56 protein-coding genes and 1 tRNA gene (1 of these 57 only partly in view) are annotated in these 56349 nt (G+C 66.0%); 42 read left to right on the top strand and 15 right to left on the bottom strand.

The window, feature by feature from the left end:
* From GC150_09085 to GC150_09060, 6 genes are all read left to right on the top strand, one after another.
* On the top strand, positions 1-229 hold the final stretch of the coding sequence (locus tag GC150_09085; protein ID MBI1385049.1) for a hypothetical protein. The gene continues 371 nt to the left of window position 1, outside the view; 229 of the gene's 600 nt are visible here — the last part of the coding sequence; its start codon lies beyond the left edge, outside the window; the stop codon is at positions 227-229.
* A 133-nt stretch (positions 230-362) separates the two neighbouring features.
* Positions 363-1424 (top strand): phosphate acyltransferase PlsX, encoded by a 1062-nt coding sequence (gene plsX / locus GC150_09080; GenBank protein ID MBI1385048.1) that lies wholly within the window; start codon positions 363-365, stop codon positions 1422-1424.
* Between the two features lie 26 nt (positions 1425-1450).
* The gene (gene fabH, locus GC150_09075) at positions 1451-2431 is read left to right on the top strand and encodes a beta-ketoacyl-ACP synthase III (protein MBI1385047.1); all 981 of its coding nucleotides are present in this window, start codon (positions 1451-1453) and stop codon (positions 2429-2431) included.
* Between the two features lie 245 nt (positions 2432-2676).
* Positions 2677-2994 carry an integration host factor subunit alpha gene (locus tag GC150_09070; GenBank protein ID MBI1385046.1) on the top strand — a complete coding sequence of 106 codons (318 nt, stop codon included), beginning with the start codon at positions 2677-2679 and terminating at the stop codon, positions 2992-2994.
* 121 nt (positions 2995-3115) lie between these two features.
* Positions 3116-3193 (top strand) — tRNA-Pro (locus tag GC150_09065).
* 441 nt (positions 3194-3634) lie between these two features.
* Positions 3635-4606, top strand: coding sequence for a hypothetical protein (locus tag GC150_09060; GenBank protein ID MBI1385045.1), 972 nt, complete (start codon positions 3635-3637; stop codon positions 4604-4606).
* A 287-nt stretch (positions 4607-4893) separates the two neighbouring features.
* On the opposite strand, the gene GC150_09055 is transcribed toward GC150_09060, so the two are convergent.
* A complete protein-coding gene (locus GC150_09055; GenBank protein MBI1385044.1) occupies positions 4894-5262 on the bottom strand; it encodes a nuclear transport factor 2 family protein in 369 nt (122 codons plus the stop codon).
* A gap of 356 nt (positions 5263-5618) precedes the next feature.
* Between GC150_09055 and GC150_09050 the strand changes: the two genes are divergently transcribed.
* The 7 genes from GC150_09050 (at position 5619) to GC150_09020 (ending at position 9812) form a co-directional block, all read left to right on the top strand.
* Complete coding sequence (locus GC150_09050; GenBank protein ID MBI1385043.1) at positions 5619-5996, top strand: NADH-quinone oxidoreductase subunit A; 378 nt, start codon at positions 5619-5621, stop codon at positions 5994-5996.
* A 71-nt stretch (positions 5997-6067) separates the two neighbouring features.
* A complete protein-coding gene (locus GC150_09045) occupies positions 6068-6571 on the top strand; it encodes an NADH-quinone oxidoreductase subunit B (GenBank protein MBI1385042.1) in 504 nt (167 codons plus the stop codon).
* 53 nt (positions 6572-6624) lie between these two features.
* Positions 6625-7227 (top strand): NADH-quinone oxidoreductase subunit C, encoded by a 603-nt coding sequence (locus GC150_09040; protein MBI1385041.1) that lies wholly within the window; start codon positions 6625-6627, stop codon positions 7225-7227.
* Positions 7228-7248: 21 nt separating this feature from the next.
* The gene (locus tag GC150_09035) at positions 7249-7698 is read left to right on the top strand and encodes a thioesterase (GenBank protein ID MBI1385040.1); all 450 of its coding nucleotides are present in this window, start codon (positions 7249-7251) and stop codon (positions 7696-7698) included.
* An 8-nt stretch (positions 7699-7706) separates the two neighbouring features.
* Complete coding sequence (locus GC150_09030; GenBank protein ID MBI1385039.1) at positions 7707-8135, top strand: GFA family protein; 429 nt, start codon at positions 7707-7709, stop codon at positions 8133-8135.
* Between the two features lie 5 nt (positions 8136-8140).
* Positions 8141-9331 carry an NADH-quinone oxidoreductase subunit D gene (locus tag GC150_09025; protein ID MBI1385038.1) on the top strand — a complete coding sequence of 397 codons (1191 nt, stop codon included), beginning with the start codon at positions 8141-8143 and terminating at the stop codon, positions 9329-9331.
* A 145-nt stretch (positions 9332-9476) separates the two neighbouring features.
* Positions 9477-9812, top strand: coding sequence for a hypothetical protein (locus tag GC150_09020; GenBank protein ID MBI1385037.1), 336 nt, complete (start codon positions 9477-9479; stop codon positions 9810-9812).
* Between the two features lie 34 nt (positions 9813-9846).
* Here GC150_09020 and GC150_09015 read toward each other — a convergent pair whose 3' ends face one another.
* The 10 genes from GC150_09015 to GC150_08970 all read right to left on the bottom strand — a co-directional run bounded on the left by GC150_09015 (position 9847) and on the right by GC150_08970 (position 20424).
* Positions 9847-10065: a hypothetical protein gene (locus GC150_09015; GenBank protein MBI1385036.1), complete on the bottom strand. Its 219-nt coding sequence runs from the start codon at positions 10063-10065 to the stop codon at positions 9847-9849.
* 125 nt (positions 10066-10190) lie between these two features.
* Positions 10191-10991 (bottom strand): 23S rRNA (adenine(2030)-N(6))-methyltransferase RlmJ, encoded by an 801-nt coding sequence (gene rlmJ / locus GC150_09010; GenBank protein MBI1385035.1) that lies wholly within the window; start codon positions 10989-10991, stop codon positions 10191-10193.
* Between the two features lie 66 nt (positions 10992-11057).
* On the bottom strand, positions 11058-12275 hold the full coding sequence (locus tag GC150_09005; protein MBI1385034.1) for a hypothetical protein: 1218 nt from the start codon (positions 12273-12275) through the stop codon (positions 11058-11060).
* A 42-nt stretch (positions 12276-12317) separates the two neighbouring features.
* Positions 12318-15869, bottom strand: a complete 3552-nt coding sequence (locus GC150_09000; GenBank protein MBI1385033.1) for a hypothetical protein — start codon at positions 15867-15869, stop codon at positions 12318-12320.
* Between the two features lie 109 nt (positions 15870-15978).
* Positions 15979-16260 (bottom strand): hypothetical protein, encoded by a 282-nt coding sequence (locus tag GC150_08995; GenBank protein ID MBI1385032.1) that lies wholly within the window; start codon positions 16258-16260, stop codon positions 15979-15981.
* A 157-nt stretch (positions 16261-16417) separates the two neighbouring features.
* Positions 16418-16663 (bottom strand): hypothetical protein, encoded by a 246-nt coding sequence (locus tag GC150_08990; protein MBI1385031.1) that lies wholly within the window; start codon positions 16661-16663, stop codon positions 16418-16420.
* Between the two features lie 73 nt (positions 16664-16736).
* Complete coding sequence (locus GC150_08985) at positions 16737-17732, bottom strand: hypothetical protein (protein ID MBI1385030.1); 996 nt, start codon at positions 17730-17732, stop codon at positions 16737-16739.
* On the bottom strand, positions 17729-18385 hold the full coding sequence (locus tag GC150_08980; protein ID MBI1385029.1) for a hypothetical protein: 657 nt from the start codon (positions 18383-18385) through the stop codon (positions 17729-17731). The genes GC150_08985 and GC150_08980 overlap by 4 nt, the downstream gene beginning before the upstream one ends.
* 101 nt (positions 18386-18486) lie before the next feature.
* Positions 18487-19260 (bottom strand): hypothetical protein, encoded by a 774-nt coding sequence (locus tag GC150_08975; protein MBI1385028.1) that lies wholly within the window; start codon positions 19258-19260, stop codon positions 18487-18489.
* A gap of 6 nt (positions 19261-19266) precedes the next feature.
* Positions 19267-20424: a M24 family metallopeptidase gene (locus tag GC150_08970; GenBank protein MBI1385027.1), complete on the bottom strand. Its 1158-nt coding sequence runs from the start codon at positions 20422-20424 to the stop codon at positions 19267-19269.
* 190 nt (positions 20425-20614) lie between these two features.
* Between GC150_08970 and GC150_08965 the strand changes: the two genes are divergently transcribed.
* The 6 genes from GC150_08965 (at position 20615) to glnT (ending at position 26330) form a co-directional block, all read left to right on the top strand.
* A complete protein-coding gene (locus tag GC150_08965; GenBank protein MBI1385026.1) occupies positions 20615-21325 on the top strand; it encodes an SDR family NAD(P)-dependent oxidoreductase in 711 nt (236 codons plus the stop codon).
* Between the two features lie 51 nt (positions 21326-21376).
* Complete coding sequence (locus tag GC150_08960; GenBank protein MBI1385025.1) at positions 21377-21961, top strand: helix-turn-helix domain-containing protein; 585 nt, start codon at positions 21377-21379, stop codon at positions 21959-21961.
* A gap of 129 nt (positions 21962-22090) precedes the next feature.
* The gene (locus tag GC150_08955) at positions 22091-22999 is read left to right on the top strand and encodes a hypothetical protein (protein ID MBI1385024.1); all 909 of its coding nucleotides are present in this window, start codon (positions 22091-22093) and stop codon (positions 22997-22999) included.
* A complete protein-coding gene (locus tag GC150_08950) occupies positions 22996-23679 on the top strand; it encodes a protein glxC (GenBank protein ID MBI1385023.1) in 684 nt (227 codons plus the stop codon). Before GC150_08955 ends, GC150_08950 begins: the two co-directional genes overlap by 4 nt.
* Entirely contained in the window at positions 23679-24992 is a 1314-nt protein-coding gene (locus GC150_08945; GenBank protein MBI1385022.1) for an FMN-binding glutamate synthase family protein, read from the top strand. Before GC150_08950 ends, GC150_08945 begins: the two co-directional genes overlap by 1 nt.
* A gap of 30 nt (positions 24993-25022) precedes the next feature.
* Positions 25023-26330, top strand: coding sequence for a type III glutamate--ammonia ligase (gene glnT / locus GC150_08940; GenBank protein MBI1385021.1), 1308 nt, complete (start codon positions 25023-25025; stop codon positions 26328-26330).
* 28 nt (positions 26331-26358) lie between these two features.
* On the opposite strand, the gene GC150_08935 is transcribed toward glnT, so the two are convergent.
* Both GC150_08935 and GC150_08930 read right to left on the bottom strand, forming a co-directional pair.
* Positions 26359-26805 (bottom strand): hypothetical protein, encoded by a 447-nt coding sequence (locus GC150_08935; protein MBI1385020.1) that lies wholly within the window; start codon positions 26803-26805, stop codon positions 26359-26361.
* Positions 26685-27662 (bottom strand): rubrerythrin family protein, encoded by a 978-nt coding sequence (locus tag GC150_08930; GenBank protein ID MBI1385019.1) that lies wholly within the window; start codon positions 27660-27662, stop codon positions 26685-26687. Before GC150_08930 ends, GC150_08935 begins: the two co-directional genes overlap by 121 nt.
* 174 nt (positions 27663-27836) lie before the next feature.
* Here GC150_08930 and GC150_08925 point away from each other — a divergent pair, with 174 nt between their 5' ends.
* Positions 27837-28763, top strand: coding sequence for an ATP-binding cassette domain-containing protein (locus GC150_08925; GenBank protein ID MBI1385018.1), 927 nt, complete (start codon positions 27837-27839; stop codon positions 28761-28763).
* A 2-nt stretch (positions 28764-28765) separates the two neighbouring features.
* Complete coding sequence (locus GC150_08920; GenBank protein MBI1385017.1) at positions 28766-29527, top strand: ABC transporter permease; 762 nt, start codon at positions 28766-28768, stop codon at positions 29525-29527.
* Between the two features lie 49 nt (positions 29528-29576).
* Here GC150_08920 and GC150_08915 read toward each other — a convergent pair whose 3' ends face one another.
* Positions 29577-30092 (bottom strand): hypothetical protein, encoded by a 516-nt coding sequence (locus GC150_08915; protein MBI1385016.1) that lies wholly within the window; start codon positions 30090-30092, stop codon positions 29577-29579.
* A 262-nt stretch (positions 30093-30354) separates the two neighbouring features.
* On the opposite strand from GC150_08915, the gene GC150_08910 reads away from it, so the two are divergent.
* The 17 genes from GC150_08910 (at position 30355) to dnaE (ending at position 51652) form a co-directional block, all read left to right on the top strand.
* Entirely contained in the window at positions 30355-32421 is a 2067-nt protein-coding gene (locus GC150_08910; GenBank protein ID MBI1385015.1) for an NADH-quinone oxidoreductase subunit G, read from the top strand.
* Positions 32418-33152 (top strand): amino acid racemase, encoded by a 735-nt coding sequence (locus tag GC150_08905; GenBank protein ID MBI1385014.1) that lies wholly within the window; start codon positions 32418-32420, stop codon positions 33150-33152. The genes GC150_08910 and GC150_08905 overlap by 4 nt, the downstream gene beginning before the upstream one ends.
* Positions 33145-34176, top strand: coding sequence for an NADH-quinone oxidoreductase subunit NuoH (gene nuoH / locus GC150_08900; protein ID MBI1385013.1), 1032 nt, complete (start codon positions 33145-33147; stop codon positions 34174-34176). Before GC150_08905 ends, nuoH begins: the two co-directional genes overlap by 8 nt.
* A 24-nt stretch (positions 34177-34200) precedes the next feature.
* Positions 34201-34692: an NADH-quinone oxidoreductase subunit NuoI gene (gene nuoI, locus GC150_08895; protein ID MBI1385012.1), complete on the top strand. Its 492-nt coding sequence runs from the start codon at positions 34201-34203 to the stop codon at positions 34690-34692.
* A 72-nt stretch (positions 34693-34764) separates the two neighbouring features.
* Positions 34765-35406, top strand: coding sequence for an NADH-quinone oxidoreductase subunit J (locus tag GC150_08890; protein ID MBI1385011.1), 642 nt, complete (start codon positions 34765-34767; stop codon positions 35404-35406).
* Positions 35406-35714 carry an NADH-quinone oxidoreductase subunit NuoK gene (nuoK, locus tag GC150_08885; GenBank protein ID MBI1385010.1) on the top strand — a complete coding sequence of 103 codons (309 nt, stop codon included), beginning with the start codon at positions 35406-35408 and terminating at the stop codon, positions 35712-35714. The genes GC150_08890 and nuoK overlap by 1 nt, the downstream gene beginning before the upstream one ends.
* 6 nt (positions 35715-35720) lie before the next feature.
* Entirely contained in the window at positions 35721-37676 is a 1956-nt protein-coding gene (gene nuoL, locus GC150_08880) for an NADH-quinone oxidoreductase subunit L (protein ID MBI1385009.1), read from the top strand.
* Positions 37676-39235: an NADH-quinone oxidoreductase subunit M gene (locus tag GC150_08875; GenBank protein ID MBI1385008.1), complete on the top strand. Its 1560-nt coding sequence runs from the start codon at positions 37676-37678 to the stop codon at positions 39233-39235. Before nuoL ends, GC150_08875 begins: the two co-directional genes overlap by 1 nt.
* A gap of 96 nt (positions 39236-39331) precedes the next feature.
* A complete protein-coding gene (gene nuoN, locus GC150_08870) occupies positions 39332-40777 on the top strand; it encodes an NADH-quinone oxidoreductase subunit NuoN (GenBank protein ID MBI1385007.1) in 1446 nt (481 codons plus the stop codon).
* The gene (locus GC150_08865; protein MBI1385006.1) at positions 40774-41571 is read left to right on the top strand and encodes a biotin--[acetyl-CoA-carboxylase] ligase; all 798 of its coding nucleotides are present in this window, start codon (positions 40774-40776) and stop codon (positions 41569-41571) included. The genes nuoN and GC150_08865 overlap by 4 nt, the downstream gene beginning before the upstream one ends.
* Before the next feature lie 68 nt (positions 41572-41639).
* Complete coding sequence (locus tag GC150_08860) at positions 41640-43328, top strand: MBL fold metallo-hydrolase (GenBank protein MBI1385005.1); 1689 nt, start codon at positions 41640-41642, stop codon at positions 43326-43328.
* Positions 43329-43524: 196 nt separating this feature from the next.
* The gene (gene mce, locus GC150_08855) at positions 43525-43929 is read left to right on the top strand and encodes a methylmalonyl-CoA epimerase (GenBank protein MBI1385004.1); all 405 of its coding nucleotides are present in this window, start codon (positions 43525-43527) and stop codon (positions 43927-43929) included.
* 4 nt (positions 43930-43933) lie between these two features.
* A complete protein-coding gene (locus GC150_08850) occupies positions 43934-44191 on the top strand; it encodes a DUF1467 family protein (GenBank protein ID MBI1385003.1) in 258 nt (85 codons plus the stop codon).
* 561 nt (positions 44192-44752) lie between these two features.
* A complete protein-coding gene (locus GC150_08845; GenBank protein MBI1385002.1) occupies positions 44753-46084 on the top strand; it encodes a proline--tRNA ligase in 1332 nt (443 codons plus the stop codon).
* A gap of 59 nt (positions 46085-46143) precedes the next feature.
* On the top strand, positions 46144-47367 hold the full coding sequence (locus GC150_08840; GenBank protein MBI1385001.1) for a lipoprotein-releasing ABC transporter permease subunit: 1224 nt from the start codon (positions 46144-46146) through the stop codon (positions 47365-47367).
* A 5-nt stretch (positions 47368-47372) separates the two neighbouring features.
* The gene (locus GC150_08835; GenBank protein MBI1385000.1) at positions 47373-48083 is read left to right on the top strand and encodes an ATP-binding cassette domain-containing protein; all 711 of its coding nucleotides are present in this window, start codon (positions 47373-47375) and stop codon (positions 48081-48083) included.
* Between the two features lie 89 nt (positions 48084-48172).
* Positions 48173-51652: a DNA polymerase III subunit alpha gene (gene dnaE, locus GC150_08830; GenBank protein ID MBI1384999.1), complete on the top strand. Its 3480-nt coding sequence runs from the start codon at positions 48173-48175 to the stop codon at positions 51650-51652.
* A 17-nt stretch (positions 51653-51669) separates the two neighbouring features.
* Here the strand turns inward: dnaE and GC150_08825 are convergent, their stop codons facing one another.
* A complete protein-coding gene (locus GC150_08825) occupies positions 51670-52356 on the bottom strand; it encodes a hypothetical protein (protein ID MBI1384998.1) in 687 nt (228 codons plus the stop codon).
* 572 nt (positions 52357-52928) lie between these two features.
* On the opposite strand from GC150_08825, the gene rpsL reads away from it, so the two are divergent.
* The 4 genes from rpsL to tuf all read left to right on the top strand — a co-directional run.
* A complete protein-coding gene (gene rpsL / locus GC150_08820) occupies positions 52929-53300 on the top strand; it encodes a 30S ribosomal protein S12 (GenBank protein MBI1384997.1) in 372 nt (123 codons plus the stop codon).
* A gap of 102 nt (positions 53301-53402) precedes the next feature.
* The gene (gene rpsG, locus GC150_08815) at positions 53403-53873 is read left to right on the top strand and encodes a 30S ribosomal protein S7 (GenBank protein MBI1384996.1); all 471 of its coding nucleotides are present in this window, start codon (positions 53403-53405) and stop codon (positions 53871-53873) included.
* A gap of 66 nt (positions 53874-53939) precedes the next feature.
* Positions 53940-56048, top strand: coding sequence for an elongation factor G (gene fusA / locus GC150_08810; protein MBI1384995.1), 2109 nt, complete (start codon positions 53940-53942; stop codon positions 56046-56048).
* Between the two features lie 55 nt (positions 56049-56103).
* On the top strand, positions 56104-56349 hold a 246-nt coding region (gene tuf / locus GC150_08805; protein ID MBI1384994.1), incomplete at its 3' end, for an elongation factor Tu.

The raw sequence follows: 56349 nt of genomic DNA, 5'->3' as shown, positions 1-56349 counted from the left end.
GAACAGCCGGAGCGGGGCGCGGGACGGTCGGCGGGACCGCCACGAGTCCGAGCGGGAGATCGTGCTCGACCCGGACGAGGACGCCATCGAGCCGATCCTGAACGGTCAGATCGTGCTCGGCCGGCTCGCCTATGAAGTTCTGGCGGTTTCCCTCGATCCCTATCCGCGTGCCGAAGGCGCGAGCTGGCCGCCGGCCGATGGTGGTGGGGCTGGAGAGGCGAGCGCCTGAACCACCTGGATCGGCAACACGCTTGTGCTGAATTGCGAAGTCGGTATGGTCGCGGGCCACCGGGGCCGTCGCTCGGCCTTTCGCCGACCAGGCGCCGGTACGCCCGTTCCAGCAGGTGCTCCCGGTCATCGTCATGTCGCAAGGCTTCGCCATCTCGCTGGATGCCATGGGCGGTGATCGCGGTCCCAGCGTGATCGTGGCCGGGGCGGCCATCTCGCTCGAGCGCAACCCGTCGCTGCGCTTTCGGCTGCACGGCGACGAGGCGCTGATCAGGAACGAACTCGCTCGCCATTCGCGGCTCGCCGAGGCTTGCGAGGTGGTCCACACGGACGTCGCAGTGGCCATGGGGGCCAAGCCCAGCCAGGCGCTTCGCGAGGGGCGGCGCAACTCCAGCATGTGGCGCGCCCTCGAAGATGTGCGCGACGGGCGGGCGCGGGCGGCGGTTTCGGCGGGCAATACCGGCGCGCTGATGGCGATGTCGAAGTTCTGTCTGAAGCCGCTGGCGGGCGTCGAGCGGCCGGCCATCGTCGCCATCTGGCCGACGGTGAACAGCGAGTGCCTCGTGCTCGACGTCGGCGCCAATGTCGGTGCCACGTCCCGTCAGCTCGTCGACTTCGCCGTCATGGGGGCGGCGATGGCGCGCGGCCTCTTTTCCCTCGCGCGCCCTCGCGTCGGGCTGCTGAACATCGGCGCCGAGGAGGTCAAGGGGCTCGAAGAGGTGAAGGCGGCGCATGCCTACCTTCGTGGCGCCGATGTCGCGTTCGAGTACGTCGGCTTCGTCGAAGGGGACGACATCGGGCACGACGTCACCGACGTCGTGGTCACGGAGGGCTTCAGCGGCAACATCGCCCTCAAGACGGCCGAGGGTACTGCCCGCCAGATCGCCGCGTACCTCAGGGCCGCGCTCAATCATTCCATGATGAGCCAGATGGGCGCCTTCCTTGCCCGCGACGCCTTCGAGGTACTCAAGGCGAAGATGGACACGCGTCGCATGAACGGTGGCGTGTTCCTCGGACTCAGGGGGCTCGTGGTCAAGTCGCACGGGGGCACCGATGCCACCGGCTTTGCGAGCGCGGTCGATCTCGGCTACGAAATGGCGCGCGGGGACCTGGTCGCCAGGCTGGAGATGGATCTCGATGGGCTCGCCAGGGCACCCGCAGGCGGAGCCGTGGGCATTGGGGGCCGGGGGGCCTGACGGCCGACCGTTGGAAAGGTTCGAAAATGGCAGTCGTGCGCTCGGTGATCCGGGGTTGTGGCGCATACCTTCCTGCAAGGGTGGTGACGAATGCAGAGCTCTCGGAGCGTCTCGATACGAGCGACGAGTGGATCCGCGAGCGCACCGGCATCGAGCAGCGCCATATTGCCGCCGAAGGTGAGCTGACGAGCGATCTGGCGGTCGGCGCCGCGCGTCAGGCGCTGGTGCGCTCGGGGCTCGACCCTTCCGAGATCGATCTCATCGTGGTGGCGACGTCGACGCCGGATCAGACCTTTCCGGCGACTGCAACGGCGGTGCAGGCGATGCTGGGCGCGCACCGTGGCGGGGCGGCGTTCGACATCCAGGCGGTCTGTTCCGGCTTCATCTACGGGGTGGCGACAACCGACGCGCTGCTCAGGACCGGACCCTACAAGCGCGCCCTGGTGATCGGAGCGGAGACGTTTTCGCGGATCCTCGACTGGGAGGACCGAACGACGTGCGTGCTCTTCGGTGATGGCGCCGGGGCGATCGTGCTCGAGGCGCAGACCCAGCACGGGCGAATCGACGAGCGTGGCATCATTGCCAGCCGGATGCGGGCGGACGGGCGCTATCGTGAGGAGCTCTACGTCGACGGCGGCCCCTCGAGCACGCAGACGGTCGGGCACCTGCGCATGAACGGGCGCGAGGTGTTCCGCCATGCGGTCAACAAGATTTCGAGCGTCATCGAGGAGGCGCTCGTCGATGCGGGGCTCGCAGCGGACGAGATCGACTGGTTCGTGCCGCATCAGGCGAACAAACGCATCCTCGAGGGTACCGCCAAGAAGCTCGGCATTCCCGAGGAAAAGGTCGTCGTCACGCTCTCCAAGCACGCGAACACGTCGGCCGCCTCCATTCCGCTGGCGCTCAATGCCGCGATCGAGGACGGGCGCCTCAAGGAGGGCCATCTCGTGCTGATGGAGGCGATGGGCGGCGGCTTCACGTGGGGCTCGGTGCTCGCGCGCTGGTAGGCGGCGCGGGGCAGGCCATCCGGGGCGGGCCCAGATGCGCGCGAGCGCGGTCCGCAAGCGCCAATCGATGCCGTTTCGCCCGGGGCGTTGGGGCGGGCGAGCGACAGGGAACCGGCCAAACGTGTCCATCTGGAAACCTTGGCCGAGAAAGATCGTTCGTTTTCAGTTTGTTGCGCCTCTTGGGCGTTGACGATACACCGAATTCGGTCCTAACTACAACCAGTCAAGAGATGCGGGCTGGTGCAATGGGCATGAAGACGTTGACGCGTGCTGACCTTTCGGATGCAGTCATGCAGAAGGCAGGGCTCTCACGGAATGAGGCACATGAGGTCGTCGAGCGTGTGATCGGAGAGATCTGCGACAGTCTCGCGCGGGGCGAGGCGGTCAAGCTCTCTTCGTTCGGGTCGTTCGGCATTCGCGAAAAGGGCGAGCGCGTCGGGCGCAATCCCAAGACCGGTGAGGAAAAGCCGATCAAGGCGCGCCGGGTGCTGGTCTTTCGGGCCAGCAACATCATGAAGGAGCGCATCAACGCGCGCGGCCGTCGGCGCCGGGCGGCAGAATAGCGCTGCCAAGGGGTCGGCGCGGGCGCCGGCGCGAAACCGTGAGCCGTTCCCGGCCAGTTCGGGGCGCGGGGGCCAGCCGGCTTGACGCGTGGTGCGGCTTGCGGCCATAAGACCCGAGTGTCGGAGCGTGGCGCAGCCCGGTTAGCGCACCGGTCTGGGGGACCGGGGGTCGGAGGTTCAAATCCTCTCGCTCCGACCATTTTTCATTGTAAAACAATGCCTTGCTTCACCGCAAGAATTCTCGCGAACGACCGCGGAGAGAAACCGGCGGGATCGTCGAGGTGCGGAAGGTGACGGGCTCCTTGCCGAATGCGGGGGGGGGGGGGCGGGGCCGGCCCCGGGCGGGGGGCGTCCTCCTGCCCTTGCCGGCTTCGTCGACAGCAGGTGACCGGCAAATTCTGCAAACGGCACCGGACTTGGTCATTTTGCAGTCGCAGTCGTTCGCTCGGCCCCGCCAGCCTCGGCAAGAAGCCAAAGGCAATCCATGGATCGGATTTCGGCGAGCGTGGACGTGATGCTCGAGGCGCTCGCGCGCATCGAGGGCTCGGCGTTTTTCTTTGAGCGGCCGGTCTAGGCCGACTTGCCGGGTGAGCAGAGGCGGGGCAATCCTCACATCGGACCTGGCAATTGGAGTTGTTGCTTGAGCAAGTCCGGGGAGAGTTCGGATCGCAGGTGCCCCGTCGTCGCGACCGACGTGATGCTGGCAGGCGACATATTGCGCGTGGTTCACGGTGGGCTGCCCAAGCTCGCGGGCGAAAGCGCCGGCGAACAACTCGAAGACCTGCGACTGAGATTCGAGCCGTTCAGACGGTTCCTGAACACGCCACCGCATGGCAACTGGCTGGTCAATTCCTGCCTGCTTTACCCGGCTGCGACCGAACCGTATGCGGGCAGGTTCTTCCTGGCTTCGAGCTTCGGATATGCGCCGCTCGCGGGTACGGCACTGATGGCCGGCGCCACGGTCGCTGTGGACGAGGGGCGGATTCCGCCCGTCGAAGGTTGGACGGCGATTTCGATGGATACCGCCTTGGGATCGGCTCAGATCGAAGTGGAGATCTCGCGTAACGAAGTTGTTCGCGCGCGATGGCGAACGCAAATCCCGAGGGTTCTGGTTGCCGACGGCAACATCGCACAAGGCCGCTGGTCCGGCCGCAACTTTTCGGTGGTCATGACGGGCCTGCCATACATTGTCATCACCGACGAAGAGCTGGGTATATCGATCCATGATCATGAAAGACTCGGACCGACCGCCGCAGAGCTGAGCCGAGACGTCAGCAAGGCGTATCCGTTATCCGACTTCGGGATCGAGAATTCATATGCGCAATGGCTCGTGATGGTGACGCACAGCGTTTCGAACGACGAGACAAATGCGGTGTGGATATCCGATCAAGGTTTTCTCGCCAGATCGGCAGGTGGAACCGGCGCACTTGCCGTGCATGCCATTGCCAACATGCGCGGCCGAGACGATCCTTCGGCTCCGTTACGTGTTCGCGCGCCAGGTGGTGCGTTCCTGTGCAGGATTACCAATGATCATGCATCCGTGATGGCTGATGTCCGAATTTGCGCGCGGCACGAGTTTTTTCCGGACTCGACCGATATCATGGCGAGTTGAAAGGCAGAATACCTCCCCGGACACCTGAAACTTCGGATCACGCCGACACACTGGCAAGGTTCGTCCGTGGCTGGCCGGCCGACCGCATCGACGACTTGATGCCATCGGCTCGCATTCGGTCCGAATTGGCCGGGCCCGCCTGCGTGGGGCGCGGTGCGGCGCTCGCGATTGTCTGGGTGGAACCGACCGTTCGGCGTGAGGCGCCGGCCCGCAGGACGCCGCCCGAAGCGGCGCTGTTCGCGGACGCCCGGCCGGGCTGGGGGGAGTTGGCGGTCAGCCCCGAGGGCTCACGAGCCTTCCGGTCGGACGTAGTAGGTCTTGCCGATGATCCGCCATTGCCCTTCTATCCGCAGCAGCGAGACGTGGTCGGTGATCCAGGCGCCGAAGCAGTATCCGGTGACGGTGACGACGGCCGTGTCGCCGAGCAGTATCAACCCGTCGAGCCGCCATTCGAAGGGGCCGTCGCCCGAGCGTGCATACTGCGCGCCGGAGACGAACTGGTCGAGATCGGCGATCTCGAGGGCGCCGCCGAAATGGCCGGCGATCTGGGCCTTGGGGTGAAACACCCGGCGCAGGCCCGCCTCGTCGTTCGCGATCATGGAATCGTAGTAGTCGCCGACGACCGAAACGACGTCCGCCCCGTCATGGATGCTCATCCTCAATTCGTCCCTTCGCGTGCGCCGATGGCCCGACCCCGTGCCTCGGTCATGGTTCGAGAGACCTGCCTTAGCATCACTGGCGGGCCGGCGGCCAGTTCCGGCTCGCGGTCAACTCCGGCGCTCGCCCCCACGTCGTCCCCGGCATCCGAAGCCGTCGTGGTCGAAGCACTTTCTGCCGACGTACCGGGCGCCCAAGTGGGGCCGCGCTGCCGGGGATAGACGCGCGTTGGCCGATTGTAGGCGTGCCTTTCGTCGCGAGGGCGGCTATAGAGCCTGAGAAATACGTGCTCGCGCGCTCGGGCGCCGCCGCTCGCGCCGGGGCACCTCGCCTTGCCGGAAGATCGAGGAAGAACATGGACGGAACGCTGCAATCGTACTTCCAGGAGTATCTGGCGGTCGTGATCTTCTTTGCGGTTGCCGGAGCCATTGGCATCGCCCTCATGGCTTCCTCGTTCATCATCGCCTACCAGCAGCCGGACAGCGAGAAGCTCTCGGCCTACGAGTGCGGCTTCAACTCATTCGACGACGCGCGCATGAAGTTCGACGTGCAGTTCTATCGCGTCGCGCTGCTGTTCATCATCTTCGACCTCGAGGTGGCCTTCCTCTTTCCCTGGGCGATCGCCTTCTGGGACATCGGCGATTTCGGGTTCTGGTCGATGATGGTGTTCCTGGCGGTGCTGACGATCGGGTTCGCCTACGAATGGCGCAAGGGAGCGCTCGAATGGGATTGATCGGTGAGCGGCAGGGCGGTGGCGGCGGCTGGGTCGCGGACCGGGCGGGCGAAGGGGATCGCGGCGCTGGCGTGCGGCCGGGCGACCTCTATTTCAACCAGATTTCCGATGAGCTCGCCGACAAGGGCTTCATCACGACGACGACGGATGATCTCATCAACTGGGCACGCACGGGCTCGCTGATGTGGATGACGTTCGGCCTCGCGTGCTGCGCGGTCGAGATGATGCAGACCGCGATGCCGCGCTGGGACATCGAGCGCTTCGGTTTCGCGCCCCGGGCGAGCCCGCGCCAGTCGGACGTGATGATCGTCGCGGGCACGCTGACCAACAAGATGGCGCCGGCCCTGCGCAAGGTCTACGACCAGATGCCCGAGCCACGCTACGTCATCTCCATGGGATCGTGCGCGAACGGCGGCGGCTATTATCACTATTCCTATTCGGTGGTGCGCGGCTGTGACCGGATCGTACCGGTCGATGTCTATGTGCCCGGGTGCCCGCCGACTGCGGAGGCGCTGCTTTACGGCGTGCTCCTCCTGCAAAAGAAGATCAGGCGCACCGGCACGATCGAGCGCTGAGGTCAGGCAGGCTGAACGCCGACGGCCGGCCGACAGGGAAGGGACGAGCGGGTATGAGCGAGGCACTTCTGGAACTTGGCGCAACGCTCGAGGCAAAGCTCGGGGCGCACATCCTCGGCCAGGAGCTGGCGTTCGGTGAGCTGACAGTGCGTGTCACGCGGTCGCGCATTCTCGAGGTCTGCAAGCTGCTGCGCGACGATCTCAGGATGCGCTTCGAGTGCCTCATCGATATTTGCGGCGTCGACTACCCGGGCCGGGCGGAGCGCTTCGAGGTCGTCTATCACCTCCTCAGCCTGCACCAGAACATGCGGGTGCGCATCAAGGTGACGACCGACGAGACGACACCGGTTCCGAGCCTCGTCGAGGTCTTCCCGGCGGCCAACTGGTTCGAGCGCGAAGCCTTCGACCTCTACGGTATCCGCTTTTCTGGCCATCCGGACCTGCGCCGCATCCTCACCGACTACGGCTTTCGCGGACATCCGCTGCGCAAGGATTTCCCGCTCACGGGCTACGTCGAGGTGCGCTACGACGACGAACTCAAGAAGGTGGTCTACGAGCCGGTCAAGCTCGTGCAGGAGTTCCGCTCGTTCGACTACGTCAGTCCCTGGGAAGGGCCGGACTATGTGCTGCCGGGCGACGAGAAGGCAGCCGGCTGAGCGAACGGTGGGGTCGAGGCGATGAAGGAGAGCTTGAAGCCCGGCATCAGCCATACGATGACGTTCGTCGTGCCAGCGAACAAGACGGTGCCGCACCTCTATCCCGAGGCGCCGGAATTCCAGACGATGCCGGGCGTCTTTGCGACCGGGTTCCATGTCGGCCTCATGGAGTGGGCGGCCGTCAGGGCGATCGCGCCGCATCTCGACGAGGGTGAAGGCTCGCTCGGCATCCATGTCGATGTCTCCCATGCGGCGGCCACATTGCCGGGCCAGACCGTGACGGTGACCGCGACCTGCACGGCCGTCGAGGGCCGGCGGCTGACGTTCCGGGTTGCGGCGCACGACGGTCTCGATGCGATCGGCGAGGGCACGCACCAGCGCATGGTGGTGCCGTGGGAGCGGTTCCGCGCCAAGGTCGATCAGAAGGCCGCGGCAGCGGGCGTTGCGCCCCTTGCAAGGAGCGGATCATGAGCGATGCGATCGCGAAGGAACTGACCGGCAAATGCCTCTGCGGCGCGGTGCGGTTCACGTTCGCGCCGGCCGAGCCGCACTTCGATGCCTGCCACTGCGGCATGTGCCGGCGCTGGGGCGGGGGGCCGGCGCTCACGGTGCGTGCTCTCGCCGCGCCCGCTGTCGAAGGAGCGGACAACGTCGCCACCTACAAGTCGTCCGAGTGGGCCGAGCGCCACTTCTGCCGCACGTGCGGCAGCCACCTTTTTTCCGTGGCGCCGGCATTCGACTACTACGGTGTCAGCTACGGTGCGATCGACGATGTGTCCGGGCTCGCATTCACGATGGAGATTTTCATCGACCGCAAGCCGGACGCCTATGCCTTCGCGAACGAGACCAGGAAGCTGACCGAGGCCGATTTCGTCGCCATGGTGTCCGGCTCCGTCGGGAAAGAGTGAGAGCTATGCCAGAGACCGAAATCCGCAACTTCAACATCAATTTCGGTCCGCAGCACCCTGCGGCCCACGGTGTTCTCCGGCTCGTGCTGGAACTCGACGGTGAAGTGGTCGAGCGTGTCGACCCACACATCGGTCTCCTCCATCGAGGGACGGAAAAGCTGATCGAGGCCAAGACGTATCTGCAGGCGATCCCCTACTTCGATCGCCTCGACTACGTCGCGCCGATGAATCAGGAACATGCATTCTGCCTCGCGATCGAGCGTCTCGCGGGGATCGAGGTGCCCTATCGCGGCCAGCTCATCCGCGTGCTCTTCTGCGAGATCGGCCGCCTCCTCTCGCATATTCTCAACGTGACGACGCAGGCCATGGACGTCGGTGCCCTGACGCCCCCGGTCTGGGGGTTCGACGAGCGCGAAAAGCTCATGGTCTTTTACGAGCGCGCCTCGGGCAGCCGCATGCATGCTGCCTATTTCCGTGCCGGCGGCGTGCACCAGGACCTGCCGGACGCGCTCGTCGAGGATATCGCCAAGTTCTGCGAGCACCATCCCAAGGTGCTCGATGACATCGAAGGGTTGCTCACCGACAACCGCATCTTCAAGCAGCGCAACGTCGACATCGGCGTCGTTTCCCTCGAGGATTGCCTCAAGTGGGGATTTTCCGGCGTCATGGTGCGTGGCTCGGGGGCGGCCTGGGACCTGCGCAAGTCGCAGCCCTACGAGTGCTACGCCGATCTCGATTTCGACATTCCGATCGGCAAGAACGGCGACTGCTACGATCGCTATCTTATCCGCATGGTGGAGATGCGTGAAAGCGTCCGGATCATGGAGCAGTGCTGCGACCTTTTGCTTTCCGACAAGGGGCGGGGGCCGCATGTCGCTACCGACCAGAAGGTCGTGCCGCCAAAGCGCGCGGAGATGAAAACCTCGATGGAGGCGCTCATCCACCACTTCAAGCTCTATACCGAGGGCTACCGCGTGCCGGCCGGGGAAGTTTATGCAGCGGTCGAGGCGCCGAAGGGAGAGTTCGGCGTCTACCTCGTCTCCGACGGCTCGAACAAGCCCTACCGCTGCAAGATCCGCGCGCCGGGCTTCGCTCACCTCCAGGCGATGGACTTCCTCAATCGCGGTCACCTGCTCGCCGACGTTTCGGCCATCCTCGGTTCGCTCGACATCGTGTTCGGTGAGGTCGATCGCTGAACTGCGGTCGGGGCATAGACGGGGCTGGCGTGGTTCCGGGGGGATGCCGGCTCCCGCGTGCCGGGGAGGGGCGCGCGTTTACCGTCGATCAACCCTGATGATGGAGCATCCGCAGCATCCATAGTGCAGTATCTGGGTGCTGGTAATGTTCACGCGTTGCGTTCTGCCCGCCATCCTCGGCGGTTTTCTCATGCTCGGTGGTTCGTCCGCAATGGCTCTCGACTGGCTCCACGACCAGTCTCCCGAGGGCAAGGGCCGGATTTGCATGACCGGCCACTTCCACGATGGCTCCAGCGGCGTCACGCCGGACAAGAAGATCGCACTCGTCCAGGCGGTCCAATCCTGGCAGTCGTTCACGGCGGCCGAATATGGCGATCAGTGGGGCAACTTCCGCATCGCGGCCAGCCAGCGGGCGGAGTGCACCGTCTTTTCCGGCGCCTGGAAGTGCCGGGTCGAGGCGCGGCCTTGTCGCAAGGGCTGAGTCGGGGTCACGCCCCCGAAACGAGCAGCGACGCTCAAAAGCAGCGCTGAAGCCCGACGGTACGCGAAAGACGCGGCAGGCCGCCGATGCGGCGCTCCTCGGCGCGTCCCGCCGACCAATCGTGCCAGACGACGTAGGCCCTTTGGGGTTCGCTGCCGGCCGGCCTCGGGTTGGCGGCGGCGGCTCCAGGGACCTTCGTCAGAAGGTGGGAGCTGGCAGGGGTGAATACGGCGTTCGAGGCGACAGCAACCATCTCAATTGCTTTCCTTGTTCGTGTCCGTCCCCGTAATGGAAACGATAGGTTGCTCCGGGACGGGAAATCGACGGCAGTTGTCGAAGGCGGTTAAGCGGTCGTAAAGCGCCGTGCCGCCGCAGGAATCAGGCCGCCGAAGTCGAAAAAAAATCGGCGAGTTCGTGCATTACTGGTGCGGTGGACTCGGCAAAGCCCCAGGGTGGCGAAATCACCAGCATGCCGGAGCCGAGCAGTCCTCTGTGCCCATCCCTGGGCGGGGCGAGCCTCAATTCATGCTGCCATGGCGCCGTGCCGGTCCGATCGAGAGCATCGCTTACGATCGCCGCGGTCATCGGCTCGTGCAGACCCGCAGCCAGCATCGGGTACCAGACCACCAGAACGGCCTCGAGCCAGCGCCGGGCGAGGCGGGCAAGGAAGGCGGGCAGGTTCGCATACTCGCTCTTGATCTCGTAGCTCGGATCGATGAGGACGAGCCCGCGATTGGGACGGGGCGGGCTGATGGCGAGGACGCCCTCGTAGCCATCGCGTCGGTGGACGGCGACCCGCGCATCACCGCGCATCAGGGCGGCAAGGGCGGCATGTTCGCGGGGATGGAGTTCCATGAGATGGAGGCGATCGTCCGGTCTCAGGCTGCGGGCCGCGATGAGCGGAGAGCCCGGATAGCTTTCCCCGTTGCCGGCCATGGCGAGGAGGGGGGCAGCGAACGGCGGTCGCTCACGGCGCAGCCGGGCGATACCAGCATTCGCCTCCCCCGTCTTTCTCGCCTCGGGCGAGGCGAGGTCGTAGAGGCCCCGGCCGGCGTGCGTTTCCATGTAGGTGATGGGACGGGCCTTGACGGTCAGGCGCGCGAGAACCAGCAGCAGCACGAGGTGCTTGTGGACGTCGGCGGGTGCGCCCGCGTGATAGGCGTGCTGATAGGAGAGCATGCGCCTCGATAGCCGTCCCGGGGCGCTCGCGAAAGGGGGGCAGGGCGAACGCGGTCCGCCGCCGGTTCACTCGATGCCGAACAACGCCTGGCGAAGGAAGGTCCAGGCAACGTCGTACTTCGGGGCGAAGGTGATGAGGTTGTTGACGCCGCCGACGAAGAGGATGACCGTCGCCCAGCCGAGGACCCGCGTCACCCGTTGCCTCCAGGCGCTCGCCGTCATCGCCCCGTGGACGCGCGAGCGGCGGAAGTGGTCGTAGGCGACCAGCGCGCCGCCGTGCAGGAGCGCCCAGGCCAGCCAGTTGAGGTTGCTGGTGTGCCAGAGGCCGATGACCAGCATGGTCAGCATCATGGCGAGCCAAACGCGGCGAGAGCGTACCATGACCGGCATGAAGACATAGTCGCGCGTGAAGCCGGTCAGCGACATGTGCCAGCGGCGCCAGAAGTCGGCGATGCTGGTGGCGAGGTAGGGATAGTTGAAGTTGTCGACGACGTGATAGCCGAGCAGGCGGCCGACGCCCTTGGCGATCTCGGTGTAGATCATGAAATCGAGGTAGTGGTAGGCGAAGCTGACGACGCCGTGCGTGAAGAAAAAACCGATCCGCTCGGGCGCGGGCCACTGCAGGACGACCGGCACGAGGTCGGTGCGCATCGGCGCGATCACCGCCTGGAGCAGCAGGTAGTCGACCAGCGAGAGCTTGATGAGGATGATCAACGCCATCAGCCCGTAGGTGCGCATGGCGAGCCCGTCCGGCACCTCGACGGGACGGAAATCGGCATATTTCTGGACGGGGCCGGCAAAGAAGATCGGGAAGAAATAGACGTAGGAGAAGAACGGCAGCGCCTTGAGGTGAAGGTAGTCCGGGTTCTTGCGCCCGATCTCGATGACCACCGACAGGAGGCGGAACACGTAGTAGGAGAGGCCCATCAGAACGATCGGCTGCGGCTGCCAGGAGGCGAGCACGTTCTTGACGAGGATGAGGCCGAGGATGCCGATGGCGGTGACGGTGATGATGTACTTGCGGAATTCGAGATCGAGCCGGCTGGCGATATAAGTGGCCGTCGCCAGGATGGTCATGATGAGGAGCGAGCGCCAGTCGAGGTAGCCGATGAGGCCCGCTGACGCGGCGATGAGGATGAGCTGCTTTGCAGCAACCGCCAGCGGTGCGCGGCGGAACAGCTCGATCGCCGCGAGGACGGCAAAGAGCGCGACCATGTAGGGGACGACGCCGAAGTCCTCGGTCATCCTGCGGGCGAGGTCCGTCACCCCCGGAAAGTCGAACATCGATCCCCCAATCGCGCTGGCGCAGCGTTCGCGCGCGTCTTCCTACAAGGTCGGAGAGGTTCCGCAGGCGAGCTTGCGTGCGATCTTGTCCGCACCGATGACGGTCCTGCCGGTCGCGATGTCGGCGGCGAAATACCGCACCTCGCAGGCGCCCGGATCGTCCCCGACGATATTCATCACCGCGAACGAGGCACCGGCGATCGGCTTGCCCGGGTTGTCGACCGTCAAGCCCTCGGCGCTGCTCTCGAGGATGCGCACGGCGCGCATGCCATCCACGTAGTCGAGCCAGTCGGAGACCTTGGCGACATGCACGAGCCCGGCGTCGCGATAGCGCGCGAGCCGCGCAAGGCCCTCGTTCCAGTATGGCCGCAGGCGCGCCACGCGCTTGCCATCGACGATGTCGTATTCGATGGCGAGACGCCCGGGATAAAAATGGAGGAGCGTTGCACCACGCTCGTCGACCAAGCGCGAGAGCAGCGGCTCGACCAGCGGATCGCGGATCGTGGCGTCGGGGAGTACCATGGCGATGTTGCGGAAGAACTTGGGGCGCATGTCCAGGCGCTCGCCATCCATCAACATCGGTACGCTGTAGAGCACGGAGGAAGCTTCGTTCTGAGGGAGCTGACTGATGCTGCAGAGCTCTTGCGGAGGTTTTTTCGTTGCCTCGGATCGACAGACGGGGAGCCGATCGCCCACCGGCCAGGCATAGTCGATGCCTGCCTCGCGGAACGCATCGATGACGAAGTACTGTGTCTGTCGCCGATCCCAGCCGTTGAAAGAAATGTTCGAAGGGATGCCGCCGTGATCGGTCCAGACGCGATTGCCGAACCGCTCGCGCAGAACGGCAAGCGAGCGGTTCGTCGCGAGATGCTCGTTCGCATAGGGTGTTGTGCCCGCCTGATGCGCGGCGATTTCGACCAGACCACTGTCGTGGTAGGCTTGAAGGTCGGCCGAAAAGATCGGATCGGTCGTTATGGTCGGTTGGGTCAATTCGATCGGCGTGTCCTGCACCATGGCGGTGCGGAACGTCAGCGGGCTGCCGCCGGTGAAGACGGTCTTGGTATAGGGGATGCGATTGCCGAGAACGCCTTCTCCCTCGACCACCTTGCGGTCGGGGTTGCCATACATGAGGAGGTGATCGCTGGCGGTGTCCTGGTAATCGGCGTGCTCGACGAAGATGAAGGTCGACAGGTTCGCGTTCGGTTGCCAGACGCGGAACGCGAGGCTCGTTTCGCTCTCGGACGACTCAGCCGCTCGAATGCCGATCTCGCCTGCCGGAACGAAATCCGTGATGGCGAGATTTCGGTAGGTGCGCTCGAAATGCATGAGTTCACCCTCGACCTTCACACGGGCCGGGGTGAGGTCGTAGCCGGAGATCGCATGCTCGTCGGCGTGGTAGAGATAGGCCGACAGCCGGGCCTCTTTATTCTCGCCGTCGAGGGCAATGTCGACGAGGTCGATGCCGTCGAGGAAGAGGACGCGCTCGCTGCCGTCGGTGCGGCGAAGGGCGAGCGACTGCGGGGCCTGTACGCCGATCCGCCGCCGCTTTCCAGGCGCCAGCTCGCGCGGCGTGTGACTGCCGTCCGCAAAGCGGACCGCCACGACTTCTGAAATCGTCAGTTCGACGCCGTAGTTGGCGATCTTGTCCTTCACGGCGCCACTGTCGATGGCCGGCATCGCCAGTAGAAGCGCGTCGCCACCGGTGGTCTCGCCGAGATCCGGCATGCTGAGGTACCGGCGGGCCTCGCGCACGAGGCGCACCTCGAAGTCACGCGGGAACTCGCGGGCGGCGAGTTCCATCCTGTCGACATCGAAGGGCAGGGACCAATTCTGCGAGCGTGTCCAGGCGTGACCCGGCGCGATATAGGGGTGCTTGACGCACGTCGCCGCCGCAATGCTCGCGAGGTCCGGCTTCTGGAACGCCCAGCCGAAGGGCGTGGCGAAATGGGAATACTGGCGGCGGTTCGAATATGTCTCTCCCGTCGGGCCGGTCGTCCACCACTGAGCGCGGAGATAGAAATTGACGTTCGCCTCGGTGTTGAACGACAGCGACATGTGCGAGGCGCCGGCGATCTCGAGATCGTAGGCCTTGCGTGCTTCGTCCCAGGTGAGGGGGGCTGGCTCGGGGTCTGTGCGCAAGGTGTCGACGAAGGGGCGAACCTCGACGCCGAGGCCGGATAGAGAAATCGCGCGCCCGACCGCCGCCCGGTCCGCGAACGCGACGCGGGCGCCCTTGCCGATGAGGTCGCGGCGGATGAAATCACCCTCGTGGACGTGGACGATGTCCGCACCGTTCCAGTCGATCGCGGGCGGCGCGCCCGCGCCCGCCGGCGGGAGATGGATCACTTCGAATTGGTCGCGGCATTCCGGATTGCGAAAGGGAGAGCGGAGATAGCTCCTGTAGAATTCTTTTCCATCCTTGTTGAGGTGGACGTAGTCGGAAAAATACTTCTGATCGTTCTCGAGAACCGCCGGATCGAAGCGCACCACGCGGACCTGCGGATGGCGGGCGGCGAACGCCTCGAACAGCGGGCCGTATTCCGGCATCAGCGGCAGCAGCTCGGCCTCCTCGACGTCGGGGAAGGGGGCTTCGGCGAGCACCAGTCTGAGGCCACGTGCGTTGGCGATCTCGACGAGGATTTCGAGGACGGCGAAGCTCTCGCGCACCGACTGCTCGAACTGCGTCTTGGAGAAATCGCGCCAGTCGCGGAATTCCTTGAGCTTGCGCACCGAGATGTGGCCGCCGTATTCGCTCGCCATCGGTTCGTTGCGGGCCGTGGCCTGGGCCATGCGCGTCGCGGCGGTGGGACCACGTTCTCCAGCGCTGGCATTGCCGCCGAAGGTGGGGTGCTGTGAGGCGATCGGAGCGATCGAGGCGGGCATTGCGGTGGCCGGCGCATCGGCGGCCCAGGCCGTATCGAAGAGCAACGAGGCGGTGCCGGCGGGCTTTCTGGGCGGGCGGGGTTTGAGGGACTGCTTCAGCCGGCGGATCGGGCGCCTGACGTTCTGGTCGACCATGTCGTTGAGGTAATAGGCGTAGGGCATCAGGGGCTGGAAGAGCCGCCAGTGCTTCTGCGTCCAGACCATCGAGTTGACATCGTTGCCGGCCCGGAATTCCTCCCAGAGCCGGTCGAAGGTCGGGCTCGGGAGCATGTATTTTCCGGCCATCCCATTGATGTAATGGGTTTCGACCATCGAACGATCGTACCACATGTTGGCGAACTTGTGGGGCGTGACGATGACGACCACGGTCGAGCCAGGCACTTCCATCGCCTCCATGAGGCGGATCGCGTCGTGCAGCACCTGCGAGCCCGAATAGAGCGAGACGACGTGCTCGCTGATTTCAGGGGGCAGGGTCTTGGCAGCCTCGAAGAAGGGCGGCGCGCTGGACGGGCCGACGATGAACGTCTTGGGCTTGCCTTCGCGATTGGCCTCGGCGATGCGCTGGGCGCCGAGCAGGGCATCACGCTGCACACCTGACTGCCAGGAGGCCGGCCAGTTGCGCCCGAAGGCACCGAGGATTTGATCCTGGAAGGCGACGAGGCCAACGCCCTGGAGAGCGAAAAAGAGCGCCGTATAGAAGATGAATCGCATCGATCGAGTGCCTGCGGCATGTGGGGGCGGGCGGCTTCGGGGCGTGCGCGCGCGAGTGCCCCAAACGAGGCCGTGGCGCGAGCGGTGGGCCGGCCCGTCGCCCGTGGCCTCAGAACCCGACGTAGCGGAAGACCTGCAGTCCCTGGTTGTTGGCGAGATAGAAGAAGACGATCATCCAGAGGGCCGCGGCGGTGAGGAACGACCAGCCGAGTTCGCGCCCTGTTACGTTCCAGGTCGGTCGCGACGTCGCGGCAAGTCGATCGCGCGTCTGTCTCGCGGCCGTACCGGCGATGCCACGCGCCGCGCGGAGCGATTTGTCCGCTCCCAATCTCGCGCCCGCGGCAGCCTTGCTGGCGAGGGAGGACAACCTGTCGATCGATCTCACGCTCATGCTGGCGTCCCGGTTGTGGCGTGCGACCGGACTGCGACGACGTCCGCGGCTACCACGCAGCCCTCCCGTTGCGCGATCGTGCCCGGGCGGGCGAAACTTGCGGGCGACCCGATCCGCATGCTCGCGCCATTCGCCCGCGCGGCTCGCAGCGCGATGGTCAGGCGGCCTCGCTCAGGATGAGATCGGCGATGACGCCGATCCGAAAGTCCGTGAAACTCTCGTCGATCACATCGAGCTTCTTGCCGATGCGCTTTTCGAGCTTGAAGAGGAAATTCATCGTATCGAGGCTGTCGAGGACGTTGTCCTGAAGGAGGTGCGTTGCCTCCGACAATTGCCCGAGGTCCTTCGACAGAACCTCTTTGAGTGCCGCACGGATGTGCCCGATGGCCTCGTCTCTGGTCACTGGCCTCTCCCGTTCGTAGGCTGAGGTTGTGCGTTCAACCGCTCGGCCTTGGTTTCATACCGGTTGGGGCGAGTCAATGCGAGAGGACCAAGCTCCCCCAGGAAAGTCCGACGCCGAACCCCGAGATCAACACGCGCTTTCCAGCGAGGCCGCCGGGCATGGCCATGGCGTCCTCGAGCAAAAGAGGAATCGACGACGAGACCGTGTTGCCGTAGCGCCCGAGGTTCACCAGCAGCTTCTCGCGCGGGATGCCCACTGAGCGGGCGAGCTGCTCGAGCATGTATAGGCTGCCCTGATGGATGGCGAAGAGGTCGATCTCGTCCATCGTAAGTCGGCTGAGTTCGAGGGCGCGCGCGAGGCTTCCCGGCACCTCGCTCATGACGAAGTTGAAGACTCCGCGTCCGTTCATCGTCAGGTAGTATTGCGCCGCCGCGTCGGCGTCCAAGGTCGGGAAGGGGTGGTGGATCGAGGCGAACGGGCTCGCGCCGCGCCCGCGTCGCACGATCAGATTGTTCGCCTCGGTACCGTCCGTGCCGAAGTCGCCGCGGCCGATCTCGCCCGTGCCGCTCGAATCGAGCAGCGTCGCGGTCGCCGCGTCACCGAAGACCGCGACCGTCGATTTGTCGGTCCGGTTCATGATGCGCGAATAGGGATCGCACGTGACGACGATCGCTCGCTCGGCCCCTTGCGCGGCAAGGAACCCCTTGGCCGTGACGAGGGCATAGGGATAGCCCGAGCAGCCGAGGGAAATGTCGAACGAAGCGATGGACTTGGGCGCGTCGAGGGCGGCGAGCAGCAGCGAAGAATTCTGCGGGATGCCGTGGTCGGGCGTCTGGGTGACGAAGACGAGGAGGTCGACCTCGCCGAGCCCGACGCCGGTTGCCGCGAGCAGCCGCTCGACGGCGGCGCGCGCGAGGCCGACACCGGTCTCGTCGGGGCCGAGGAAAGCGCGCTCGGCGACCCCCACCTTGTCGCGGATGAAGGCCGCGCCCTCGCCCACCCATTCGCCGATCTCTTCGGCGCTGTAGCGGTGCTCCGGCACGGCTGAAGCAATGGCGCGGATCTTCATGAGCGCGAGGCTCCCTCGGCCACCTTGCAGGAAAAACCGATGTTGAACGGAGAGAGCGCGCGGTCCGAGGATTCGACGCGGCAGAGCGTCAGCAGCCGGCCGGCATGGGGGCGCTCGAATTCCAGGGTTACCGTCATCGTCGCGGTTGCGGCATAGTCCGGTGCGACGGCGAGCCGCGCGGATGCGAGCGAGGTGAACCAGATGTCCGTGACGTCGGCGGCGGCGCGAGCGTGCAGCCATTTCACGAATTCGATGGTTGCCGCGAGATAGGATTGCATCGCGTTCGTGATGCGGTAGTCGGCCGATCCGGAAAGGCGGGCGGTCTCCTCGAAACGCAACAGGCGTGAGGGCTCGTCGGCGATGCGGGGGGCGGTGGTGGTGCCCTCGAGGAATTGGACGATGCGCGCCGGCTCCTGAGGCTCGGCGGCAAAACGCGCCTCGCCGATCTGGTCCGGCTCCGGTGCGCCAGGTTCGGCGCCTACGTCCAGCAGCCGCGCGGCGACGAGGCGATCGGTGATGCGGGTGAACTTGGCGGTGGTCAGCGTCAGGTGGTGGCCATCCGGCCGGCTGGCCAGCCAGGCGGCGGTGCGCCCGAGGATCTGCGAGCCCTGAACGTAGTTCCGGGTGCCGCGCAGAGTCACATCCAGGGCCATCTCTCGTGAACTCATGGGGCGTGCTTAGGCGCGAGGGCAAACTCGTGTCAAGTTGGTGAGCGGGGACCCCCAACGCGGGTAACGCGCCGGCAACGACCCGATCAGTCGATCGCGTGCAGCACCTTGGCCCGGTCCGCGAGATAGGGCAGCCGGGTTTGTGCTGTGGCGACGGTTTCGCGCGAGAGTGTGGCACGGATGATCTCGCCCGATCGACCTGCGCGGGCGAGGTCGGCGCCGTCCGGGGCGACGATGCAGCTCGCGCCGAGGTAGTTGATCTCGCCCTCCCGTCCGGCGTGGTTGGCGTAGACGATGTAGACGCCGTTTTCGAAGGCGCGCGTCGGTATCACCTTTCGGGCGACGATGTCCCATTGCGCCGAAAGGGCGGTCGGCACGAGGATGGCATCGGCGCCGGCAAGGGCGAGGGTGCGCGCGGGTTCGGGGAATTCGGCATCGTAGCACACGAGGATGCCGAGCCGCAGGCCGCCGAGTTCCACCAGGGTGGGGCTCTCGCCGGTCGCGAACCAGCGCCGTTCGAAGCCAGGTGGAATGGCGAGCTTTCGGTGGTTCGCGAGCGGGCGCCCTTCGCCAGAAACGAGCAAGGCGGAATTGTAGATGATGTCGCCGCAGCGCTCGGGATAGCCATAGAGGATCGCCGTCGAGGTACGGCGTGCGATCGCAGCGACGGCCTTGGCGAAGGGCCCGTCGGCAGGCTCGGCGCGGCGGGCGATGTCGTCCCCCACCGCGTAGCCCGACATATACAATTCTGGACAGACCACGAGGTCGCTCTCGGCCTGCCTTACGGATGTCTCGAGGAGGGAGAGTCGTTCGGACGTTGCGAGACCGGTGGCATCGCATTGCAAAATGGCCGCGCGCACGCTGCTTCAGCTCCCCACGACGATGAGCTTGCGAGGATAGTCGGTGAGGTAGTCGGCGCCGGTCTCCGTCACGACGATGGAATCGCCGATGCGCCCGCCGAGTCGGCCATCGACGCTGATGCCGCCGTCGACGGCGAAGGTCATGCCGGGCCGCAGGATGGTGCGGTCGCCGGCCTTGAGCTCCGGCGCCTCGAGATGGGCCATGCCGATCGAGCGGCCTGTGCGGTAACCGGTTTCGTAGCCGCGCGCGCGGTAGACCTCGTTGGCCGCCTCGGCGATTTCTTCAGCGCGTACGCCCGGCCGGATCGCGGCGATGGCCGCCTGCTGGGCGGCGATGGCGGCCTCCTGCACGCGGCCCGCCTCGTCGCTCACCTCACCGACGAAGAACATGCGGTCGAACCCGAGTTTGTATTGCTTGAACTCGGCCATGTTACAGAAACAGAAATAGACTGGGTCGCCGCGCTCGAGCCGTTTCACGCTGGCGCGGCGGTGAACCATCGAGGTGTCGCGGCCGGACTGCATGATCTGCAAGTTGTGGATCACGGGAGAGACGAATGCCTCCCAGCCACGGGCGGTGAGGAAGCCGGCGGCGGCGCGGGTTCCGGCGTTCATGACGGCGAGGGCGGCCTCGTACTCCGGGGCGCCCTCGGCCAGCGCGCCCTCGGCGGCGGCCATCATGGCGCCGGCGATGCGGCCGGCCTGACGCATCACCTCGATCTCGGACGGCGACTTGATCATCCGCATCGTGCCGATGAGCCCCGAGACGTCGCGAAGCCGGGTGGCGGGGAGTTGATCGTCCAGCCAGTTGCGCACGATGGCGGGTAGGTGCGGTCGCTCGATGCCGATGGCGGCAAGGCGCGGCCCGAGCAGGGCGGAGAGCACATTCTCCCAGCGGTCGCTGCCGGCATCCGTCCAGGGGCGGATATCGTCCACCCAGGTCATCGCGCCCACCATCTCGCTTTCCATGAGCGGCGTGACGACGGTCGGGGCGGTATCGGGGCGAACGACGAGGAATGTCGGGCGGCCGAACTCGACGGAGAGGTATCCCCAGAAGCCGGCATAGTAGGCGATCGAACTCTGGTCGGTGATGAGAGCGACCTCGATGCCCTCGTCACGCAGGCGGCGCTGCAATTCCTCAGTGCGCAGGCGGGCCTCTTGCAGCATCTGGCGGTCCTTGGTGGCAGGGGGATAGCGGGGGCGAGGTTGCCCTCGTCCATCGGTCGATGGCAAGCGGACGTCTTGCAGGGCAGGCCGACCTCCGGTGCATCGGGCTCATGCCTTTCTGGTGGGTTGTGGTATAGCCCGACCAACGCGTGCAGCGAAAGGCTGCTCGTCCGGCAGGGAGTGTCCGGTGATGGTCGAAGTTGGCAGGGCTGGCGGTGCGCTCATCGTGGGGGCTGGTTCCGGATTGTCGGCCTCGCTCGCCCGGCTGCTGGCGCGGGCCGGCTACGGGGTGACGCTCGCGGCGCGCGATACGGACAAGCTCGCCGGGCTCGCGGCCGAGACCGGGGCCCGTCGCGAGACGTGCGATGCAGCGCGGCCGGATGATATGGATGCGCTCTTTTCGGCGATCGACGGCCGGCTCGATGTCGCCGTCTACAATCCCTCGATGCGGGTGCGCGGGTCGATCGCGGAACTCGAGCCCGAAGCGGTGCGACAGGCGCTCGAGGTCACGGCCTTCGGCGCGTTCCTGATGGGCCGGCTGGCGGCGCGGCGGATGCTCGGGCAAGAGCCCGTCGGCGGTGTTCGCGGCACCATTCTCTTCACCGGCGCCTCGGCCGGCGAAAAGGGCTTCGCGCAGTCCGCTCCCTTTGCGATGGGCAAATTCGCCGAGCGCGGGCTCGCCCAGTCGATGGCCCGCGAGCTGCAACCCAAGGGCATCCACGTTGCCTGGATCAACATCGACGGTGTGATCGCGAGCGCGACGAGACAGGCGCCGGGAGATCGCCCCGACAGCCTGCTCGATCCCGATGCCATCGCCGAGACCTATCTGGCGCTCATCCGCCAGCCCCGCACGGCCTGGACCAGCGAGATCGCGCTCCGGCCCTGGACGGAGACGTTCTGACATGGTGCGAGCGCGACCAGCCGCGCGCATTCTCGGCCAAGAGGGCCTCGCGTGAGCGGCGAGCGCGACAACGCCCTCGAGGTGGCGGTCGGGGCCGAGGTGCGTGCGACGCGCCAGGCACTGGGCGTGACGCTCGCCGATCTGGCCAAGGCGGCCGGCATTTCCGTCGGCATGCTCTCCAAGATCGAGAACGGCCAAGCCTCGCCGTCCCTCTCGACGCTGCAGGGCCTGGCGAGCGCGCTCAACGTACCGATCGCGACGTTCTTTGCGCGGTTCGACGAAAAGCGCGACGCCACCTATGTCAAAGCCGGCCAGGGCCTCGCCATCGAGCGGCGTGGTTCCTCGAAGGGGCATCTCTACCAGCTGCTCGGCCACAGTCTGCGAAGCGCAACCCAGGTCGAGCCGTTCCTCATCACGCTCGACGGGCGCTCCGATGCCTACCCGATTTTCCAGCACAAGGGCGTCGAGTTCATCTACATGCTGAAGGGCGAGGTGACCTATCGTCACGGCACGGAAAGCTATCTGCTGAAGCCGGGCGACAGTCTCTTTTTCGATGCCGAGGCGCTGCACGGGCCGCTCGAACTCAGGAAGCTGCCGGCGGTCTACCTCTCGGTCATCGTGACGCCGGCCGAGTGAATGGGATGCGGCTGCCATGGCGGCGGGCGGGATGCGCGAGAAGTTCACTCGGAGTGAACTAATTTTCTTGACATGCAGCCAGCGCCTCGGCGAGGCTGGCGCCCGATCTGCAACGAACGGGAGCCAGCCATGTGCGGCATCGTCGGCCTCTTCCTCAAGTCGAAGGCGCTCGAGGGCGAACTCGGGCGGCTGACGGCGTTGATGCTTCGCGAGATGGTCGACCGGGGACCGGATTCGGCAGGGTTCGCGGTCTACGACGCGCCGGGCGAGCGCACCAAGATCACCTGCGTCTCGATGGACGGGGGGACGGACTGGAAGGCGATCGACGCCGATCTCGAGCGCCATCTCGGTGCCGAGGTCGAAACACAGGTGATCGACGATCATGCGATCTTCTACACCGACGGTGACGGGGCCAAGGCACGCCGGCGGATCATCGAGACGGCGCCGGGCGTCACGGTGCTCTCGGTCGGGCGTTCGATCGAACTCTACAAGGGGGTCGGGCGACCCGACCACATCATCGATCGCTTCCGGCTCGGCGAGCGCTCGGGCAGCCACGCCATCGCCCACACCCGCATGGCGACGGAATCGGCCGTGACGATCACCGGCTCCCACCCTTATGCGACGGGCGAGGACACCTGCCTCGTGCACAACGGCTCGCTGTCGAACCACAACCGCCTGCGCGAAAACCTCAGGAAGCGCGGGGAGAGTTTCCAGACCGAGAACGACACGGAGGTGGCCGCTGGCTATCTCGCATGGCGCATGCGCGAGGGTGACAGCCTCGAAGGCGCCATCCGCCATGCGCTCGACGATCTCGACGGATTTTATACCTTCGCCATCGGAACGCGGGACGGTTTCGCCGTGGTGCGCGATCCCATCGCCTGCAAGCCGGCGGTGATCGCCGAGACCGACGAATGGGTTGCGATGTCGTCGGAGTTCCGCGCCATCGCGCGATTGCCGGGGGTCGAGAACGCGGAAATCTGGGAGCCGAAACCCGCCCGCATCTATGCCTGGACGCAGGCCGGGAGGTCGGTTGCATGACACTGCGAAATGCCGAATTCGACCTCTCGCGTCAGACTGTTCGTGAACTCAACGCGGCGCTCCATGCGGCGGGGGAGGGAGCGTTCCTGGTGCGCCATCCAGGCGGCGCCCATGCGCTCGCCTGCGGGCTCGATGCGCCGCTCGAAGTGACGGTGGCGGGGCATGCGGGGTATTATTGCGCCGGTATGAACAAGCACGCGACGGTGATCGTGGACGGGAACGTCGGCACGGGCTGCGCGGAGAACATCATGTCCGGCCTCGTGCGCGTCAGGGGCGATGCGAGCCAGTCGCTCGCGGCCTCGGGGCACGGGGGGCTCGTCGTCGTCGAAGGCTCGGCTTCGGCGCGCTGCGGCATCTCGATGAAGGGGGTCGACATCGTCGTTGGCGGCGACGTCGGGCACATGTCGGGCTTCATGGCGCAGGCCGGCCGGCTCGTCGTGCTCGGGGACGCGGGCGCGGACCTCGGGGATTCCATCTACGAGGCGGAAATCTACGTGCGCGGCAAGGTCGAGAGCCTCGGCGCCGATTGCGAGGAAAAGCCGATGGACGCGGCGCACCTCGCCGCCCTCGCCGAACTGCTGACGCGCGCGGGCCTCGCCGCCGATCCGGGGCAATTCAAGCGCTATGGCTCGGCGCGCCGTCTGTACAATTTCAAGATCGACAACGCGGGGAACGGCTGATGGCTCAGGACCGGCGCAGACGCCAGGGGTTCGCCGCCTTTCCGGATGCGGTGATCGCGGAGATCCAGCGGGCGGCCGATACCGGTGTCTACGATATCCGTGGGCTCGGCGCGCGGCGCCATGTCCCCTCCTTCGACGACCTCGTTTTCCTCGGCGCCTCGGTCTCGCGCTATCCGCTCGAGGGCTACCGGGAAGCGTGCGGAACGAATGTCGTGCTCGGTGCGCGGTACGCGAAGAAGCCGATCGAACTCAAAATCCCCGTCACCATCGCCGGCATGAGCTTCGGAGCGCTCGGGGCGAACGCCAAGGAGGCGCTCGGGCGCGGAGCGACGGCGGCCGGCACCTCGACGACGACCGGCGACGGTGGCATGACGAACGAGGAGCGTTCGCATTCCAAGCTCCTCGTCTACCAGGTGCTGCCATCGCGGTACGGCATGAACCCGGACGACCTTCGGCGCGCCGACGCCATCGAGGTGGTCGTCGGCCAGGGGGCCAAACCCGGTGGCGGGGGCATGCTGCTCGGCCAGAAGATCACCGAGCGTGTCGCCGGCATGCGCACACTGCCGGTCGGCATCGACCAGCGCTCGGCCTGCCGGCATCCCGACTGGACGGGACCGGACGACCTCGAGATCAAAATCCAGGAGTTGCGCGAGATCACGGACTGGGAAAAGCCGATCTACGTCAAGGTCGGCGCGGCGCGGCCCTATTACGACACGGCGCTCGCGGTCAAGGCCGGCGCCGACGTCGTGGTTGTCGACGGCATGCAAGGCGGCACGGCGGCGACGCAGGACGTCTTCATCGAGCATGTCGGCATTCCGACGCTGCCGGCGGTGCGCGAGGCGGTGCGCGCGCTCCAGGAGCTCGACATGCACCGCACGGTGCAGCTCATCGTCTCGGGCGGCATCCGCTCGGGCGCCGACGTCGCCAAGGCACTGGCGCTCGGCGCGGACGCCGTCTCGATCGGCTCGGCCGCCATGATCGCGCTCAACTGCAATCGCCCGCTCTACCTCGAGGACTACGAGGCGCTCGGGACCGAGCCTGGCAAGTGCGCGCACTGCCACACCGGGCGATGCCCGGTCGGGGTGGCAACGCAGAACCCCGAACTCGAAGCGCGGCTCGATCCGGTGATGGCCGGGCGGCGCGTTGCGAACTATCTGAAGGTGCTGACACTCGAGGCGCAGACGATCGCGCGTGCCTGCGGCAAGAGCCACGTGCACAACCTCGAGCCGGAGGATCTCGCGGCGCTCACCGTCGAGGCGGCGGCGATGGCCGAGGTTCCGCTCGCCGGCACGCGCTGGATACCGGGAAAATAGCCCACGGGGCGAAAAACAGGGAGGTCGAGGATGACGGTGGACTTGGCGCAGGCGGCCCGCGAGAAGGGCATAGAATACTTCCTCATCTCCTTCGTCGACCTGTTCGGCGTGATGCGGGCCAAGCTCGTGCCGGCCTCGGCCATCAAGGGTATGCAGCGGGACGGGGCGGGCTTTGCCGGCTTTGCGACCTGGCTCGACATGACGCCGGCCAACTCCGACATGTTCGCGGTGCCGGATCCCGCAAGCCTCATTCAGCTGCCATGGAAGAAAAACGTCGGCTGGCTCGCCGCCGACCTCCACATGGATGGCAAGGAAGTGGAGCACGGGCCGCGTAACACGCTGAAGCGCGTCCTGCGCGAGGCGGAGGCGAAGGGTTACCGCCTCAAGCACGGCGTCGAGTGCGAATATTTCCTCATCTCGTCGGACGGCAACGCCCTTGCCGACGGCGCGGACACGCAGACCAAGCCCTGCTACGACGTCGCCGCCCTCATGCGCCGCTACGATGTCATCACGGAAATCTGCGATGCCATGCTCGAGCTGGGATGGGGGCCCTATCAGAACGACCACGAGGATGCGAACGGCCAGTTCGAGATGAACTGGGATTTCGCCGATGCGCTCGTGACCGCCGATCGACACGCCTTCTTCAAGTACATGACGAAGACGATCGCGGAAAAGCACGGGCTCAGGGCGACGTTCATGCCGAAGCCCTTTTCCAATCTCACCGGCAACGGCTGCCATGCGCATGTCAGCGTCTGGTCGGCGGATGGAAAGACCAACCTCTTTTCCGATTCCGCCGGCGAACTCGGCGTCTCCAAGCTCGGCTACAATTTCCTCGGCGGGCTGGTCGCGAACGCGACGGCGATGTGCGCCATCACCAACCCGACGGTCAATTCCTACAAGCGCATCAACGCGCCGGCAACGACCTCGGGTGCCACCTGGTCGCCGAACACCGTCACCTACGGCGGCAACAACCGTACCCACATGGTGCGCATCCCCGATGCCGGGCGCATCGAGTTCCGTCTGCCCGACGGGGCGGCCAACCCCTACCTGATGCCCGCCGCGCTGATGGCCGCCGGCATGGACGGGATCGAGAATGCGCGCGATCCCGGCAAGCGCCTCGACATCAACATGTACACCGAGGGCCACAAGGTGGAGGGCGCCAAGAAGCTGCCGCTCAACCTGCTGGATGCCATTCGCGAACTGTCGGGCAATGGCGCGATCCGCGCCCGGCTCGGCGGCGAGCTGATGGATGCCTATGTCAAGCTCAAGACGGCGGAGTGGAATGATTTCACCCGCCACATGACGACCTGGGAGCGCGATCGCACGCTCGATTGCTGACGAGACGAGCCGAGCGCCAGGGCCCCGGTCACCACGTGGCGCGGGGAACGGAAAGCAATTCCAGGGCGCGGGCAAGGCGGGGTGTTGCGAAGTCGAGAAAAGCGCGCAGCCTCGGCGCCATCAGGCGATCCTGCCCGTGCACCAGGTGCACGGGTACGGCCGGCGGCATGATCGCGTCGAGGACCGTGACGAGGGTGCCCTCCTTCAGCATCGCGGCGACCATGTAGGAGAGGGCCTGAGTGATTCCCTCCCCGGCCTCGGCGGCGGCGAGCGCGGCAATGGCGTCGTTGACTTCGAGGCGCGGCGCGACGGTGACGGCGCGTGCCCTGCCGATCCCGTTCTCCAGCCCGCCCGCTAAGCGCCGCCGATGAGGATGCCGGCCGCCAACACCAGCGCGCCGCCGATGACGATCTGGAAGACGGCGCGCACGAACGGCGTCTCCATGTAGCGGTTCTGGATCCAGGCGATCGCCCAAAGTTCCACGAAGACGATGGCAAAGGCGATGGTGGTCGCCGTCCAGAAGTCGGGGATGAGGTAGGGCAGGGCGTGGCCGAGGCCGCCGACGGCGGTCATGATGCCGCAGGCGAGGCCGCGTTTGACCGGCGAGCCGCGACCGGAAATCTCGCCGTCGTCCGAAAGGGCCTCCGTCATGCCCATCGAGATGCCGGCGCCGATCGAGGCGGCGAGGCCGACGAGGAAAGTCTGCCAGGTGTCGCCGGTCGCGAACGCGGCGGCGAAGATCGGGGCGAGGGTCGAGACCGAGCCATCCATCAGGCCGGCGAGACCCGGCTGCACGTACGTGAGGACGAACTGGCGGTGGGCCACCATGTCCTCTTCGCTGCGCTTGCCGTCGCCGAGGAGGTCGGATTCGAGTTCCTCGGCCCGCTCCTGGTGCATCGCCTCGATGGCGGCGAGGTCGCCGAGCAGCTTGCGGGTGTCGGCGTCGCTGGTGCGCTTGGCCGCGGACTCATAGAAGCGCGCGGCGTCGCGCTCCATCATCGAGGCTTCCTCGCGGATGCGCTCGAGGCCGAGGTTCTCGACGAGCCAAACGGGGCGGCGTGAGTAGAAGCCCGCCACGTGCTCGCGCCGGATCAGCGGAATGGTGTTGCCGAAGCGCCGCTTGTGCAACTCGATGAGGCGGTGGCGGTGCTCGTCCTCCTCCTCGGCCATCGCCTCGAACATGGCGGTCGAGGCCGGGTAGTCCTGGCGCAGCCGTTCGGCGTACATGCGATAGATGCGCGCGTCGTCCTCCTCGGAAGAGATCGCTAGGGCGACGATCTCCTGCTCGGTGAGGTCGGAGAAGCGGCGACGGTTGAGCAGGCCGGGGATCATCGGGGGGCTCTTCCTGGCGTCAGTTTTGACTGAATCCAATCTCGCCTAGCGGCAATCGGGGAACGTCGCAACCCCGGGATCGGTTCAATTGGGATTGCGGCGGGCTCGCACGGGGACCTTCCGCGTGCTAGTGAGCCGGCCCGGGTGATCGGTGCCCGGGGTCGGGGGCGAAGCATGGCGGCGGTCATCGAGATCGAGGGATTGTCGAAGTCCTACGCCAACGGGTTCCAAGCCCTCAAAGGCGTGGACCTCACCATCGAGAAGGGCGAGATCCTGGCGCTGCTCGGGCCGAACGGGGCCGGCAAGACCACGCTCATCAGCATTGTTTGCGGTATCGTCAGCCCGACCGGCGGCCGAGTGACGGTCGCGGGCCACGACATCATCACGGATTTCCGAAAGACGCGCGCTCTGATCGGGCTCGTGCCGCAGGAGCTGACGACGGACGCCTTCGAGACGGTCTGGAGCACGGTGAGCTTCACACGGGGCCTCTTCGGCAAACCGAGCAACCCGGCACACATCGAGAAGGTGCTGCGCCAGCTCACCCTGTGGGACAAGCGCGACCAGGTGATCCGAACGCTCTCGGGCGGCATGAAGCGGCGAGTGCTGATCGCCAAGGCGCTCGCGCACGAGCCGGAGATCCTGTTTCTCGACGAGCCGACGGCAGGTGTCGACGTCGAGTTGCGCAAGGACATGTGGGAACTGGTGCGTGGCCTCAGAGCCGCCGGCGTCACCATCATCCTGACGACCCACTACATCGACGAGGCCGAGGAGATGGCAGACCGCATCGGCATCATCAACCGGGGCGAACTGGTGCTGGTCGAGGAAAAGGCGAGCCTGATGCGCAAACTCGGCAAGAAGCAGCTGATCGTGCACCTCGCCGAGCGGGCTTCCGGACTACCGGCGGAATTGGCCGACTATGGCCTCGAACTCTCCGGGGACGGCCTCGAGATCACCTACACGTACGACACCAGCGGGGAGCGAACGGGCATCCGGCGCCTCCTCAACGCGCTCGATGGAGCGGGCATCGCCTTTCGGGACCTCGCGACGCGGCAAAGCTCGCTCGAAGAGATCTTCGTCAGCCTGGTCAAGGAGGCACGATGACCATCAATGGCGAGGCGGTCTGGGCGATCTATCGCTTCGAGATGGCGCGGGCGCGGCGTACGGTGTTCCAGAGTCTCGTTTCGCCCGTGCTCTCGACGGCGCTCTACTTCGTCGTCTTCGGGGCGGCGATCGGCTCGCGGATCGAGGCGATCGACGGGGTCGCCTACGGCGCCTTCATCGTGCCGGGCCTCATCATGTTCTCGCTGCTGACGCAGAGCGTTTCGAACGCCGCATTCGGCATCTACTTCCCGCGCTTCACCGGCACCATCTACGAAGTTCTTTCGGCGCCGGTCTCGGCGGTCGAGATCGTTGCGGGCTATGTCGGAGCGGCGGCGACCAAGTCCGTCATCGTCGGTCTCGTGATCCTGGCGACATCGGCGCTGATCGTGCCGCTCGAGATCAAGCACCCGCTGCTGATGCTGGTCTTCCTCGTGCTGACGGCGGTGACGTTCTCGCTGCTCGGTTTCATCATCGGCATCTGGGCGGACGGCTTCGAGCAACTGCAGATCGTGCCGCTCCTGGTCATCATCCCGCTCGCGTTCCTCGGCGGCACCTTCTATTCGATCTCGATGCTGCCGCCGTTCTGGCAAACGGTCAGCTACTTCAATCCGGTGGTCTATCTCATCAGCGGCTTTCGCTGGAGCTTCACGGAGGTGGCGGACGTCGATTTCACGGTCAGTCTAGCCATGACGTTCGCCTCCATGGGCGTCTGCCTCGCGGTGATCGCCTGGATCTTCGCGACGGGCTACCGTTTGAAGCGCTGATCGAGCAGCCACGGGGCGGCTGAAACCGGGGCTCCGTTCACCCCCCCCCCTATTGACCCGCCTCGTCGCGCTGCTCGGCCTTGAGGGTCACGTTGTCGATCCGCTCGGCGCGCAGCGTGCGCTTGGAGCACGTCACTTCGGCACTCTCGTCGACCGGAAAGTCGCTCGAGAACGCGTCGCAGAGGAAGTGGACCTGCAACTTGCCGTCGCCCCAGGGCGAATCGAACTCGATGACCGTGACGCTCAGCGTCGATTGGCTCTGGAAGCGCTTGCCGTTCCGGGTCACGCAGGTCTCGCTATCGCGGGCGACAACCGTCGAGGAGAGTTGCTTGCTTGCGAGCTTGGCCACCTTGGCCGGGTTGGCAGGATCGCGCAGAAAGAGCTGCCCGCCTTCATAGAAGAATCCGCTGCTGGCGTCCGAGCAGGTGAGCCCCTCGTCGACCGCCGCGGCTGGACCGGCGCCCGATAGGAGCGTGAACGCGACAGCCGATGCAGCCGTCAGCATCGAGCGGGTGAGTTGGCGGGGGCGGGCCCGGCGGGCAGGCAATGCTGTGGATCGCATCATGCGGGTGTCCTCTACGGGCTGTGTTGCTCTGGAGACAGTCCCGAGCCGGTCACGCATTGTCCAGTGGCAACGTCGTGATGGCGAAGGGGCGCGGTCGATTGGTGCGGTCGGTCCGACGGTTGCTGGCTGCAGTTGCCCACGGCTCGGGGCCCTCCACCGCTTCGTTGCCTCAGCGACCTTAGAGGGGCTGGAGCCCGGCGCACAATTTCGCTAACACCACGGCGACCGCCACGCATGCCCGCCCCGAGCCAGGACCGCAATCATGCCCAAGCTGATCATCGACGGCACCGAGCACGACCTCGACGCCGGCCTGACGCTGATCCAGGCGTGCGAAGTGGCGGGCGTCGAGGTGCCGCGCTTCTGCTATCACGAGCGCCTCTCTATCGCCGGCAACTGCCGGATGTGCCTCGTCGAGGTGGTCGGAGCGCCCAAGCCCGTCGCCTCGTGCGCCATGGGCGTCTCGGATCTCAGACCCGGACGCAATGGCGAACCGCCCGAAATCCGCACCAACTCGCCAATCGTCAAGAAGGCGCGCGAGGGGGTGATGGAGTTCCTGCTGATCAACCATCCGCTCGACTGCCCGATCTGCGACCAGGGCGGCGAATGCGACCTGCAGGACCAGGCGATGGCCTATGGCGTCGACACCTCGCGTTATGCCGAGAACAAGCGGGCGGTCGAGGACAAGAACATCGGGCCGCTCGTCAAGACGATCATGACGCGGTGCATCCACTGCACGCGCTGCGTGCGGTTCATGACCGAGGTCGCGGGCGTCGAGGAACTCGGCGCGATCGGGCGCGGCGAGGACATGGAGATCACGACCTATCTCGAGGCTGGCATGACCTCGGAATTGCAAGGCAACGTCATCGACCTCTGCCCGGTCGGGGCGCTGACCTCCAAGCCCTACGCCTATCAGGCGCGGCCGTGGGAACTGCGCAAGACCGAATCGATCGACGTCATGGATGCACTCGGCTCGGCGATCCGGGTCGACGCGCGCGGGCGCGAGGTGCTGCGCATCATGCCGCGCAACAACGACGCGGTGAACGAGGAGTGGATTTCCGACAAGACGCGCTTCATCTGGGACGGGCTGCGCACGCAGCGGCTCGACCGGCCGTACGTGCGGCGGGACGGGCGGCTCGAGCCGGCGAGCTGGGACGAAGCGCTCGCGGTCGTTGGCGAGCGGCTGTCCGGCACGCCCGGCGAGCGCATCGGAGCGCTCGCAGGCGATCTCGCCGGGATCGAGGAGATGTTCGCGCTCCAGGCGCTCATGGCGACGCTCGGCAGCCCCAACCTCGATTGCCGCACGGCGGGCGAGAAGCTCGATCCGGCCCACGGGCGGGCGGGCTATCTCTTCAATCCGACCATCGAGGGGATCGAGGCGGCCGACGGCATCATGCTGATCGGGGCCAACCCACGCCTCGAGGCGGCCGTGCTCAATGCGCGCATCCGCAAGCGATACCTGCGGGGCGGATTGCTGCTCGGTCTGATCGGCGAGCCGGTGGACCTCACCTACCCCTACAACCATCTCGGGGCCGGAGCCGCGAGCCTCGAGCAATTCATCGATCATGGCCGCGTGAAGCTCGAGCGCCCGATGTTCATCGTCGGTCCGGGGGCCTATGCGCGAGCGGACGGGGCAGCCGTCATGGCGATGGCGGCCAAGGCCGCGCTCTCGCTCGGCGTCGTGCGCGAGGGCTGGAACGGCTTCGGCGTGCTGCACACGGCAGCGGCGCGGGTCGGCGGGCTCGACATCGGCTTCGTGCCGGGGGCGGGCGGTGCCGACGCGGGGCGGATCGCCGATGGTGCCGTCGACGTCATCTACAACCTCGGGGCCGACGAGATCGAGATTCCGGCGGGGCCGTTCGTCATCTACCAGGGCTCGCATGGTGACCGCGGGGCGCACAGAGCGGACGTGATCCTGCCGGGCGCGACCCATACCGAGAAGTCGGCGATCTACGTGAACACCGAGGGGCGCGTGCAGATGACGCAGCGTGCGGTGTTCCCGCCTGGCGAGGCCAAGGAGGATTGGGCGATCGTACGGGCGATCGCCGGGCGAATGGGAAAGGCACTCGGCTTCGACGACCTCGGTGCGCTGCGCGCGCAATTGGTGTCGCGCCATCCGCATTTCGGTGCGATCGATGCCATCGCTCCCGCCGGTGACGACAATGGGATTTCGGCGATCGAGGCGCTGGCGCGGAGCGGCGGGCCGATCGGCACGGCGCCCTTCAGGTCTCCGATCTCGGACTTCTATCTGACCAACCCGATTGCCCGCGCGTCTGCGGTGATGGGGGACCTGAGCGCACTGCGCTCGAGCATGGCCATGGCGGCACAATGAGGACCATTGGCATCATCGGCGGCATGAGCGCGCATTCGACGGTGCTCTATTACGAGCGCCTGGTGGCCGAGACGCGCCGGCGGCTCGGGGGCCTGCATTCGCCGCGCGTGCTGATCCATTCACTCGATTTCGCGCCGATCGCCGAGATGCAGGCGGCGGGCCGTTGGAACGAGGCCGGCGCGCTGCTGGCGGAGGTGGCGGTGGGGCTCGAGCGGGCGGGGGCCGAAATCGTGCTGCTGGCGACCAACACGATGCACCGTGTCGCCGGGCGTATCGAGGCGCGGCTCGGCGTACCGTTCCTCCACATCGCGGACGCCACCGCCGAGCGGATCCTGGCAGCGGGCCACCGGCGGCCCGGTCTGATGGCGACCCGCTTCACGATGACCGAGGACTTCTACACCGGGCGCCTCGCGCGTCACGGGCTCGACGTGGTGCTGCCTTCTGCGGCCGATCGCGAGCGCATTCATACCATCATCTACGATGAACTCTGCCAGGGTGTGGTCGCGCCGGCCTCACGGCTGGAGTTCGAAGCCATCGCGTCACGATTGGCGGCAGCGGGCGCCGATAGCCTCATTCTCGGATGCACCGAGGTCGGCATGCTGCTGGGGGGCGGCAACGTCGGGGTGCCGGTTTTCGATACCACGCTGGTGCATGCCGACGCGGCGCTCGATCTGGCGCTCGCCGAAGCGGACGCGCGCTGGAACAGGGGGGCGACGGGGACCCATGGCTGATTTCTGGACGACCTACGGCCTGCCGTTCGTGATCGTCGTCGCCCAGAGCGTGGCGATGCTGGTGGCGCTGCTCATCATCATCGCCTACCTGCTGCTCGCCGACCGCAAGATCTGGGCGGCCGTGCAAATGCGCAAGGGGCCGAACGTCGTCGGCGCCTTCGGGTTGCTGCAATCGTTCGCCGACCTCCTCAAGTTCGTGCTCAAGGAGCCGATCATCCCGTCGGGCGCCGACAAGGGCGTGTTCCTGCTCGCGCCGCTGGTTGCTTCGGTGCTGGCGCTCGCGGCCTGGGCGGTGATCCCGGTCGACGAAAACTGGGTGATCGCCAACCTCAATGTCGGCATCCTCTATATCCTCGCGATCTCTTCGCTCGAGGTCTACGGCGTCATCATGGGCGGCTGGGCCTCCAACTCCAAATACGCCTTCCTCGGGGCGCTGCGCTCGTCGGCGCAGATGATCTCCTACGAGGTCTCGATCGGCTTCGTCATCGTCTGTGTTCTGCTGGTGGCGGGCTCGCTCAACCTCTCCGACATCGTGATGGCGCAGAAGGGGGAACTCGGCCTCTTCAACTGGTTCTGGCTGCCGCTGTTCCCGATCTTCGTCATCTTCTTCATCTCGGCGCTGGCAGAGGCGAACCGGCCGCCGTTCGATCTGCCGGAAGCGGAATCGGAGCTGGTCGCCGGCTTCATGGTCGAGTATTCCTCGACGCCGTACCTCCTCTTCATGCTCGGCGAATACGTCGCGATCGTGCTGATGTGCGCGCTGACGACGATCCTCTTTCTGGGGGGCTGGCTGCCGCCGTTTGATGTGGCGCCCTTCAACTGGGTGCCGGGGGTGATCTGGTTCATCGCGAAGGTGTGCTTCGTCTTCTTTCTCTTCGCGTTGGTGAAGGCGATCGTGCCGCGCTACCGCTACGACCAGTTGATGCGGCTCGGCTGGAAGGTGTTCCTGCCGATCTCGTTGTTCATGGTGGTGGCAACGGCGGCGGTGCTTCGTTTCGGCGGCTTCGGGCCGGCGGGAAGCTGAGGGTCGAGGCGAAAGGAGGATACGATGTCGGGTGTCGCGCAGGCCGTCAAATCGGTCTTCCTCTTCGAGTTCCTCTCGGCCGCCTGGCTGGCTATGAGGTATTTCTTCCGCCCCAAGCTGACGCTGAACTACCCGTTCGAGAAGGGGCCCATTTCACCGCGGTTCCGGGGCGAGCACGCCTTGCGGCGTTATCCCAATGGCGAAGAGCGCTGCATTGCCTGCAAGCTCTGCGAGGCGATCTGCCCCGCCCAGGCGATCACCATCGAGGCGGGGCCCCGGCGCAACGACGGCACCCGGCGCACGACGCGCTACGACATCGACATGGTGAAGTGCATCTACTGCGGGTTCTGCCAGGAGGCGTGCCCGGTCGATGCAATCGTCGAGGGGCCGAATTTCGAGTTCGCGACGGAGACGCGCGAGGAGCTCTTCTACGACAAGGACCGGCTGCTGGCGAACGGCGACCGCTGGGAGCGCGAGATCGCCAAGAACCTCGCGCTCGATGCGCCGTATCGGTGATGGGGGCAGAGGTGACCATTCTTTCCTCCCCCTCGAGGGTGCGGCCGAAAGCGGGCATGGAGACCTGACCTGATGTTCCTGCAAGCCGCCTTTTTCTATCTCTTTGCCGGCGTGCTCGTTGCTTCGGCGTTCATGGTGATCACGGCGCGCAACCCTGTGCACGCCGTGCTCTATCTCATCCTCGCGTTCTTCAACGGGGCTGGGCTCTTCGTGCTGCTCGGGGCCGAGTTCCTCGCCATGATGCTGCTCATCGTCTACGTCGGCGCGGTGATGGTGCTGTTCCTCTTCGTCGTCATGATGCTCGACGTCGATTTCGCCGAACTGCGGGCGGGGTTCACGAATTATCTGCCGTTCGGGGCCGCGATCGGCGGCGTGCTGCTGGTGGAACTGGTGCTCGTCCTCGGAAGCTGGGCGATCGCGCCCGAGCTTGCCGCGCGTCCCGAGGCACCGTTGCCGGCGGTGGCCGAGAACATCACGAACACGCGCGCGATCGGCCGGTTGATGTATACGCAGTACGTCTATTTCTTCCAGCTCGCGGGGCTGATCCTGCTGGTTGCGATGGTCGGGGCGATCGTGCTCACGCTGCGAAAGCGCGCGGGCGTCAAACGCCAGTCGGCGGCGGCACAGATCGCGCGCACACCGGCAACCGCGATCGAGATCAAGACGGTGCCGACCGGCGGAGCGATCATGCCGGGCAGCAGGAGACAGGGGTGATGGAGATCGGGCTCGGGCATTATCTGACGCTGTCGGCGATCGTCTTCACGCTCGGCGTCTTCGGTATTTTCCTCAACCGCAAGAACGTCATCGTCATCCTGATGTCGATCGAGCTGATGCTGCTCGCGGTCAACATCAACCTCGTCGCCTTTTCCGTCCATCTCGGCGACCTGGTCGGTCAGATCTTCACGCTGCTGGTCCTCACCGTGGCGGCAGGCGAGGCGGCGATCGGGCTCGCCATCGTGGTCGTCTACTACCGCAACCGCGGCAGCATCGCTGTCGAGGACATCAACCTGATGAAAGGCTGAGGGCGCATGTATTCGGCCATTCTCTTCCTGCCGCTGCTCGGCTGCCTCATCGCGGGCCTCCTCGGCTCGCGGATCGGCGACAAGGCCGCGGAGATCGTCACGTGCTTCTGCGTCTCGCTGGCGGCGGTGCTCTCGTGGATCGTGCTGGTGCAGACCGGCTTCGGCGGTTCGCCGGACAAGGTGCAGGTCGAGATCGTGCGGTGGATCACGTCGGGTGAGCTCGACGTTTCCTGGTCGATCCGCATCGACACGCTGACCGCGGTGATGCTGGTCGTGGTCAACAGCGTCTCGGCGCTGGTGCATATCTACTCCATCGGCTACATGCACCACGATCACGGCCGCGCCCGGTTCTTCTCCTATCTCTCGCTCTTCACCTTCGCGATGCTGTCGCTGGTGACGGCCGACAATTTCCTCCAGCTTTTCTTCGGCTGGGAGGGCGTCGGGCTCGCCTCCTATCTCCTCATCGGCTTCTGGTACCATCGCCCGTCGGCGAACGCGGCGGCGATGAAGGCGTTCGTCGTCAACCGGGTCGGCGATTTCGGCTTCGCGCTCGGCATCTTCGGCGTCTTCGCGGTGTTCGGGTCGATCGATTTCGACGCGGTGTTCGCGGCCGCGCCCGACCAGGTCGGCAAGACCTTCGCGTTCCTCGGCTACGAGGTCGACGTGTTGACGACGCTCTGCCTGCTCCTCTTCCTCGGGGCGATGGGCAAGTCGGCGCAGCTCCTGCTGCATACCTGGCTGCCGGACGCCATGGAGGGCCCGACGCCGGTCTCGGCCCTCATCCATGCCGCGACCATGGTGACGGCCGGGGTCTTCATGGTGGCGCGACTGTCGCCGCTCTTCGAGCTCTCGCAGTCGGCGCTCTTCGTCGTGACGGCGGTCGGGGCGAGCACGGCGTTCTTTGCCGCGACCGTCGGCCTCGTGCAGAACGACATCAAGCGTGTCATCGCCTATTCGACCTGCTCGCAGCTCGGCTACATGTTCGCGGCTTGCGGCCTCGGGGCCTATTCCGTCGCGATCTTCCACCTTTTCACGCACGCCTTCTTCAAGGCGCTGCTGTTTCTCGGCGCCGGGTCCGTCATCCACGCGATGAGCGATGAGCAGGACATGCGCAACATGGGCGGCCTTGCCTCCAAGATCCGCTGGACATGGGCGATGATGCTGATCGGCACGCTTGCGCTGACCGGCTTCGGTCTGCCGCACGTGGCGGGCTTTGCCGGCTTCTATTCCAAGGACGCGATCATCGAGGCCGCCTACGGGGCGCACACGCCGGTTGGCGAATACGCCTTCTATCTCCTGGCGATCGCCGCCTTCTTCACCTCGTTCTATTCCTGGCGCCTGATGTTCATGACCTTCCACGGCACTTCGCGCGCGCGTCCGGAAGTGGTCAAGCACATCCACGAAAGCCCGTGGGTGATGCTGGTGCCGCTCATCCTGCTCGCGGTCGGCGCGGTGCTCGCGGGGATCGCTTTCAAGCATGTCTTCATCGGCGAGGGGTATGGCGCGTTCTGGCGCGCGGCGCTCTACAACCGGCCGGACAACCACATCCTCGAGGCGATGCATCACGTGCCCGAGTTCGTCTACTGGACGCCCTTCGTGATGATGCTGTCGGGGTTCGCGCTCGCCTATCTCTTCTACATCGTCGCACCGGGCATTCCGCCGGCGCTGGCCCGCGCCTTGCGGCCGCTCTACCTCTTCCTGCTCAACAAGTGGTACTTCGACGAACTCTACGATTTCCTCTTCGTGCGCCCGACGATGTGGCTCGGGCGGCTGCTCTGGCGCACCGGTGACCAGCGGATCATCGACGGCATCGGGCCGGACGGAGTGGCGGCAAGGGTTCTCGACGTGACGCGCGGCGTCGGCAAGCTGCAGACCGGCTACGTCTATCACTACGCGTTCGCCATGCTGATCGGCATCGCCCTCATGGTGTCCTACTTCATGGTCTTCGGAGGTGCCCGCTGATGAACCCGGCGACGGATTATCCTCCGCTCCTGACGGGCGTCACGTTCCTGCCACTGGCGGGGGCGCTGTTCATCCTGTTCGTGCCGCGCGAGGCGGAAGGGAACGCGCGCTGGACCGCGCTCTGGACCACCGTCATCACGCTGCTGCCCGCGCTCTGGCTGCTGTGGCTGTTCGACCCGACGACGCCGGCCTTCCAGTTCGTCGAGGAGGCCGCCTGGCTCGGCGGCACGATCCGCTACAAGATGGGAGTCGACGGCATCTCGCTGCCCTTCGTGGTGCTGACGGCCTTCCTCATGCCGATCTGCATCCTGGCGAGCTGGGACAGCATCAAGACGCGCGTCAAGGAGTACATGATCGCGTTCCTCGTCCTCGAGACGCTGATGATCGGCGTGTTCTGCGCGCTCGATCTCGTGCTCTTTTATCTCTTCTTCGAGGGCGGCCTCATTCCGATGTTCCTCATCATCGGGGTGTGGGGCGGCAAGCGGCGCGTCTATGCGAGCTTCAAATTCTTTCTCTATACGCTGCTCGGCTCGGTGCTGATGCTGCTCGCCATGATGGCGATGTACTGGCATGCCGGCACGACCGACATTCCGACGCTGCTGCAAACGAAGTTCCCGTTCGAGACCTTCAGTGTGCTCGGCGTCGAGGTCCGGGGCGGCATGCAGACGCTGCTCTGGCTGGCGTTCTTTGCCTCCTTCGCCGTCAAGATGCCGATGTGGCCGGTGCACACGTGGCTGCCGGACGCGCACGTCGAGGCGCCGACGGCGGGCTCCGTCGTGCTCGCGGCCATCCTCCTCAAGATGGGCGGGTACGGCTTCCTGCGGTTCTCGATCCCGATGTTCCCGATCGCGTCCGACATCCTGGCGCCGCTGGTCTTCGCGCTCAGTGTGGTCGCGATCGTCTACACCTCGCTCGTCGCGCTCGCCCAGGTCGACATGAAAAAGCTCATCGCCTACTCCTCGGTGGCGCACATGGGCTTCGTGACCATGGGGCTTTTCGCGCTCAACACGCAGGGCGTCGGCGGCGGCCTCTTCCAGATGATCAGCCACGGTTTCATCTCCGGGGCGCTCTTTCTCTGCGTCGGTGTCGTCTACGATCGCATGCACACGCGCGAGATCGCAGCCTATGGCGGGCTCGCCGACCGGATGCCGATCTATGCGACCTTCTTCCTGATCTTCACCATGGCCAATGTGGGTCTGCCCGGCACGAGCGGCTTCGTCGGGGAGTTCCTCACCCTGATCGGGGCCTTCAAGGCGAACACGTGGGTCGCGTTCCTCGCGACGACCGGCGTCATCCTCTCGGCGGCCTACGCCCTCTACCTCTACCGCCGGGTCATTTTCGGAGTGCTGGAAAAGCCGGCCTTGAAGTCGATCTCCGACGTCAATGCGCGCGAGATCGCATGCATACTGCCGCTGGTCGTACTGACCATCTTCTTCGGCTTCTATCCGGGGCCGATCCTGGATGTGTTCGCGGTGTCGGTCGAAAATCTGCTCGCCGGTTATCGTGCGGCAGTTGCCGATGCCGGGCTCGGGCAGGCAGTGGCGATCGCCGTGCGCTAGGTGCGCGAAGGGCGGGGCCGACGGCGGGCTGGCGTGCGGCCGGCGGAGCGGCGATGAAGGTTTTGGGCACGCGGAGGCGGCCCGGGAGATGAGCTGATGAATTTCGATCCCGCCAATCTGGCGTCCTACGCCCCGTTCCTGCCCGAGATCATTCTGGTGGCGGGCGCGCTGCTCATCCTGATGCTCGGGGTGTTCGCGCCGAAGCCGCGAGATGGCGCGCTGTTGACGCTGGCGGTGGTGGTGTTGCTGGCGGCGGCGGCCGTGGTGCTCGCGCAGCCGGCCGGCAAGACCGTGCTCTTCGGTGGAGCGTTCGTCGGTGATTCCTTCGCCCGCTTCATGAAGGTGCTGGTGCTCCTCGGTGCGGCGCTCACCCTCGTGATGTCCTTCGAAGCGCTGGAGGACGCGAGAATCCTCACGTTCGAACTGGCAGCACTCGTGTTGCTCTCCGTCACCGGCATGCTGGTGATGGTCTCGGCCGGCACGCTGATCGCGCTCTATCTCGGGCTCGAGATGCAGAGCCTCGCGCTCTACGTGATCGCGGCCGCGCGGCGCGACAGCGCGCGCTCGGGCGAGGCGGGGCTCAAGTACTTCGTGCTCGGGGCGCTCTCGTCCGGGCTGCTCCTCTATGGCTCTTCGCTGGTCTACGGGTTCACGGGCACCACCGAGTTCGGGGCGATCGCCAGCCAGCTCCAATCGGGTGGGGCGGGCATCGGCCTCATCTTCGGGCTCGTCTTCGTACTCGCGGGCCTCGCTTTCAAGGTTTCGGCGGTGCCCTTCCACATGTGGACGCCGGACGTCTATGAAGGCGCGCCGACGCCGGTGACGGCGTTCTTTGCCGCCGCTCCCAAGATCGCCGCGATGGCGCTGCTGGCGCGCGTGGTGCTGACCGCCTTTCCGAGCATCACACCGCAGTGGCAGCAGGTGCTGGTGTTCCTGTCCATCGCTTCCATGGCGTGGGGTGCCTTTGCCGCGATCGGGCAGACCAACATCAAGCGGCTGATGGCCTATTCCTCGATCGGTCACATGGGTTTCGCACTGGTTGGCCTGGCGGCCGCCAGCCCGGAAGGGGCGAAGTCGGTGGCGATCTACCTGGCCATCTATCTGGTCATGACGCTCGGTGCCTTCGCGTGCATCCTCTCCATGAGGCGGGCCAATGGCAGCGTCGAGGAGGTGAGCGAGCTGGCGGGCCTCGCACAGAGCAATCCCCCAATGGCGTTCCTGCTCGCCGTCCTGCTGTTTTCCCTCGCCGGTATCCCGCCGCTCGCCGGTTTCTTCGCCAAGTTCTACGTCTTTCTGGCGGCCGTGAACGCGGGGCTCTATCCGCTCGCCATCCTCGGCGTGCTCGCGAGCGTGGTCGGGGCCTATTACTACCTCAACATCGTTCGACTGATGTTCTTCGAGGAGCCGGTCGAGCGCTTCGAGCCGATGGCGAACGGGGCGCGCGTCGTGCTGGGTGCTTCGGGCCTGTTCACGCTGCTCTTCGTCTTCGTGCCGGCACCGCTGGTGGCGGCCGCCGAGGCTGCGGCCAAGTCGCTCTTTTGAGCCCGGGCGCGAAGGCGAGGCTGCCACGACCGGCCCCGCGCATCGCGCGCGTGCATGCCGAGGTGACAGGCTCGACCAATGCCGATGCCCTGGCATCGGCCGTCGGGGATGGACCTGGTTACGTCTGGTGGACAGCCGCGAGGCAAACCGCGGGGCGCGGTCGGGCAGGGCGAAGGTGGACGAGCGAGGATGGCAGCTTTGCCGGCTCACTCCTCATCAGGAGGCCGCTCTCACGCGAGGTCGTCGAGGCGTTGCCGCTGATCGCGGGGGTCGCGACCTTCGATGCGATCGCCGATCTCGCGGGGGCGGGCGTCGCGACCTCTGCCATCCGGCTCAAATGGCCGAACGATGTGCTCGTTGGTGGCGCCAAGGTGGCGGGGCTGCTGATCGAGCGCGTGGCGCCTGTGGAAGGCCGACGCGAGGCGGTCGTGATCGGCATCGGCATCAATCTCACCCGTGCGCCCGACATCGCCGGTCGCGCGACGACGTCGCTCGCCGCTGCCGGGATCGAGGCGGATTTCGAAGCGGTGCTCGACGGCCTTTCGAGAGCCCTGCTCGGCTGGATCGGCATCGCCGAAGCGAGCAGCCGTCCTGGTGATGGGGCGAGCGCGCTGGTGCGCGCCGCATGGCTCGCCCGCGCGCTCGAGAACGGAACGGACGTGGTCGTCAACACGGGCGATCGTCAGCTCGCGGGCCGGATCGCGGGGCTCTCCGATCGGGGGGCGCTGCGGCTGGCATTGAACGATGGTGTCATTTGCGAAGTGACTTTCGGCGACGTGTTGCTAAAAAACTGAGTTGAGAAGTGGCCGGGAACGGCGAGCAACGGGTCGAGCGACTGGCTTCGACCCGAGAGGGAGGACTTATGCCAGCAGCGCGGAGCGGCCAGTCGGGCCGTGCCGAGCTCGTCTATGTTGCGCTCGGCGGCGCCGGCGAGATCGGCATGAACTGCTATCTCTACGGCTATGGGCCGCCAGCCGATCGCGCTTGGCTGATGGTCGACCTCGGCGTCACGTTCCCGGGTCCAGGCGAGCCCGGCGTCGACGTCATCATGCCGGACACACGGTTCATCGAGGACCAGCGCGACCGGCTCGCCGGCATCGTGCTGACGCATGCTCACGAGGATCACGTGGGCGCCGTCCTCGATCTCTGGGAGGACCTCAGGGCGCCGGTCTATGCCACCGCCTTCACGATCGGCATGTTGCGCGCCAAGCTGCGCGACTACGGTGGAACGCAGGACATCGAGATCATCGAGATCAAGCAGGGCCAGCGCTTCGAGGTCGGCCCGTTCGACCTCGAGCTGGTGACCGTCGCCCACTCGATTCCGGAGCCCAATGCGCTGGTCATGCGCATGGCGGGCGGCGTCGTGGTCCATAGCGGCGACTGGAAGCTGGACGACGAGCCCGTCATCGGGAAGCCTACGGACGTGGCGCGTCTCGAGGCGATCGGGACGGAGGGCGTCGACGTCCTGATCTGCGATTCGACCAACGCCATTCGGGAAGGCAGCTCGATCACCGAGGGTGAGGTGGGGCGCACTCTCACCGAGATCATCAAAGGGGCGCGCCAGGCGGTCGCCGTTACGCTCTTTGCCTCGAACATGGCGCGCGTTCTGTCGGTCGCGGAGGCGACGCGCGCCGCGGGTCGCCAACTCGTGGTGGCCGGGCGCTCGATGATCCGAAACATCGAGGTTGCGATCGAAACGGGCGTGTTGCCGCGCGACTTCAAGTACTCCGAGGCCGAGACATTCGGGTATCTCAAGCGCGACGAGGCGGTGCTGTTGTGCACCGGCAGCCAGGGCGAGCCACGGGCCGCGCTCGCGCGTATCGCGACCGAAGCCTATCAGTCCGTGAGCTTGCGGCGCGGCGACCTCGTCATCTTCTCCTCGCGCACGATCCCGGGAAACGAGGATGCCGTCGGGCGCGTGCAGAACGCGCTCGCGGCAATGGGCGTCGACATCGTGACGGATGCCGAACGGCGCGTGCATGTGACCGGTCATCCGCGTCGCGAGGAACTGAAGCGCATGTATGCGATGCTGAAGCCCAAGGCCCTCATTCCGATGCACGGGGAGGCGCGGCACATGGCCGAGCACCGGCGCCTCGCGGAAGAACAGGGCATCGAGACGGCGCTGGTGGCGGCCAACGGGACGCTGGTCCGGCTACTGCCGGGGCCGACGGAGGTGGTGGGGACCGTCGCAACGGGGCGAATCTTCCGGGACGGGCGCCTCATCATCGAGGGGACCGATCAGTCGGTTCGCGAGCGTCGCAAACTGGCGGAAGTCGGGATCGTGGTCGTTGCGCTCGCGGTCTCGCGCAAGGGTGAATTGCTCGGCAAACCCTGCGTGATCACCGACGGGGTGCCGGGCGAGGACGACGATGGCGTCGAAATGCGCGAGGTCGTGGCGGTGGTCGTTGCGCGGGCGATCGGCAGCATTCCGCGGGGGCGGGCAAAGGACGCTGGCACGCTCACCGAGGCGGCGAGGCGTGCGGCGCGGAGCGCGGTCTCGGAGGTCTGGGGCAAGAAGCCGATCTGCAAGGTGTTGCTGACCGTTGTCTGATCGGGCATTGAGGCATGCGGTCCAAGGGGTGTGCCGGAGCACTCTTTCCGCCCACAGCCGCGCGGTCGCATCCGTCGAACGAGCCGGCAGCAAACCGCTCGTGGTGCCAAGGATTGAACGGGCGGGCTTGTAAATTCCAGTGCGGGGCGGTCGGCAACTGGTCGGCAACAGGGACCGGGCAAACGGGAGTTTCGGCATGATCGAACGGTTGAACCACGTGGCCATCGCGGTGCGCGACCTCGCCGCCTCGTGCGCCATCTATCGCGACGTGCTCGGGGCAAACGTGTCGGAACCGCTCGCCCAGCCCGAGCACGGCGTTACCGTCGTCTTCGTCACCTTGGCCAACACCAAGATCGAGCTGCTCGAACCGCTCAACGAGGGCTCGCCGATCGCGGCCTTCCTCGAGCGCAATCCTTCGGGCGGAATCCATCATGTGTGCTACGAGGTGGATGACATCCTTGCCGCCCGTGATCGGTTGAAGGCGGGCGGTGCGCGCGTGCTCGGTGACGGAGAGCCGCGCATCGGGGCGCATGGCAAGCCCGTGCTCTTCCTGCACCCGAAGGACTTCTGCGGCACGTTGGTCGAGCTGGAGCAGGCATAGAGCCATGTCGTTGACGTTCGCGCTCGCCATCTATTTCGTCGTCTGGTGGATCGTGCTGTTCGCGATCCTGCCGATCGGCGTGCGCACGCAGGGCGAAAGCGGCGAGGTGGTTCCGGGCACGCCCGCAAGCGCCCCGACCAGCCCCCGGCTGCTGCGCAAGGTGTTGATGACGACGGTTGTCGCCAGCGTCGTTTTCGCCGGCATCTACATCATCATCACCGAGCGTCTGATCGACTTGGACAGCCTGCCCGGCGGGTTGTGACGGCCGGCGCCCGGATGGGCGAGCGGTGCTCCTGAGAGCACGGCCCGAAAGGTCGGCAAGACCAACCGGATCACTCATCTCGCCAGCGGTGATCGCACAAACGAAAACGCAAGGCGCAGAGGCCTTGCGTTGGTCGTATTCACCACTCCCCGGATGTCCCGGTTACTCTACAGCGAACTCTGAGGCCCGTGATCGCCGGCCTCATTCCTCTCCCTAGACTTGGGCGTACCTGCCGTCTCGAGCGGCATTGGCTCCCACGGACCAGACGTTAGCCAATCGACACGCACTTGTCATCATCCACGTGCACCCCCTATCGGAAAATTAGCTGGTCCAGGCGCGGTGCAGCGCGGCACCGTGCGGTCACATTGTGAACGCCACTTCGACGACGAATCCCCGGAGGGACGGGGGGCGCCAGTGGGTCGCCATTGCGCCTTGCGGTCGAAACAGCTAACTGCTGGCAGGAGTGTGCGGCGGAACGGCCGGTGACGTCAGAGCGCCCGCGCCGGAGCGGAAGCGGGCGTCGGAGCACCGCGGCAGCCGGCGGATGGCCTGGAGCAGCGAATGCGTCTTTCACAATACTTCATGCCGGTCCTGCGCGAGACGCCGAAGGAGGCCGAGATCGTCTCCCATCAGCTCATGCTGCGCACGGGCATGATCCGACAAGAGGCGGCCGGTAGCTATTCCTGGCTTCCAACCGGGTTTCGCGTGCTCAAGAAGATCGAGCAGATCGTGCGCGAGGAGCAGGACCGGGCCGGGGCCATCGAAGTTCTGATGCCGACCATCCAGTCGGCCGATCTCTGGCGGAAATCCGGGCGCTACGATGCCTACGGTAAGGAAATGCTGCGCATCCGCGACCGGCACGACCGCGAGATGCTCTATGGCCCGACCAACGAGGAGATGATCACCGACATCTTCCGCCAGGGTGTGCAGAGCTACAAGGACGTGCCACGCAACCTCTATCACATCCAGTGGAAGTTCCGCGACGAGGTACGGCCGCGCTTCGGCGTGATGCGCGGGCGCGAGTTCCTGATGAAGGACGCCTATTCGTTCGACCTGTCGCGCGAGGCGGGCCAGCACTCCTACAACAAGATGTTCGTGGCTTACCTGCGGACATTCGCGCGCATGGGGCTGAAGGCCGTACCAATGCGCGCCGAGACCGGGCCGATCGGTGGTGACGACAGCCACGAATTCCTGATCCTCGCCGATACGGGCGAGAGCGCGGTGTTCTTCGATCGCGATTTCTACGACATGGACTGGTCGGCCTTCGAGATCGATTTCGACGATGTCGGCGCCGTCGCCAAAGTGGTCGAGACCTACACCGCCAAGTACGCGGCAACCGACGACAAGCACGATGCGGTCGAATTCGACAAGCGCGTGCCCAAGTCGCGCCAACTCGCCGGGCGCGGCATCGAGGTCGGTCACATCTTCTTTTTCGGGACCAAGTATTCCGAGCCGCTCGGTTGCACCGTGCAGGGGCCGGACGGCCAGAAGGTGGCGGTGCAGTCGGGCTCCTATGGTATCGGCGTCTCGCGGCTGGTGGCCGCGGTGATCGAGGCGAGCCACGATGAAGCCGGCATCATCTGGCCGGCGAGCGTCGCCCCGTTCGACATCGGGCTCGTCAACCTCAAGTCGGGCGACGCGGCGACGGATGCGGCCTGCGAAGGGCTGCTGGCAAAGCTGACGAAGGCCGGGCGTGACGTGCTCTACGACGATACCGACGAGCGCGCGGGGGCGAAGTTCGCGACCATGGATCTCATCGGATTGCCCAAGCAACTCATCGTCGGGCCCAAAGGCCTCAAAGCCGGTGAGGTCGAGATCAAGGACCGGGCCAGTGGGGGACGCGAGACGCTGTCGCTCGAAGCTGCCCTCAATCGTCTGACGGTGGCCGATTGAGCTCGCCGCGGCCAAGGAGCAAGGGGCGCGAGACGCCGCCATTCGCACCGTTCGAGTGGATGCTGGCGCTGCGTTATCTCGGGGCTCGGCGGCGCGAGGGGCTCATCTCGGTGATCGCCGGATTCTCGTTCATCGGCATCGTGCTCGGAGTGATGACCCTGATCGTCGTGATGGCCGTCATGAACGGTTTTCGCGCGGAGCTGTTCGACAAGATCCTCGGGGTCAACGGCCACGCCATCGTGCACAAGATCGGCGGTCGTTTCGAGGACTACGACGACGTCGCCTCTCGCCTGCGAACGGTCGGGGGCGTGAGCAAAGTGATGCCGATGGTCGAGGGGCAGGTCATGATGTCCGGCCCAGCCAACACGGCTGGCGCGCTCGTGCGGGGCATGCGCGGGAACGATATCGCCGGCTTGCCACTGATCGGCGGGCGCATCCAGGAGGGGAGCCTCGAGGGTTTCGACGCCTCGGGGGGCATCGCCATCGGCACGCGGCTCGCGCAGAACCTGCGCGTCGGCATCGGCGATTTCGTCACGATCATCAATCCGCGCGGCAAGACCACGGTCTTCGGGACCAAGCCCAACATCAAGCAGTACAAGGTCGTTGCGACCTTCGAGATCGGCATGTCGGAGTACGACCGCTCGATCGTCTTCATGCCGCTCGACGAGGCGCAGATTTATTTCAACCAGCCGGGTGCGGTCACGGTGCTCGAGATGCTGGTCGACGATCCCGAGACGATCGCCGGGTTGATCCCACAGTTGCGCCAGGCGGGCGGGCCGACCGTGTTCGTCAGCGACTGGACGGAGCGCAACGAGAGCTTCTTCACCGTGCTCGAGGTCGAGCGCAACGTCATGTTCATCATCCTCAGCCTGATCGTGCTGGTGGCCGCGCTCAACATCATTTCCGGCCTGATGATGCTGGTGAAGGACAAGGGCCGCGATATCGCGATCCTTCGCACGATGGGGGCCACGCGCGGCGCGGTGATGCGCGTTTTCCTCATCACCGGAGCGAGCATCGGCATTGTCGGGACAATCGTCGGTTTGATCCTCGGGATCATCTTCTGCCGCAACATCGAGAGCATTCGCCAGGGGGTGAGCGCCCTCACGGGCACCACCATGTTCGATCCCAACGTCTATTATCTCGCCACGCTACCGGCCAAGATCGATGTCGGGGAGACGACCTCCATCGTGATCATGGCGCTCAGCCTCTCGGTTCTCGCGACGGTCTATCCGTCCTGGAAGGCCTCCCGGCTCGATCCGGTCGAGGCGTTGAGGTACGAGTGACGCTGATGGCACACGCGATCGAATTGGACGGCATCGTGCGTACCTTCGAGCAGGGCAGCCGCACCATCGAGGTGCTGCGCGGGGCGAGTACGTACATCGACGCTGGCGAATGCGTGGCGCTGGTCGGCCCGTCCGGTGCGGGAAAGTCGTCACTCCTGCATGTCGCCGGTCTCCTCGAACGGCCGAACAATGGGCGCGTCGTCATCGATGGCGAGGATTGCTCGAAGATGGACGACAGCTCGCGCACGCGCCTCAGGCGTAGCGCCATCGGCTTCGTCTACCAGTTCCACCACCTGCTGCCGGAGTTCTCGGCCCTCGAGAACGTGCTCATTCCGCAGCTCATCCTCGGGCGCAGCCGGCGCGAGGGGACGGAGCGGGCGAAGTCGATGCTCGCGTCGCTCGGGCTCGAGGGGCGGATGGGACACCGCCCGGCCGAACTCTCCGGCGGCGAACAGCAGCGCGTGGCGATCGCGCGCGCACTCGCCAACGGTCCGCACGTGCTGCTGGCCGACGAGCCGACCGGCAACCTCGATCCGGAAACCGCCGAGCGGGTTTTCGCGGCCCTCGTCGAGCTGATCCGGCGTGAGCGTGTCGCGGCTCTCATCGCCACGCACAATCTCGAACTCGCCGCCCGTATGGACCGCACGTTGCGGCTCGCCGAGGGGCGGCTCGTCGAACTGACGAGCGGCGAGGTCGGCGCGGCGCACCGTCGCTGACGGTCCCCGCCGACCGCGGGCAGCGTTGTGGCCGGTGGCGGAATCGGCCCATTCTGCATGTTTCCTGGTCGAGGTGAGGAGCAAGCGGGATGGCGGGCGACATTCGTCCCTTCGTGCATTTGCGGGTGCACTCAGCGTATTCACTGCTGGAGGGCGCGCTACCGGTCGGCAAGCTCGTCGGGCTTGCCAAGGCCGATGGGATGGTCGCCGTCGGTATCGCCGACACGGGCAATCTCTTCGGCGCTCTCGAATTCTCGGAGAAGGCGGCGGGTAGCGGCATCCAGCCGATCATCGGGTCCGTTCTGACGCTTTCGCCTCCGGCCGCGGGCAAGGATCAGCGCGGCAAGGACGAGGGGCGCGGTGGCTGGGTGGCGGGTGGGCTGGTGCTCATCGCCAAGGACGAGCGCGGTTACGCCAATCTCATGGAGCTGACCAGCCGGGCCTATCTCGATCGGGGTGGCGAGGGGGGAGCGGCGGTCGGGCTGGAACTCGTTGCCGAGAAGGCCGAAGGCCTCATCTGTCTCACGGGTGGACCGGACGGACCGGTCGATCGCACGTTCGCGGCCGGGCGCGAGGCGGATGCGCAGGGTCTGGTCGCGCGGCTCGCTTCGGCGTTCGGTGACCGTCTCTACGTCGAACTGCAGCGCCACGGCCTCGCCGGGGAGCGCGCGGTCGAGGGGCAGCTGGTGGACCTCGCCTATCGCGAGGGACTAGCGATCGTCGCCAGCAACGAGCCCTATTTCGCGACGCCCGACGATCACGAGGCGCACGACGCGCTCATCTGCATCGCTGCCGGCACCTACGTTGCCGAGGACGAGCGGCGTCGCTTGACGCGCGAGCACTATTTCAAGTCGCAGGCCGAGATGGGACGGCTTTTTGCGGATCTGCCGGAGGCGATCGATGCGACCATCGAGATCGCCCGGCGCTGTGCCGTTCGCCCGCGTACGCGCAAGCCCATCCTGCCACAGTTCGTCGCCACCGAGGCAGGGGGCGATACAATCGCGCATCAGGCCGCCGAGGCCGCCGAACTCGCGCGCCAGGCCCGCGAGGGGCTCGCCCGAAGGCTGGCAACGGGAGGCGTCGCGCCCGGATACGCCGAGGAGGATTATCGCGCGCGTCTCGAGTTCGAACTCTCGATCATCACGAGCATGAAGTTCCCTGGATATTTCCTCATCGTCGCGGACTTCATCAAGTGGGCCAAGAGCCATTCGATCCCGGTCGGACCCGGGCGCGGCTCCGGTGCCGGTTCGGTGGTCGCATGGGCGCTCACCATCACCGACCTCGATCCCCTGCGTTTCGGTCTCCTCTTCGAGCGGTTCCTCAATCCCGAGCGCGTCTCGATGCCGGATTTCGACATCGACTTCTGCCAGGACCGCCGCGACGAGGTGATCCGCTACGTGCAGGAGAAATACGGCGCCGATCGCGTTGCCCAGATCATCACGTTCGGCAAGCTGCAGGCCCGCGCCGTCCTGCGCGACGTCGGGCGCGTATTGCAGTTGCCCTATACGCAGGTCGACCGGCTGTGCAAGCTCGTGCCGAACAATCCCGCCAACCCGGTCACGCTCGAGCAGGCGATCGGAGACGAACCGCGTCTCGCGGAGGCGCGCGACGGCGACGAGACGGTCGCGAACCTGCTCGCGATCGGCATGAAGCTCGAAGGCCTCTATCGGCATGCATCGACCCATGCGGCGGGGGTGGTGATCGGGGATCGCCCGCTGACGCAGCTCGTGCCGCTCTATCGCGATCCGCGATCGGCCCTGCCGGCGACGCAGTTCAACATGAAGTGGGTGGAGCCGGCGGGCCTCGTCAAGTTCGACTTCCTCGGTCTCAAGACGTTGACCGTGATCGAGCGCGCGGTCGAACTGGTTCGCCGAGGGGGAGGGGAAATCGATCTCGAGCGCCTCGCTCTGGACGACCGGGCGAGCTACGAACTGCTGGCACGGGGCGATACGGCGGGCGTTTTCCAGCTCGAATCCGTCGGCATGCGCGAGAGCCTCAAGCGGCTGAAGCCCGACCGCTTCGAGGACATCATCGCCATGGTCTCGCTCTACCGGCCGGGGCCGATGGAAAACATCCCGACGTACATCAACCGCAAGCACGGGCTCGAGGCGGTCGAGTATCCGCATCCCCTGCTCGAGCCGATCCTGGGGGAGACCTACGGCGTCATCATCTACCAGGAGCAGGTGATGCAAATCGCTCAAGTCCTCTCGGGCTATTCGCTCGGAGAGGCCGATCTGCTGCGTCGTGCCATGGGAAAAAAAATCAAGGAGGAGATGGCGCAGCAGCGCACCCGCTTCGTCGATGGCGCGGTCCAGCGCGGCGTCGACAAGGCCAAGGCCGGCGGCATCTTCGACCTCGTCGACAAGTTCGCGGGCTACGGCTTCAACAAGTCGCATGCTGCGGCCTATGCGCTGCTCGCCTACCAGACGGCCTATCTCAAGGCGAACCATCCGGTCGCCTTCCTTGCGGCGTCCATGACGTTCGACATGGGCAATACCGACAAGCTGACGCTCTTTTGCCGTGAGGCGAGCCGGCTCGGCATCGAGGTGCGGCCGCCCTGTGTCAATGCCTCCGGCGTCGACTTCTCCCCGGAGGGCGGGGCCATCCGCTATGCGCTGGCGGCGATCAAGAGCATCGGGCGGGGCGTTGTCGAACAGATCGAGGCAACGCGCGCGCGCGGCGGACCGTTCGAGAGCCTCGACGACTTCGCTCAGCGCATCGATGCCCGCGCCTTCAACCGGCGAACCATCGAAACGCTGGCGGCGGCGGGCGCCTTCGATGCGCTCGGCGTCGATCGCGCGACGGTGCACGCCAATGCCGAGACGATCATGGCCACCGCGCAGCGTCTGGCGAGCGACCGCTCGAGCGGTCAGATCGGGCTCTTTGCGGTGGTCGCGGACGAGGGGCCCGAGGGCGGGCAGGTCGATCTGCGGCCGGTGCGGCCATGGGTCGCAACGGAGCGTTTGACGCGGGAGTTCGACGCGGTCGGCTTCTATCTCACCGGTCACCCGATCGATCAGTACGCCTCGGTGCTCGAACAGCTCGGCGTCGAGCGGTACGCGGCATTCGCGGATCGGGCCTTTCCGGGCCTTTCGACGACGCTCGCTGCAACAGTCACCAGCTGCCGCATCCGGCGCTCGGCCAAGGGCAACAAGTTCGCATTCGCCGGCTTTTCCGATCCGTCTGGCCAATTCGAGGCCATGGTGTTCTCGGAGCTCTTGACGAGCGCGTCGGACCTGCTCGAGACCGGCACGCCGGTGCTGGTGCACGTCCATGCCGACGGCGACGACGAGAGCTTGCGGTTGCGGGTGGCGTCGGTGGAGTCGCTCGATGTGGCGGCGAACCGCATCCGAAAGCGACTGACACTGCGGCTCGGGGCGGGCACGGTCTGGAGTGCGCTGCGCGAAGGGCTGGCGAGCGAGGGGGCCGGGCGGGTGCGTCTCGAGATCCAGCTCGCCGAGCGCCACCGCGAGGTCGTCGTGGAGCTTCCCGGCGGCTACGACGTATCGCCGGGGCGGGCCGAGAGGCTGCGGGCGCTGCCCGGGGTCATCGCGGTCGTCGAGGGGTAGCTTCGGCGGGGCCGAGCTCAGGTGAGACCGGCACCGACGACCGTGCCTTCGGGGCTGGGTCGACGCTCTCGGCGCCGCGCTGACACATTCGCAGGGAGCGTTGGCTCGCGGCCGGACTTGCTTGCAACCAGGGTATTCACGCGTGCTGTCGAGGCGACCGCCTTGCCGCTACCGTCAGAGATATGGCTGGCGGCCGCGGACGGCTCGAGGGACGGTTTTCCAGCCAGATGCGGGCGGGATCGGGCGCGGATGCGGACCCGCTCAGGGACGGTGCCTTCGTTCGATGACGACAGCGTCGCTGCAACGGTCGCAGCGCCCGTCGTCGTCACTCGTGAAGCCGTTGCGTCGGGCTCGGAAAGCGCGGCCACGAGCGATCGCGGCCGGCGGCGTGCCGGTTGGCTTTTCGGCCGACCAGCAGGCTCGACAGGCGCGAGACGGCGCGCGAGGTATTCGAGCAGCGCGGCAAGCAGCGCATCGTCGGTGCGGTAGCGGGTGGCACGACCGGTTCGCTCGACCAGCACAAGTCCCACTTCCTGCAAGGGGGTGACGGCTGCGCGGATGCGGTCCGTGGGTTCCCCGAGGCGGGCGGCGAGGCGTGAAAGGGTGATGCTGTCGCCGGCGAGCGGGGCTAGCTGGCCAACGATGCGCAAACGCAGCGGATTACCGAGAACACCCAGCAGACCGGCAGCATCCCAGGTGAACATGAGCCGTACTCCATACTCTGTCGGGCCGGGGGGCTCGCGACAGGGGAGCATTCTAGCCCATTGGGTCCGCATGTGAAACCGAATGGCGCGTGTGTCGGATGCCATGGTTGAGCCGGGATGAGCGGATCATCGCGGAAGCCGTCGGGCGCCGGGCGCTGGGCCATGGGGGCGGGCGTGGGTTCGCGCTTGCCTGCGCCGGATGCATCCAGCAAATTCGCGCGCCGTTCGCCGTCGAAGCCGCTCCTCTCCCTGTCCGACCTCCGGTTGGCGAGGCCGGAACACGAACTTTCTTGCAAATCGCGCTCAGACGGTGTTGACGACCTGGGCGACAGGAGCTAGTTTCCGCGCACTCTCTGCAGGCGGTAGGTCGGCTTTGCGTCGCGTGCCAATACGCGACCTAAACGCTGCAGCACGAAACCGAATGCCAGAACTGATGCATCATCGCCCCCAAGTCAGGGGCCGCGATGCTCTGCTGTCAGAGCCGGATGCCAAGTGGGCATCGCGGCTCATCACACTTGTTTTTGTGCACCCCTCACGGGGGGGGCCGTTGTCAAAGAGACCGGACGGAACGCATGCCGACCATTCAGCAGCTGATCCGCAAGCCGCGCGTGCGGCCGACGAAGCGCAACAAGGTGCCTGCGATGCAGTCGTGCCCGCAGCGGCGGGGCGTTTGCACGCGCGTCTATACGACGACGCCGAAGAAGCCGAACTCGGCGCTGCGCAAGGTCGCCCGTGTCAGGCTGACCAACGGTTTCGAGGTGACGAGCTACATCCCGGGCGAGGGGCACAACCTGCAGGAGCACTCGGTGGTCATGATCCGCGGGGGCCGCGTGAAGGACCTGCCGGGCGTGCGTTATCACATCATCCGCGGCGTGCTCGATACGCAGGGACTGCCGAAGCGCCGTCAGCGGCGCTCGAAGTACGGGGCCAAGCGGCCGAAGTAAGCCGACAGGAACGGCGCCGGGCCTTGGTGGCGCCACGAGCGGTGCGCCGGCCGGCGTGTCAGGAACCACGGCGGACAGAAGACAGCGTGAAGGACGAGCGAGATGTCCCGACGTCACAGAGCAGACAAGCGCGAGATCAACCCGGATCCGAAATACGGTGATCTCGTCGTCTCGAAGTTCATGAACTCGATCATGTTCGACGGCAAGAAGTCGGCGGCGGAGTCGATCGTTTACGGGGCGCTCGAACAGATCGAGCAGCGCACCAAACGCAACCCGGTCGAGATGTTCCGCGACGCGCTGCAGAATGTGATGCCGTCCGTCGAGGTCCGCTCGCGGCGCGTCGGCGGCGCGACCTATCAGGTGCCGGTCGAGGTGCGGGCCGAGCGTCGGCAGGCCCTCGCGATCCGCTGGATCATCACGGCGGCGCGCAAGCGCAACGAGAACACAATGATCGAGAGGCTCTCGGGCGAGCTTCTCGATGCCGCGAACAACCGCGGGACGGCGGTCAAGAAGCGGGAAGACACCCACAAGATGGCCGACGCCAACAAGGCCTTCTCGCACTATCGCTGGTAGGCGCCGGGTGCAACGTAGCTAAGCGAGGCGACGGTTCGGTCCGGCCTCACGCAAGAGAGAACGACGATGGCACGCGAAACCCCCATCGAGCTCTATCGTAACATCGGGATCATGGCTCACATCGACGCCGGTAAAACGACGACGACGGAGCGCATCCTCTATTATACGGGTAAGAGCCACAAGATCGGCGAAGTCCACGACGGCGCCGCGACGATGGATTGGATGGAGCAGGAGCAGGAGCGCGGCATTACGATCACGTCGGCCGCGACGACGACGTTCTGGCAGCTCCTCGATATCTCCGGCCAGCCGCTCGGGCCACGCCACCGCGTCAACATCATCGACACGCCCGGCCACGTCGACTTCACCATCGAGGTGGAGCGCTCGCTGCGCGTGCTCGACGGCGCGGTTGCCCTCCTCGATGCCAACGCCGGCGTCGAGCCGCAGACCGAGACGGTCTGGCGCCAGGGCGACAAGTACCACGTGCCGCGGATGTTCTTCGTCAACAAGATGGACAAGACCGGCGCCGATTTCTTCAATTGTGTCAAGATGATCCGCGACCGGCTCGGGGCCAAGCCGGTGGTCATGCAGCTGCCGATCGGAGCCGAGAACCAGTTCGTCGGGGTCGTCGATCTGGTGCGCATGAAGGCGATCATCTGGGAGGAAGAGACCCTCGGCGCGAAGTTCCGCGAAGAGGAAATCCCGGCCGAGATGCGGGCCCAGTGCGAGGAGTATCGCGAGAAGCTGATCGAGACGGTCGTCGAAGTCGACGAGGCCGCGACCGAGGCTTATCTCGAGGGTGAAATGCCCGACGAGGCGGGAATTCGCGCGCTCGTTCGCAGGGGCACTTGTGAGGTGCAGTTTTTCCCCGTGTTCTGCGGCTCGGCCTTCAAGAACAAGGGCGTGCAGCCGCTGCTCGACGCCGTCATTCATTATCTTCCGGCCCCGGCCGACGTGCCCGACATCAAGGGCATCGACGTCAAGACGGGCGCCGAGATCGTGCGCAAGTCGTCGGACAGCGAGCCGCTCGGCATGCTCGCGTTCAAGATCATGAACGACCCGTTCGTCGGCTCGTTGACGTTCTGCCGCATCTACTCGGGCCGTCTCGAGGCCGGCCAGGCCGTGCTCAACACGGTCAAGGAGAAGAAAGAGCGGGTCGGGCGCATGCTGCTGATGCACGCCAACAGCCGCGAGGACATTAAAGAGGCGTACGCGGGCGACATCGTCGCGCTCGCCGGCCTCAAGGATGTGACGACGGGCGACACGCTCTGCGATCCCCTCAAGCCGGTGATCCTCGAGCGCATGGAGTTCCCGAACCCGGTGATCGAGATCGCGGTCGAGCCGAAGTCGAAGGGCGACCAGGAGAAGATGGCGCTCGCGCTCAACCGCCTCGCGCAGGAGGACCCGTCTTTCCGCGTCGCCAGCGATCCCGAGAGCGGCCAGACCATCATCAAGGGGATGGGCGAGCTGCACCTCGACATCATCGTCGACCGCATGCGTCGCGAGTTCAAGGTGGAGGCCAATATCGGCCAGCCGCAGGTCGCCTATCGCGAGACGATCACCAAGACCGCCTCGGTGGACTACACGCACAAGAAGCAGACCGGCGGCACGGGCCAGTTCGCGCGCGTCAAACTGACGATCGAGCCGGGTGAGCCGAATTCGGGCTTCAGCTTCGAGAGTTCGATCATCGGCGGCGCGGTGCCGAAGGAATACATTCCGGGCGTCGAGAAGGGCATCAAATCGGTGATCGACACCGGCGTGCTCGCGGGCTTCCCGATGCTCGACATCAAGGTGACGCTCACGGACGGTGCCTATCATGAGGTCGATTCGAGCGTCATGGCCTTCGAGATTGCCTCGCGGGCGGCGTTCCGCGAGGGGGCCCAGAAAGCAGGCCCCAAGCTGCTCGAGCCGATCATGAAGGTGGAAGTGGTGACGCCGGAGGAATATCTCGGCGGCATCATGGGCGACCTCAATTCGCGGCGCGGGCAGGTGCAGGGACAGGACCAGCGCGGCAATGCGCTGGTCGTCAACGCCATGGTGCCGCTGGCGAACATGTTCGGCTACGTGAACACGTTGCGCTCCATGAGCCAGGGGCGTGCGCAGTTCACGATGCAATTCGATCACTACGCACAGGTTCCGCAGGCCGTTGCCGAGGAGGTTCGGGCGAAGTTCGCCTGAGCACCGATCGGTAACGGGGACATCAGCGATTCTGACTGGGAATGGAGAGCCGGATATGGCCAAGGGTAAGTTCGAACGCAATAAGCCGCATTGCAACATCGGCACGATCGGTCACGTCGACCATGGCAAGACGTCGCTGACGGCTGCGATCACCAAGGTCCTGGCCGAAACGGGCGGTGCCACGTTCACGGCCTACGATCAGATCGACAAGGCTCCGGAGGAGCGGGCGCGCGGCATCACCATTTCGACCGCGCACGTCGAATACGAGACGACGAACCGCCACTATGCGCACGTCGACTGC

It is taken from the genome of Hyphomicrobiales bacterium (assembly GCA_016125495.1).
Taxonomy (GTDB): domain Bacteria; phylum Pseudomonadota; class Alphaproteobacteria; order Rhizobiales; family RI-29; genus RI-29.
Note: the sequence above shows the minus strand (reverse complement) of the source record. Positions and strands in the feature narration are given on the sequence as shown.

What these genes read in the sequence shown, in the direction of transcription:
- plsX (MBI1385048.1), top strand. Translation starts at nt 363, where the DNA reads ATGTCGCAAGGCTTCGCCATCTCGCTGGATGCCATGGGCGGTGATCGC.
- fabH (MBI1385047.1), top strand. Translation starts at nt 1,451, where the DNA reads ATGGCAGTCGTGCGCTCGGTGATCCGGGGTTGTGGCGCATACCTTCCT.
- GC150_09070 (MBI1385046.1), top strand. Translation starts at nt 2,677, where the DNA reads ATGGGCATGAAGACGTTGACGCGTGCTGACCTTTCGGATGCAGTCATG.
- GC150_09055 (MBI1385044.1), bottom strand. Translation starts at nt 5,262, where the DNA reads ATGAGCATCCATGACGGGGCGGACGTCGTTTCGGTCGTCGGCGACTAC.
- GC150_09050 (MBI1385043.1), top strand. Translation starts at nt 5,619, where the DNA reads ATGGACGGAACGCTGCAATCGTACTTCCAGGAGTATCTGGCGGTCGTG.
- GC150_09040 (MBI1385041.1), top strand. Translation starts at nt 6,625, where the DNA reads ATGAGCGAGGCACTTCTGGAACTTGGCGCAACGCTCGAGGCAAAGCTC.
- GC150_09035 (MBI1385040.1), top strand. Translation starts at nt 7,249, where the DNA reads ATGAAGGAGAGCTTGAAGCCCGGCATCAGCCATACGATGACGTTCGTC.
- GC150_09025 (MBI1385038.1), top strand. Translation starts at nt 8,141, where the DNA reads ATGCCAGAGACCGAAATCCGCAACTTCAACATCAATTTCGGTCCGCAG.
- GC150_09020 (MBI1385037.1), top strand. Translation starts at nt 9,477, where the DNA reads ATGTTCACGCGTTGCGTTCTGCCCGCCATCCTCGGCGGTTTTCTCATG.
- GC150_09015 (MBI1385036.1), bottom strand. Translation starts at nt 10,065, where the DNA reads ATGGTTGCTGTCGCCTCGAACGCCGTATTCACCCCTGCCAGCTCCCAC.
- rlmJ (MBI1385035.1), bottom strand. Translation starts at nt 10,991, where the DNA reads ATGCTCTCCTATCAGCACGCCTATCACGCGGGCGCACCCGCCGACGTC.
- GC150_09005 (MBI1385034.1), bottom strand. Translation starts at nt 12,275, where the DNA reads ATGTTCGACTTTCCGGGGGTGACGGACCTCGCCCGCAGGATGACCGAG.
- GC150_09000 (MBI1385033.1), bottom strand. Translation starts at nt 15,869, where the DNA reads ATGCGATTCATCTTCTATACGGCGCTCTTTTTCGCTCTCCAGGGCGTT.
- GC150_08995 (MBI1385032.1), bottom strand. Translation starts at nt 16,260, where the DNA reads ATGAGCGTGAGATCGATCGACAGGTTGTCCTCCCTCGCCAGCAAGGCT.
- GC150_08985 (MBI1385030.1), bottom strand. Translation starts at nt 17,732, where the DNA reads ATGAAGATCCGCGCCATTGCTTCAGCCGTGCCGGAGCACCGCTACAGC.
- GC150_08980 (MBI1385029.1), bottom strand. Translation starts at nt 18,385, where the DNA reads ATGGCCCTGGATGTGACTCTGCGCGGCACCCGGAACTACGTTCAGGGC.
- GC150_08970 (MBI1385027.1), bottom strand. Translation starts at nt 20,424, where the DNA reads ATGCTGCAAGAGGCCCGCCTGCGCACTGAGGAATTGCAGCGCCGCCTG.
- GC150_08965 (MBI1385026.1), top strand. Translation starts at nt 20,615, where the DNA reads ATGGTCGAAGTTGGCAGGGCTGGCGGTGCGCTCATCGTGGGGGCTGGT.
- GC150_08955 (MBI1385024.1), top strand. Translation starts at nt 22,091, where the DNA reads ATGTGCGGCATCGTCGGCCTCTTCCTCAAGTCGAAGGCGCTCGAGGGC.
- GC150_08950 (MBI1385023.1), top strand. Translation starts at nt 22,996, where the DNA reads ATGACACTGCGAAATGCCGAATTCGACCTCTCGCGTCAGACTGTTCGT.
- GC150_08945 (MBI1385022.1), top strand. Translation starts at nt 23,679, where the DNA reads ATGGCTCAGGACCGGCGCAGACGCCAGGGGTTCGCCGCCTTTCCGGAT.
- glnT (MBI1385021.1), top strand. Translation starts at nt 25,023, where the DNA reads ATGACGGTGGACTTGGCGCAGGCGGCCCGCGAGAAGGGCATAGAATAC.
- GC150_08930 (MBI1385019.1), bottom strand. Translation starts at nt 27,662, where the DNA reads ATGATCCCCGGCCTGCTCAACCGTCGCCGCTTCTCCGACCTCACCGAG.
- GC150_08925 (MBI1385018.1), top strand. Translation starts at nt 27,837, where the DNA reads ATGGCGGCGGTCATCGAGATCGAGGGATTGTCGAAGTCCTACGCCAAC.
- GC150_08915 (MBI1385016.1), bottom strand. Translation starts at nt 30,092, where the DNA reads ATGATGCGATCCACAGCATTGCCTGCCCGCCGGGCCCGCCCCCGCCAA.
- GC150_08910 (MBI1385015.1), top strand. Translation starts at nt 30,355, where the DNA reads ATGCCCAAGCTGATCATCGACGGCACCGAGCACGACCTCGACGCCGGC.
- GC150_08905 (MBI1385014.1), top strand. Translation starts at nt 32,418, where the DNA reads ATGAGGACCATTGGCATCATCGGCGGCATGAGCGCGCATTCGACGGTG.
- nuoH (MBI1385013.1), top strand. Translation starts at nt 33,145, where the DNA reads ATGGCTGATTTCTGGACGACCTACGGCCTGCCGTTCGTGATCGTCGTC.
- nuoI (MBI1385012.1), top strand. Translation starts at nt 34,201, where the DNA reads ATGTCGGGTGTCGCGCAGGCCGTCAAATCGGTCTTCCTCTTCGAGTTC.
- GC150_08890 (MBI1385011.1), top strand. Translation starts at nt 34,765, where the DNA reads ATGTTCCTGCAAGCCGCCTTTTTCTATCTCTTTGCCGGCGTGCTCGTT.
- nuoK (MBI1385010.1), top strand. Translation starts at nt 35,406, where the DNA reads ATGGAGATCGGGCTCGGGCATTATCTGACGCTGTCGGCGATCGTCTTC.
- nuoL (MBI1385009.1), top strand. Translation starts at nt 35,721, where the DNA reads ATGTATTCGGCCATTCTCTTCCTGCCGCTGCTCGGCTGCCTCATCGCG.
- GC150_08875 (MBI1385008.1), top strand. Translation starts at nt 37,676, where the DNA reads ATGAACCCGGCGACGGATTATCCTCCGCTCCTGACGGGCGTCACGTTC.
- nuoN (MBI1385007.1), top strand. Translation starts at nt 39,332, where the DNA reads ATGAATTTCGATCCCGCCAATCTGGCGTCCTACGCCCCGTTCCTGCCC.
- GC150_08860 (MBI1385005.1), top strand. Translation starts at nt 41,640, where the DNA reads ATGCCAGCAGCGCGGAGCGGCCAGTCGGGCCGTGCCGAGCTCGTCTAT.
- mce (MBI1385004.1), top strand. Translation starts at nt 43,525, where the DNA reads ATGATCGAACGGTTGAACCACGTGGCCATCGCGGTGCGCGACCTCGCC.
- GC150_08850 (MBI1385003.1), top strand. Translation starts at nt 43,934, where the DNA reads ATGTCGTTGACGTTCGCGCTCGCCATCTATTTCGTCGTCTGGTGGATC.
- GC150_08845 (MBI1385002.1), top strand. Translation starts at nt 44,753, where the DNA reads ATGCGTCTTTCACAATACTTCATGCCGGTCCTGCGCGAGACGCCGAAG.
- GC150_08840 (MBI1385001.1), top strand. Translation starts at nt 46,144, where the DNA reads ATGCTGGCGCTGCGTTATCTCGGGGCTCGGCGGCGCGAGGGGCTCATC.
- GC150_08835 (MBI1385000.1), top strand. Translation starts at nt 47,373, where the DNA reads ATGGCACACGCGATCGAATTGGACGGCATCGTGCGTACCTTCGAGCAG.
- dnaE (MBI1384999.1), top strand. Translation starts at nt 48,173, where the DNA reads ATGGCGGGCGACATTCGTCCCTTCGTGCATTTGCGGGTGCACTCAGCG.
- GC150_08825 (MBI1384998.1), bottom strand. Translation starts at nt 52,356, where the DNA reads ATGTTCACCTGGGATGCTGCCGGTCTGCTGGGTGTTCTCGGTAATCCG.
- rpsL (MBI1384997.1), top strand. Translation starts at nt 52,929, where the DNA reads ATGCCGACCATTCAGCAGCTGATCCGCAAGCCGCGCGTGCGGCCGACG.
- rpsG (MBI1384996.1), top strand. Translation starts at nt 53,403, where the DNA reads ATGTCCCGACGTCACAGAGCAGACAAGCGCGAGATCAACCCGGATCCG.
- fusA (MBI1384995.1), top strand. Translation starts at nt 53,940, where the DNA reads ATGGCACGCGAAACCCCCATCGAGCTCTATCGTAACATCGGGATCATG.